At 56.8% G+C, this 57,671-nt stretch carries 48 protein-coding genes (1 of these 48 cut by a window edge); 22 read left to right on the top strand and 26 right to left on the bottom strand.

Features of this window, described 5'->3' with window-relative positions; all coding sequences use genetic code 11:
- The 3 genes in view from ACL7TT_RS06365 to ACL7TT_RS06355 are tightly spaced (at most 23 nt apart) and all read right to left on the bottom strand, a layout consistent with a single transcriptional unit that may run on beyond the window.
- A protein-coding gene (locus tag ACL7TT_RS06365; protein ID WP_413394039.1) for a COX15/CtaA family protein crosses the window boundary here: on the bottom strand, window positions 1-346 show its beginning. It extends 737 nt beyond the left edge of the window; 346 of the gene's 1,083 nt are visible here — the first part of the coding sequence; its start codon is at window positions 344-346; its stop codon lies off the left edge, out of view.
- Window positions 336-977, bottom strand: a complete 642-nt coding sequence (locus ACL7TT_RS06360) for a hypothetical protein (RefSeq protein WP_299940355.1) — start codon at window positions 975-977, stop codon at window positions 336-338. Before ACL7TT_RS06360 ends, ACL7TT_RS06365 begins: the two co-directional genes overlap by 11 nt.
- Window positions 978-1,000: 23 nt before the next feature.
- Window positions 1,001-1,720: an SURF1 family protein gene (locus ACL7TT_RS06355; RefSeq protein ID WP_413394037.1), complete on the bottom strand. Its 720-nt coding sequence runs from the start codon at window positions 1,718-1,720 to the stop codon at window positions 1,001-1,003.
- A 54-nt stretch (window positions 1,721-1,774) separates the two neighbouring features.
- Here ACL7TT_RS06355 and ACL7TT_RS06350 point away from each other — a divergent pair, with 54 nt between their 5' ends.
- Window positions 1,775-1,999, top strand: a complete 225-nt coding sequence (locus ACL7TT_RS06350) for a DUF2909 domain-containing protein (protein WP_413394035.1) — start codon at window positions 1,775-1,777, stop codon at window positions 1,997-1,999.
- Between the two features lie 69 nt (window positions 2,000-2,068).
- On the opposite strand, the gene ACL7TT_RS06345 is transcribed toward ACL7TT_RS06350, so the two are convergent.
- Genes ACL7TT_RS06345 through coxB form a run of 4 tightly spaced genes read right to left on the bottom strand, consistent with a single transcriptional unit; the run spans window position 2,069 to window position 6,268 of the window.
- Complete coding sequence (locus tag ACL7TT_RS06345; RefSeq protein WP_413394033.1) at window positions 2,069-2,959, bottom strand: cytochrome c oxidase subunit 3; 891 nt, start codon at window positions 2,957-2,959, stop codon at window positions 2,069-2,071.
- A gap of 5 nt (window positions 2,960-2,964) precedes the next feature.
- Window positions 2,965-3,537 carry a cytochrome c oxidase assembly protein gene (locus ACL7TT_RS06340; protein WP_413394031.1) on the bottom strand — a complete coding sequence of 191 codons (573 nt, stop codon included), beginning with the start codon at window positions 3,535-3,537 and terminating at the stop codon, window positions 2,965-2,967.
- 14 nt (window positions 3,538-3,551) lie between these two features.
- A complete protein-coding gene (ctaD, locus tag ACL7TT_RS06335; RefSeq protein ID WP_413394029.1) occupies window positions 3,552-5,102 on the bottom strand; it encodes a cytochrome c oxidase subunit I in 1,551 nt (516 codons plus the stop codon).
- 20 nt (window positions 5,103-5,122) lie between these two features.
- Window positions 5,123-6,268 (bottom strand): cytochrome c oxidase subunit II, encoded by a 1,146-nt coding sequence (gene coxB, locus ACL7TT_RS06330; RefSeq protein ID WP_413394027.1) that lies wholly within the window; start codon window positions 6,266-6,268, stop codon window positions 5,123-5,125.
- An 845-nt stretch (window positions 6,269-7,113) separates the two neighbouring features.
- On the opposite strand from coxB, the gene ACL7TT_RS06325 reads away from it, so the two are divergent.
- Window positions 7,114-8,451 (top strand): MATE family efflux transporter, encoded by a 1,338-nt coding sequence (locus ACL7TT_RS06325; RefSeq protein WP_413394025.1) that lies wholly within the window; start codon window positions 7,114-7,116, stop codon window positions 8,449-8,451.
- A 64-nt stretch (window positions 8,452-8,515) separates the two neighbouring features.
- Here the strand turns inward: ACL7TT_RS06325 and ACL7TT_RS06320 are convergent, their stop codons facing one another.
- Genes ACL7TT_RS06320 through ACL7TT_RS06310 form a run of 3 tightly spaced genes read right to left on the bottom strand, consistent with a single transcriptional unit; the run spans window position 8,516 to window position 11,702 of the window.
- Entirely contained in the window at window positions 8,516-9,343 is an 828-nt protein-coding gene (locus tag ACL7TT_RS06320) for a hypothetical protein (protein ID WP_413394023.1), read from the bottom strand.
- Window positions 9,340-9,618, bottom strand: a complete 279-nt coding sequence (locus tag ACL7TT_RS06315; protein ID WP_413394021.1) for a YheV family putative zinc ribbon protein — start codon at window positions 9,616-9,618, stop codon at window positions 9,340-9,342. Before ACL7TT_RS06315 ends, ACL7TT_RS06320 begins: the two co-directional genes overlap by 4 nt.
- Before the next feature lie 35 nt (window positions 9,619-9,653).
- Complete coding sequence (locus tag ACL7TT_RS06310) at window positions 9,654-11,702, bottom strand: M3 family metallopeptidase (protein ID WP_413394019.1); 2,049 nt, start codon at window positions 11,700-11,702, stop codon at window positions 9,654-9,656.
- Window positions 11,703-11,767: 65 nt separating this feature from the next.
- Between ACL7TT_RS06310 and ACL7TT_RS06305 the strand changes: the two genes are divergently transcribed.
- The 5 genes from ACL7TT_RS06305 (at window position 11,768) to ACL7TT_RS06285 (ending at window position 17,429) form a co-directional block, all read left to right on the top strand.
- Complete coding sequence (locus ACL7TT_RS06305) at window positions 11,768-12,322, top strand: gamma carbonic anhydrase family protein (protein ID WP_413394017.1); 555 nt, start codon at window positions 11,768-11,770, stop codon at window positions 12,320-12,322.
- A 169-nt stretch (window positions 12,323-12,491) separates the two neighbouring features.
- The gene (locus ACL7TT_RS06300; RefSeq protein ID WP_413394016.1) at window positions 12,492-13,523 is read left to right on the top strand and encodes a LacI family DNA-binding transcriptional regulator; all 1,032 of its coding nucleotides are present in this window, start codon (window positions 12,492-12,494) and stop codon (window positions 13,521-13,523) included.
- The gene (nagA, locus tag ACL7TT_RS06295; protein ID WP_413394014.1) at window positions 13,523-14,677 is read left to right on the top strand and encodes an N-acetylglucosamine-6-phosphate deacetylase; all 1,155 of its coding nucleotides are present in this window, start codon (window positions 13,523-13,525) and stop codon (window positions 14,675-14,677) included. The genes ACL7TT_RS06300 and nagA overlap by 1 nt, the downstream gene beginning before the upstream one ends.
- A gap of 12 nt (window positions 14,678-14,689) precedes the next feature.
- Window positions 14,690-15,493 (top strand): glucosamine-6-phosphate deaminase, encoded by an 804-nt coding sequence (gene nagB / locus ACL7TT_RS06290; RefSeq protein WP_413394012.1) that lies wholly within the window; start codon window positions 14,690-14,692, stop codon window positions 15,491-15,493.
- Entirely contained in the window at window positions 15,486-17,429 is a 1,944-nt protein-coding gene (locus ACL7TT_RS06285) for a beta-N-acetylhexosaminidase (protein WP_413394009.1), read from the top strand. Before nagB ends, ACL7TT_RS06285 begins: the two co-directional genes overlap by 8 nt.
- Here ACL7TT_RS06285 and ACL7TT_RS06280 read toward each other — a convergent pair.
- From ACL7TT_RS06280 to ACL7TT_RS06215, 14 genes are all read right to left on the bottom strand, one after another.
- Complete coding sequence (locus tag ACL7TT_RS06280; protein WP_413394007.1) at window positions 17,319-19,427, bottom strand: sodium:solute symporter family protein; 2,109 nt, start codon at window positions 19,425-19,427, stop codon at window positions 17,319-17,321. The two genes, ACL7TT_RS06285 and ACL7TT_RS06280, sit on opposite strands and share 111 nt — an antisense overlap.
- A gap of 3 nt (window positions 19,428-19,430) precedes the next feature.
- Window positions 19,431-20,342: a glucosamine kinase nucleotide-binding domain-containing protein gene (locus ACL7TT_RS06275; RefSeq protein WP_413394005.1), complete on the bottom strand. Its 912-nt coding sequence runs from the start codon at window positions 20,340-20,342 to the stop codon at window positions 19,431-19,433.
- A gap of 403 nt (window positions 20,343-20,745) precedes the next feature.
- Window positions 20,746-21,723 (bottom strand): Gfo/Idh/MocA family protein, encoded by a 978-nt coding sequence (locus ACL7TT_RS06270; RefSeq protein ID WP_413394003.1) that lies wholly within the window; start codon window positions 21,721-21,723, stop codon window positions 20,746-20,748.
- Window positions 21,724-21,918: 195 nt separating this feature from the next.
- Window positions 21,919-24,627, bottom strand: a complete 2,709-nt coding sequence (locus ACL7TT_RS06265; RefSeq protein ID WP_413394001.1) for a TonB-dependent receptor — start codon at window positions 24,625-24,627, stop codon at window positions 21,919-21,921.
- A gap of 677 nt (window positions 24,628-25,304) precedes the next feature.
- On the bottom strand, window positions 25,305-25,706 hold the full coding sequence (locus ACL7TT_RS06260; RefSeq protein WP_299940299.1) for a hypothetical protein: 402 nt from the start codon (window positions 25,704-25,706) through the stop codon (window positions 25,305-25,307).
- Between the two features lie 12 nt (window positions 25,707-25,718).
- Window positions 25,719-26,549 (bottom strand): shikimate dehydrogenase, encoded by an 831-nt coding sequence (gene aroE / locus ACL7TT_RS06255; RefSeq protein WP_413393999.1) that lies wholly within the window; start codon window positions 26,547-26,549, stop codon window positions 25,719-25,721.
- Complete coding sequence (locus ACL7TT_RS06250; RefSeq protein ID WP_413393997.1) at window positions 26,546-26,995, bottom strand: hypothetical protein; 450 nt, start codon at window positions 26,993-26,995, stop codon at window positions 26,546-26,548. Before ACL7TT_RS06250 ends, aroE begins: the two co-directional genes overlap by 4 nt.
- A gap of 30 nt (window positions 26,996-27,025) precedes the next feature.
- The gene (gene hemF, locus ACL7TT_RS06245; protein ID WP_413393995.1) at window positions 27,026-27,931 is read right to left on the bottom strand and encodes an oxygen-dependent coproporphyrinogen oxidase; all 906 of its coding nucleotides are present in this window, start codon (window positions 27,929-27,931) and stop codon (window positions 27,026-27,028) included.
- A 28-nt stretch (window positions 27,932-27,959) separates the two neighbouring features.
- Window positions 27,960-28,526: an L-threonylcarbamoyladenylate synthase type 1 TsaC gene (locus ACL7TT_RS06240; protein ID WP_413393993.1), complete on the bottom strand. Its 567-nt coding sequence runs from the start codon at window positions 28,524-28,526 to the stop codon at window positions 27,960-27,962.
- 13 nt (window positions 28,527-28,539) lie between these two features.
- The gene (gene purE / locus ACL7TT_RS06235) at window positions 28,540-29,055 is read right to left on the bottom strand and encodes a 5-(carboxyamino)imidazole ribonucleotide mutase (protein WP_413393991.1); all 516 of its coding nucleotides are present in this window, start codon (window positions 29,053-29,055) and stop codon (window positions 28,540-28,542) included.
- Window positions 29,056-29,212: 157 nt separating this feature from the next.
- On the bottom strand, window positions 29,213-30,436 hold the full coding sequence (locus ACL7TT_RS06230) for a tetratricopeptide repeat protein (protein WP_413393989.1): 1,224 nt from the start codon (window positions 30,434-30,436) through the stop codon (window positions 29,213-29,215).
- Between the two features lie 296 nt (window positions 30,437-30,732).
- Window positions 30,733-31,989 carry a S41 family peptidase gene (locus ACL7TT_RS06225; protein WP_413393987.1) on the bottom strand — a complete coding sequence of 419 codons (1,257 nt, stop codon included), beginning with the start codon at window positions 31,987-31,989 and terminating at the stop codon, window positions 30,733-30,735.
- 484 nt (window positions 31,990-32,473) lie between these two features.
- Window positions 32,474-33,625 (bottom strand): DNA-processing protein DprA, encoded by a 1,152-nt coding sequence (gene dprA, locus ACL7TT_RS06220; RefSeq protein ID WP_413393985.1) that lies wholly within the window; start codon window positions 33,623-33,625, stop codon window positions 32,474-32,476.
- 79 nt (window positions 33,626-33,704) lie between these two features.
- Window positions 33,705-34,775 carry a LysM peptidoglycan-binding domain-containing protein gene (locus ACL7TT_RS06215; protein WP_413393983.1) on the bottom strand — a complete coding sequence of 357 codons (1,071 nt, stop codon included), beginning with the start codon at window positions 34,773-34,775 and terminating at the stop codon, window positions 33,705-33,707.
- A gap of 181 nt (window positions 34,776-34,956) precedes the next feature.
- Here ACL7TT_RS06215 and def point away from each other — a divergent pair, with 181 nt between their 5' ends.
- The 9 genes from def to ACL7TT_RS06170 all read left to right on the top strand — a co-directional run bounded on the left by def (window position 34,957) and on the right by ACL7TT_RS06170 (window position 45,033).
- On the top strand, window positions 34,957-35,463 hold the full coding sequence (gene def, locus ACL7TT_RS06210; protein ID WP_413393981.1) for a peptide deformylase: 507 nt from the start codon (window positions 34,957-34,959) through the stop codon (window positions 35,461-35,463).
- A gap of 57 nt (window positions 35,464-35,520) precedes the next feature.
- The gene (gene fmt, locus ACL7TT_RS06205; RefSeq protein ID WP_413393979.1) at window positions 35,521-36,468 is read left to right on the top strand and encodes a methionyl-tRNA formyltransferase; all 948 of its coding nucleotides are present in this window, start codon (window positions 35,521-35,523) and stop codon (window positions 36,466-36,468) included.
- Between the two features lie 2 nt (window positions 36,469-36,470).
- Window positions 36,471-37,778, top strand: a complete 1,308-nt coding sequence (gene rsmB / locus ACL7TT_RS06200) for a 16S rRNA (cytosine(967)-C(5))-methyltransferase RsmB (RefSeq protein WP_413393978.1) — start codon at window positions 36,471-36,473, stop codon at window positions 37,776-37,778.
- A 30-nt stretch (window positions 37,779-37,808) separates the two neighbouring features.
- Window positions 37,809-39,194: a Trk system potassium transporter TrkA gene (gene trkA / locus ACL7TT_RS06195; protein ID WP_299940268.1), complete on the top strand. Its 1,386-nt coding sequence runs from the start codon at window positions 37,809-37,811 to the stop codon at window positions 39,192-39,194.
- Between the two features lie 83 nt (window positions 39,195-39,277).
- Complete coding sequence (locus tag ACL7TT_RS06190; RefSeq protein ID WP_299940265.1) at window positions 39,278-40,729, top strand: TrkH family potassium uptake protein; 1,452 nt, start codon at window positions 39,278-39,280, stop codon at window positions 40,727-40,729.
- Window positions 40,730-40,829: 100 nt separating this feature from the next.
- Entirely contained in the window at window positions 40,830-41,864 is a 1,035-nt protein-coding gene (locus ACL7TT_RS06185) for an efflux RND transporter periplasmic adaptor subunit (RefSeq protein ID WP_413393975.1), read from the top strand.
- 52 nt (window positions 41,865-41,916) lie between these two features.
- Window positions 41,917-42,612, top strand: coding sequence for an ABC transporter ATP-binding protein (locus ACL7TT_RS06180; protein WP_413393974.1), 696 nt, complete (start codon window positions 41,917-41,919; stop codon window positions 42,610-42,612).
- Window positions 42,609-43,769 carry an ABC transporter permease gene (locus tag ACL7TT_RS06175; RefSeq protein WP_413393972.1) on the top strand — a complete coding sequence of 387 codons (1,161 nt, stop codon included), beginning with the start codon at window positions 42,609-42,611 and terminating at the stop codon, window positions 43,767-43,769. Before ACL7TT_RS06180 ends, ACL7TT_RS06175 begins: the two co-directional genes overlap by 4 nt.
- A gap of 76 nt (window positions 43,770-43,845) precedes the next feature.
- The gene (locus ACL7TT_RS06170; protein ID WP_413393970.1) at window positions 43,846-45,033 is read left to right on the top strand and encodes an ABC transporter permease; all 1,188 of its coding nucleotides are present in this window, start codon (window positions 43,846-43,848) and stop codon (window positions 45,031-45,033) included.
- A gap of 39 nt (window positions 45,034-45,072) precedes the next feature.
- Here ACL7TT_RS06170 and ACL7TT_RS06165 read toward each other — a convergent pair whose 3' ends face one another.
- A complete protein-coding gene (locus ACL7TT_RS06165; protein WP_413393968.1) occupies window positions 45,073-45,960 on the bottom strand; it encodes a lysophospholipid acyltransferase family protein in 888 nt (295 codons plus the stop codon).
- A 158-nt stretch (window positions 45,961-46,118) separates the two neighbouring features.
- Here ACL7TT_RS06165 and glyQ point away from each other — a divergent pair, with 158 nt between their 5' ends.
- The 4 genes from glyQ (at window position 46,119) to ACL7TT_RS06145 (ending at window position 53,094) form a co-directional block, all read left to right on the top strand.
- Window positions 46,119-47,075: a glycine--tRNA ligase subunit alpha gene (gene glyQ / locus ACL7TT_RS06160; protein WP_413393967.1), complete on the top strand. Its 957-nt coding sequence runs from the start codon at window positions 46,119-46,121 to the stop codon at window positions 47,073-47,075.
- Window positions 47,075-49,156, top strand: coding sequence for a glycine--tRNA ligase subunit beta (gene glyS / locus ACL7TT_RS06155; RefSeq protein WP_413393964.1), 2,082 nt, complete (start codon window positions 47,075-47,077; stop codon window positions 49,154-49,156). Before glyQ ends, glyS begins: the two co-directional genes overlap by 1 nt.
- A 58-nt stretch (window positions 49,157-49,214) precedes the next feature.
- Window positions 49,215-49,802: a D-glycero-beta-D-manno-heptose 1,7-bisphosphate 7-phosphatase gene (gene gmhB, locus ACL7TT_RS06150; RefSeq protein WP_299940246.1), complete on the top strand. Its 588-nt coding sequence runs from the start codon at window positions 49,215-49,217 to the stop codon at window positions 49,800-49,802.
- A gap of 310 nt (window positions 49,803-50,112) precedes the next feature.
- The gene (locus ACL7TT_RS06145) at window positions 50,113-53,094 is read left to right on the top strand and encodes a S8 family serine peptidase (RefSeq protein ID WP_413393963.1); all 2,982 of its coding nucleotides are present in this window, start codon (window positions 50,113-50,115) and stop codon (window positions 53,092-53,094) included.
- A 601-nt stretch (window positions 53,095-53,695) separates the two neighbouring features.
- On the opposite strand, the gene ACL7TT_RS06140 is transcribed toward ACL7TT_RS06145, so the two are convergent.
- Complete coding sequence (locus tag ACL7TT_RS06140; RefSeq protein WP_413393961.1) at window positions 53,696-55,915, bottom strand: TonB-dependent receptor family protein; 2,220 nt, start codon at window positions 55,913-55,915, stop codon at window positions 53,696-53,698.
- Between the two features lie 229 nt (window positions 55,916-56,144).
- Here ACL7TT_RS06140 and ACL7TT_RS06135 point away from each other — a divergent pair, with 229 nt between their 5' ends.
- Together ACL7TT_RS06135 and ACL7TT_RS06130 are read left to right on the top strand one after the other, a co-directional pair.
- On the top strand, window positions 56,145-56,588 hold the full coding sequence (locus tag ACL7TT_RS06135; protein WP_413393959.1) for a GNAT family protein: 444 nt from the start codon (window positions 56,145-56,147) through the stop codon (window positions 56,586-56,588).
- Between the two features lie 139 nt (window positions 56,589-56,727).
- On the top strand, window positions 56,728-57,408 hold the full coding sequence (locus ACL7TT_RS06130) for a phosphoadenosine phosphosulfate reductase domain-containing protein (protein WP_413393957.1): 681 nt from the start codon (window positions 56,728-56,730) through the stop codon (window positions 57,406-57,408).
- Window positions 57,409-57,671 lie beyond the last annotated feature (263 nt).

Genomic DNA, 57,671 nt, shown 5'->3' with positions numbered 1-57,671 from the left:
CGCGGCGGCGCCAGGCGAGACAGGTCAGGGCAGCTACCAGCAATAACAAGGCGCCGGCAAAATAGCGATGCACCATCTCGGGCCAGGTTTTGCTGACATCGACTGGCGCATCGGGAAAAGCGCTGTTGGCTATCTGAATCTCATGTCGCTCGTCCGGCCAGGTGAGATGGCCATAGCAGCCCGGCCAGTCGGGACACCCCAGACCGGCGCCGACCAGCCTGGTGAAGGCGCCCAGCACAACCACCACGACGGCGAGGGCACAAGCGGCCAGAGCCAGTCTCAGCCGCCATCCAGAGCGCGGCTTTTGAACGGCAATCGGTTGCATTTCTGCCCCACTACTGCTCATAGGAGTACTTCAGTAAACGTTTAATATCCTTTAACCATTGATTTCCGCTATGGTGATTGTCATAAGCCATCATGGCGAAACCCTGCTGATCGATGAGCACCGCTCTGATATCGGCAATATTTTGGTGGGCGGTCTGCTCTTGTAGGGCCAGCAAGCGCTCCCGGTTCAATTGCAGCACCTTCAGGCGGGGATGCTCCTGCCTGAGTTTCTCTGTCTTATCGGCTGTCAGGGGCTCACCGGTGACCAGCAGTCTTTCCACACGGTTGGCTTTCTCACCCAGGCGGATATGTACTTGTCGGCTGGTGTACAAAAGTTTCTCGCATTCCTCTCCGCACGCCATACCACTTAGTATTAAATAGCGCCATTTTGGGGCGTCTTTTCCGATGAGCGAGACTTCCTCTTCGCCTTGAATAAACGACACCTCTGAGAGGTTGACCGGCGGTTGAAGCAATTCGCCTTGATTAAGCGTGCCTTCCGGCAAACCGGTACCCGTATAAAAAACGATATAGGCGGCAACGATAGGCAGTACGACGGAAGCGACAATGGAGATGCCCTGCAGTTTCCTCCGCCTTGGGAAGTGACTGCCCTGGGAGCTGTGAGCGGAAAGTGGTGCCCGGCCATTATTTTCCATTTTGAAAATTCCTCGATGTACTTCTATTTATTTTCATACTTGGAAAGTGCGGAAAAACGGGTAGCGGTAAACGCCCACAGAATGGCTAGTACCACGGCCATGGTAAACCACTGGAGGGCATAGGCTCTGTGACGCTCGGGTCCGCTGTTTATCCACAGCCAGTCTGTGACCAGAGCGGCATTTGAATCGGCACTGAGCCGTAGGGACCACTTTTCATTATTGACCCCCAGAGCGCGTGTAAACCGCGTATCCAGGCTTTGAATTCTGCGCTCTGGAAGTGTTTCTGGCAAATGCTTTGTTGGTGTTGATTCGGCTACTGGATATAGAAAGCCGTTAATCGTTCTTATTCCCTGTGAAACCGGAATTTTGGGAAGAAGTGTGCGTCGGTTGGGTGCGGGAACCCATCCCCGATTGATCAGCCAGTGTGCCTCGGGGGTAACAAAAACCTGCAGGACCTCATAACCAATACGGCCGGCGCGGGTGCGATTATCCAGAAGAAAATAGTCTTCAGCAAAAAAGCCCGTTAATTTGATCGGGGTATAGCGTTCAAATCCACGCATCATTGCCGGCTCTACAGGTTGTGCGGAGAGTCTGGCGTTGAGTTCAGCGCTTAACACCGCCTTCTCTCCGGCTCTTTGCAACTGCCAAAGCCCCAGTGCAATCAGAATGGGAAAAAGCCCGGCGGAGAGCAGGGTTACAGGCCAGTTACGAATCAGTGGTACACTGATCTTTTTCGCTGGCAAAGATGGAATATCCACTGTCATGCACAACTACAACCGGTGGTGGAAAAGAGTAATATGTGGCTGAAACTACTAATTGTGGCCCTGTTTTTGGCGGTGCTGGCCAGCCTGTCCAGCGCCTTGTTTTTTCTTTTGAAAGACATGGGCGCCCCCCAGTCAAAGCGTACCCTGTATGCCCTGGGTGTCAGAATCGCTCTTGCTGCCCTGTTGTTACTGGCAATCTGGTATGGATTTGAAAGTGGCATTTTGGCAAAAACGGCTCCCTGGGCACAAAAATACTAGCTGCGGGGGTGTATCCGCTTTGCAAGCAGTACCATTCACCCGGGGAGCCTATTTTGCTGAACCCCACTATCAGGCACCGAGCACATAAACAAAAATAAACAGGCCGACCCAAACAACATCCACAAAATGCCAGTACCAGCTGGCGGCCTCAAACCCGAAATGATCATCCGGTTTAAAATGATGGGCAATAACGGAACGCAACAGCATAATCAGCAGCAAAATTGTTCCCAGTGTGACATGCGCACCGTGAAAGCCCGTGAGCATAAAAAACGTGGTCCCATAGACACCCGATTCCAGTGTCAGCCCCAGATGTTGGTAGGCTTCGTAGTATTCCATTGCCTGTAGATAGAGAAAGCCAATCCCCAGTAACACGGTAAGCCCCAGCCAAATATTGAACTTGTTGCGCTGGCCTTTTTTCAGGAACACATGGGCAATATGCACGGTAACGCTAGAGGAGAGCAGAATAAGGGTATTCCACAACGGTAAGTGCCAGGGATCGATGACGGCTTTTGGCCCGAGAAATTTTGCATTATCCCCATGGGCGGCGGCGTCCGGTGTAACATACAAAGGCCAGGTACTTTGAAAATCCTCCCACAACATATTGGAGGAGCCCAGCGCCCCTTCTCCCCCAAGCCAGGGCACCGAAAAATTCCTAATGTAGTACAGGGCGCCGAAAAAGGCGGCAAAGAACATCACTTCGGAAAAAATAAACCACCCCATGCCCCACACGTATGAGCGCTTCAATTGCTCGCTGTTCAAGCCGGCCATATTTTCCCTGATGACCGCAGCAAACCAAAACCACAAAACCGCAGCCATGGTTAAAGCGCCGGTAAAGAAAATATAGGAGCTTCCATCGTTGATCCAATTCGCAGCGCCAAAGGCAACCAAAAACAAGCCGATGGTGGCAAATATTGGCAGTTTGGACTGCTCTGGCACATAGTAACTGCTTTCACTAGCCATAGTTTTTATCCCTCTCGCGCGGAGCTGGTTCTACTCTTGTTGGGGTTGTTTGAGACCCTCTCTGTAACGTCAAACAGCGTATAGGAGAGAGTGATGGTATTGACACTTGGCGGAAGATCCGGATCGACAACAAAGCGCAGGGGTAATTCCTCCCCCTCTCCCGCCTTGAGTGCCTGTTGATTGAAGCAAAAACACTCCGTTTTGTGAAAATATTCCGCAGCCTTAAACGGCACCAGGCTCGGGATTGCCTGGCCAATCATGTCCCTGTTCGTTGGGTTAAAGGCCAGGAATGCGGTATCCATGATCTCACCGGGATGCACTTTTACCGACAGTACACTCGGGGCAAATGTCCAGGGCATATTTTTATTATTGCTCGCCAAAAACTGCACCGTAACGAGTCTGCTGGTATCAACGGCGGCGGGCACGGCCTCATAGCGCCCGCCGGTCTTTCCATTCAGGCCGGTAATCTCGCAAAAGGCATCGTAAAGGGGCGGCATAATAAAAATGGCAAATACCAGCATACTGGCGGCAAGCGCCAGCAGTTTCGCTGATATTTTTGTGTTTTCACTAAACTGCATTGGTTACGAGGCTTCTATCGAACAGCCGGGGGGGTACTGAAAGTATGGTAGGGTGCGGGAGATGGCACCGTCCACTCTAGCCCCTGGGCGTTGTCCCAAACCCCTTCCGATGCTTTTTTGCCACCCATGACCGTGCGCACCACATTAAACAGGAATACCACCTGCGCAGCGCCGAACAGAAAAGCGCCCACACTGGCAATCTGGTTAAAATCGGCAAACTGAAGGGCATAGTCAGGGATGCGCCGGGGCATACCGGCGAGACCGACAAAATGCATTGGAAAGAAGGTAAGGTTCAGGCCGACGAATGCCAGCCAGAAGTGCACTTTGCCCATGGTTTCGTTGTACATATGCCCGGTCCATTTCGGCAGCCAGTAATAGACTCCTGCGGTAATGGAGAAAATTGCCCCGGGGACAAGTACGTAGTGGAAGTGCGCCACTACGAAGTAAGTATCGTGGTATTGAAAATCCGCCGGCGCTATTGCGAGCATCAGACCGGAAAAACCGCCAATGGCAAATAGTATGATAAAGGCCACGGCAAAGAGCATCGGGGTCTCAAAGGTCATGGAACCACGGAACATGGTGGAAACCCAATTAAAGATCTTCACCCCGGTGGGTACGGCAATCAACATGGTGGCGTACATGAAGAAAAGTTCACCGGCGATGGGCATACCAACCGTGAACATATGGTGTGCCCAAACAATAAAGCTTAAAAAAGCGATGGAGGCAGTTGCATACACCATGGAGCTGTAGCCAAACAGGGGCTTGCGGGCAAAAGTGGGGATAATGGCCGAGATAATACCGAAAGCCGGTAAAATCATAATATAAACCTCGGGGTGCCCAAAGAACCAGAATACATGCTGGAAAAGCACCGGATCACCGCCACCGGCTGCGTTAAAGAAACTGGTGCCAAAGTGGATATCCATCAGCATCATGGTCACCACGCCGGCCAGTACCGGCATAACGGCAATCAACAGGTAAGCGGTGATCAGCCATGTCCAGGCAAACAGCGGCATTTTCATCAGGGTCATGCCGGGTGCCCGCATATTCAGTATGGTGGCGATGATGTTGATCGCTCCCATAATTGAGGAAGCGCCCAGGATATGGATGGCGAAAATAAAGAAAGTCACACTGGGGGGCGCATATTCTGTGGACAGGGGCGCATAAAAAGTCCAACCGAAGTTGGGCGCCCCCCCTTCCATAAAGAGCGTTGAAACGAGCATGGCAAAGGCAAAGGGCAGTATCCAGAAACTCCAGTTATTCATGCGCGGCAGAGCCATATCCGGGGCGCCGATCATCAATGGGAGCATCCAATTGGCAAGCCCCACAAAAGCGGGCATTACCGCGCCGAAAACCATGATCAAGCCATGCATGGTCGTCATCTGATTAAAGAACTCCGGTTGCACAATTTGCAAACCGGGCTCGAATAACTCTGCGCGAATAATCAGCGCCATACAGCCGCCGAGGAAAAACATCGCAAAACTGAACCACAGGTACATGGTGCCGATGTCCTTGTGGTTGGTGGTATAAACCCACCGCTTAAATCCAGCTTGAGGACCGTGTGCCATTCCGAATTTCCTCCGGGCGCTTACTGCTTATTTTTGAAGTTGAGGATATCAATGGGCTGGATGGTGTCGCCCATATCGTTGCCGAAGGCATTGCGTTGGTAGGTGATCACTGCGGCGAGATCCACTTCGGACAGTTGTTCCCCAAATGCCTGCATGGCCGGGTTTGTCTTAGAGCCGTTGATCACAATATCCAAGTGGCCGTCCAGGGGGCCGGTGGCGATTTTGGACCCGGCAATTGCCGGGAATACGCCGGGAACGCCCTGTCCGTTGGGTTGGTGACACGCAGCGCAGGCGCGGTTGTAGACCGCTTCACCCCGAGTGAATAAATCTTCAAAGGTAAAGGTTTTTTCCGTAAGCTCACGCGTTTTTGCCGCAGTGGCTGCGCGGCTGTCGAGCCAGGCGGTGTATTCCTCTTCCGGAACCGCCTTGACGACAATGGGCATAAATCCGTGGTCCTTGCCACACAACTCCGCACATTGGCCGCGGTAAATGCCCGGTTCTTCAATGCGGGTCCAGGCCTCGGTAATAAAGCCCGGTATCGCATCCCGTTTGACGGCCAGATCCGGTACCCACCAGGCGTGGATCACATCATTGGCAGTTACCAGGAAGCGGATTTTTTTCTGGATCGGCACTACCAGTGGCTCATCGACTTCGAGCAGGTAGTTGGCCCCTTTGGGCAGCTGATTGTCGATCTGTGCCCTGGGCGTGGAAAGGTTTGAGAAGAAGGAGACCTCGGAGCCCAGGTAATCATACCGCCATTTCCACTGGTACCCGGTGATCCTGATTTCTAGATCCGCGTCTTCGGTATCGTAGATGTCGTACAGTGTTTGGGTTGCCGGAATCGCCATCAGAATCAGGATGACGGTGGGGATGATCGTCCAAACCAGTTCTACCGCAGTGCTCTCGTGGAACTGCGCAGCTTGGTAACCTTTGCTCTTGCGGTGGCGCCACATGCTGTAAAACATGACAGCGAATACCAGGACACCAATGGCCACACAAATCCAAAAAATCAACATGTGCAGCTCATAGGTGGATTGGGCAACTTCTGTTACCCCGCGGGGCATATTGACCCCCCAGCGCTCAACAGTCTCCTCTTCCGCCAGTGCAGAGTGGGCGGACAGCGAAGCAGCCAGCAAGGCGAACAGCCGGTGAAAGCCTTTCAACATCGCCTACAGATCTCCGTGGTTGCGGGTTTCATGAAACCCGTAATTTTTATTTCTGGCCGCTGGCCCTCACGGAATAACTGAAATACCTCTGTGCCGAGGATCGGTACAGGGTTAATTCCACACAAAATTTGTGGACATACTGTAGTAACACAAGACTACATACACTGAGTGGGGATAGGCCCCACGATACTGCTATCAGTGCAACTTGTTATTTTGATCAAAAGATTTTTACTTCAGATGCCGTCACCCCGGAAGGTACAACCAACAACCTATGTTTCTTTTTTTGTTGCAGCTACTGCAGGTGCAAAAGGAACATATTGCCGACGAAAAGTCAATCAGAGCTGGCAATGAAAAATGATCCTGACATTTTGCTTAGGGGGAATGAGGCGAAGGCAGTGTCCCATATGGTTGAGCAGAGTTTCCCAGGGATACGCCGATACAAAGGGCGGCTGTCACAAAGCGAATATTGTCTGAAGGAAAAATACCCGAGAACAGTCGTACACATATGTTGTTAAGGCGTGGGAGCGCGATACTGGTTTTTTGCCCATATTTCAGGTAATAAAAAGGCATGAAAGACAGATAAAACCAATTTTTAGTGCGCCAAAAAAGATCCATAAACGGTATGCTTCGTCCCCTGGCACGGTTTGCCGGATACTCTCCGACACCGCCACATGCCGGAGTTTTGGTTCCGAACCCGCTTGGCTTTTACACTGTGATTTGCCTGGCCTTACCTGGTAGCGTACTTCCCCATCCGGTCTGTGACCGGGAAAAGGCACAGCGCCAGCGCCGCACACACGTACTCCCCCAGTGGACGATCTCACCCGACTTTTGAGTGAACTCTCTCGATGCAGCATGCTCAACCTGAAATACAACCCCTGGGCCGGGTGTGGAACCTGGCCTGGCCGATGATTTTGAGCAATATCTCAATCCCGCTGCTGGGCGCTGTGGATACAGCGATTCTGGGTCACCTGCCTGTGCCGGAATATCTCTCTGGTGTCGCTATTGGAGCCAGTGTCATGTCCCTGCTGCTGTGGGCATTTGGCTTTTTGCGCATGGGCACTACGGGGCTGGTGGCGCGCAGCCAGGATGGCGGCGCCGACTGGCTGTTGCGCGCAGGGTTAATGGCACTGCTTTTGGGCGTTTTGCTGCAGGTTTTTGCCTTCTCCCTGGTGGAATCCATCGTTGGCTGGATGAACGCCAGTCCGACGGCGACGCCCCACGCCCTGGCCTATCTCCACATTCGCTTGATCAGTGCGCCAATAGCACTGGTTAATTTCGCTATTCTGGGTTTCTTTATCGGCAGGCAGGACAGCCGAGCGCCGCTCTATATCCTTCTTGCGGCGAATCTGCTGAATATCGGCCTGGATTTTCTCTTTATTCTGGGCCTCGGGCTCGGTGCCAGAGGGGCCGCAGCAGCGACCGTATGTGCAGATGTCTTTGCTTGTATTCTTGGACTGCGCCTGCTCAGTCGGATCGACGGTGCCATTTGGAGCACTATCGCCGCGCAGCTGCGCAAACGCGGATTTTTCCCCTGGGTTGATCGCAGGCCATGGATACAGCTTTTGCAAATCAATGCGGATCTGTTTGTGCGTACCTGTTTGCTGCTGCTGACTTTCACATTCTTCACGGCTCAGGGTGCAGCCCAGGGAGACGCTGTACTTGCGGCCAACGCCATTTTGTTGCAGCTGCTGATGATGGTCTCCTACGCTCTGGATGGCTTTGCACATGCTACCGAAGCCCTGATCGGTGAAGCCGTGGCCAAACAATCGGGTAAGGGGTTTCACGCCACCGTTTACAGTGCGGGTATCCTGGCTCTGGGCAGTGCCGCGGGTTTGACCGCGATATTGGTGTTGGGGCAACCGGTTATTTTAACCTTGTTTACCGATATAGGGTCCGTGATTGACCAGGCAAAACGGGTCTACTGGTGGTTGTGCGCCCTGCCGCTTCTGGCGGTATGGAGTTATCAGCTCGACGGGGTATTTATCGGTGCGGGCAGAAGCCGGCAAATGCGCGACACCATGTTTATCGCGACTATTTTGGTTTTCTTTCCCAGCTGGTGGCTCACACAAGGCTGGGGCAATCATGGTATTTGGTTTAGCTTTCTTTTGTGGATCAGCGCACGATCCCTGGGCCTTGCTGGTTATTATCAATACTATACGGCAACCAAATCCTGGGTAGAATAAATTCCACCGGTAGTTATTTATGCGGGGGCATACGAGGGCAACAGACCCGCGGATTCGGGCTGTATCAAGGCTGGACAGGAATCTGCTTTTGCACCACGATTTGGGTATAATCGGCAAAAAAGGGTCCCTCCCCCTGTAATATTGCGCGATTGAGATCCAGCACCTGGGATCTGAGGTTTTGATCGTAAAAGTACAGGCTGTTGCCACGCACAGTGTATTTGCCGTGATTTTTTGCCAACAACTTATTGAAAGCGGAAATCCGTTTTAGATAGGTTTCCGCTTTTTTTGCTGAGAAATTTCCAGGTTGATAAAAATCGAGGACATCAGCATTTATTCTCTGAAAAATATATGTCTTCTCAGCGTCGGAAAATCCGTATTCCTGCAATTGTGTATTGATATCTCTGCGCAAGTCCGGCAGATACCTGCTGGCCGCCTGGGCAGACTCCATCAAAGCGCCGATCATGCGTTCCCGTTTATGCAAAAATTTGCGTTTTTTTAGCTGCCGGGGTCCTGAAAATTCACTGGGTGAAAATTTTCCCAATGGTTTGAATATGGTGATATGCTGCAAATTGCTGTTTCTGCTCAGCTGCTCGCAGATTTTTACTGCATACTTCCATTTTTTAAAGGGTTCGCCATGCAGGATTTTCTGTGGCAGTTGCCGTGCTGTGGTACTAAGTGTCTCCTCCTGTTGGCGGTAAAAATCCGGGCGCGCGCGCCAATCATTCGTCTGCAGGCGAAAAAGGGTTAAAATTCCTTGGTTGACACAACTGGCGAGCAAAGAGGCAACTTGCTGTTGTTGGTCTTTTTTAACTGCACGATAGTGATTCAAGCCGTACAGCCCGGCTACTGTGGCAAGTACCAGCGCGGTCGAAAATAGGTATATTTTTTTCACTTTTTATTTTCTTTTCCAGGAAAAATCAATTTTACTGCTTCCTCACGCCCCGCTTTGGTCCAGGTCTTGTTTACCCGGGTTTGCAACTCTGCAGATGCAGATTGCAAGCGGATTTCATCCACAAACCCGCAGGAAACGCACTCCCGATAATTTTTTCCACCCCTCCAATAATTTACGATTCTGTCCATTTCACTGCAACGCGGACAGACCGCACCGGCAATAAAGCGTTTTTTCAGCGCTTTTTTATCTTCTCCCGGAACATCATTATTTGGCATGACTACGGCTCACTATTACATGATCTGCGGACTTTTCAGGCCGGGCTGATACTCTGTTCCTGCTCCTCGATGGCGGAGTGGCGCAACAGTGCATCTATTTTTGGTTCCCGGCCGCGAAACTCGGTAAACAGCGCCAGGGCATCGCGGCTGCCGCCCAGTTCAAGAATAGTGTGCAGGAATTTTTCTCCGGTGGCGCGATCAAAAATGCCTTTTTCCTCAAAAAGGGAAAAAGCATCGGCAGAGAGCACTTCCGCCCACTTGTAGCTGTAATAGCCTGCGGCATAGCCTCCGGAAAAAATATGGCTGAAGGCGTGCTGGAAACGATTTTCCCGGGCCACCGGTACCACTGCCACTTCAGAGCGCACGGTATTTAACAGCTGGTGAATTTTCTCAGCAGACATTGCCTCTGCACAGGCATGCAGGCGAAAATCAAACAGGGCAAATTCCAGTTGGCGCAGGGTAAACATGGCGGACTGGAAATTCCTAGCCGCCAGCATTTTATCCAACAGCGCCTGGGGGAGGGCTTCACCACTTTGGTAGTGGGAAGAGATCATCGGGATCACAGCTGCTTGCCAACACCAGTTTTCCAGGAACTGGCTGGGCATTTCCACCGCGTCCCAGGCCACGCCATTGATGCCTGAGACCGCGGCCACATCCATTGTTGTCAGCATGTGGTGCAGGCCGTGGCCAAACTCGTGGAACAGGGTGGTGACTTCGGAGTGTGTGAGCAGAGAGGGCATCTCCCCCGCGGCGGGGCTGAAGTTACACACCAGATAAGCGATCGGCAGCTGCAGCCCCCGCCCGGTTTTACGCCGGCTGCAGACGGTATCCATCCAGGCTCCACCGCGCTTTTGCTCGCGGGCAAAGGCATCCAGGTAGAATCCGGCAATACGCTCTCCGCCTTTGAGAAGCCAGAAGAACTGTACATCTTCGTGCCAGGTGGCAACCGAGCTGTCCGCTTCCACGGCAATCCCAAACAGCCTCTCCACCAGGGTAAAGAGGCCCTCGACAACCTTTGTGTAGGGAAAGTAGGGGCGCAGCGCTTCCTGGCTGACGGCGTAACGCTGCTGTTTGAGTTTTTCCGATACCCAGGCGATATCCCAGGGCTGTATATCCTCTAACCCGTACGCTGTGCGGGCAAATTCCCGCAACTCGGCCATCTCCCGTTCAGCCGCCGGCTTGGCCCGCCCGGCAAGGTCGTTGAGAAATTCCAGTACGCGCTCGGTGCTCGGTGCCATCTTACTGGCCAGGGACAGCTCTGCGTAGTTGGCCATGCCAAGCAGTCTGGCCTGTTCGGTACGCAGGGACAGGATGGTTTCCATCAGCGTGGAGTTATCGTAGGTTCCGCCATTGGGGCCAACCTCCGAGGCGCGACTGACAAATGCCGTATGGACCTCTTGGCGCAACGCGCGATTGTCCGCATGGGTCATGACTGCCAGGTAGCTGGGCCCTTCCAGGGTGATCAGCCAGCCCGCCAGGTTTTTGTTTTTAGCCGCACTGCGTGCAGCCGCCAGCGCGGTTTGCGGCAGTCCGGCCAGCGCAGCTGCATCCTCGGTGTGCCAGGTCCAGGCATTGGTGGCATCCAGCACATTGTTGGCAAACCGGCTGGACAGCTGTGCCAGACGCCGGCAGTTTTCCGCAAACTGTTCGCGCGCCTCACCGTGTAGACCGACACCGCCCAACTCAAAATCCCGTAGTCCCAGCTCTATCGACTGCTTCCGCGGCTGTGGCCAGCTTTCAAATTCCGGCGCGCCGGCAAGCTGCTGGTAGACCGCGTACAGGTCTTGGTTCTGTCCCTGCTCGGCCCAGTAGGCAGTGACTTGAGCGAGCGCTGCTTCATAAGGGGCGCGCCACTGGCCGCTCAACACACTGTTGAGGTGGCTCACCGGGGAGAAAGCGCGATTGAGTTGGTCTTGTGCCTGCTCCAGGGGGACTAACGTGCTCTCCCAGCCGGGACTCTTGAGACCCCGCTGCAATTGCTGACGACAACGGGCAATCAGCTCCGAGATCGCCGCTTCCACCTGTTGTGGCTGCAGTTGGTCAAAGGGGGGAAGCTGGGGAAGACTCAGTAATGGATTGGACATACAAGACCCTGTGCTCGAAATGGGATACCGCTATCATAGAGGATTCATTGTACAGGAGCTTGTTCATGTCCCCACTGCGCAGCTACAGCGATGCTGTTGGCGAAAAAGTCCCGCAAATTGGCAAAGGGGTGTATATCGATCCACAGTCGACGGTGATCGGCGATGTCTGTTTCGGAGACGATTGTTCCGTGTGGCCCATGGCCGTGGTGCGCGGTGATATGCACCGGATTCAGGTGGGCGCGCGCACCAGTGTACAGGATGGGGCGGTGCTGCATATCACCCACGCGGGCCCCTTCAACCCCGACGGCTGGCCATTGGTTATTGGCGAGGACGTCACCATTGGCCACAAAGCCTGCCTACACGGCTGTACGCTCGGCAGTCGGGTGCTGGTTGGCATTGGTGCGATTGTGCTCGATGGCGCAATCATCGGGGACGACGTGGTGCTGGCGGCAGGTGCGCTGGTGCCACCGGGCAAAACCCTGCAAAGTGGGTATCTTTATGTGGGCGCCCCCTGCAAGAAGGTGCGAGCGCTGACGGCGGGGGAAAAAGCCTTTTTTCGTTACTCCGCTGAAAATTATGTGAAATTGAAGGACCGGTACCTGATGCACGGGCGATCCTGAACCTTTGTGCCCACAAACAGCCAGTCTCACACAAGCCGGACCGCCTCCCGTGCTGCTGTCTTGTTTCCGCCGTTGCCGGACAGGCGCCTTAAAAGTGGGTGACAACGTTGTCATATCCCTGCTTCGTGATTAGAATGGGGACATAATGAACCGTTGCGGAACGAAGCGCATGGCGACCATCAAAGACGTGGCAAAACTGGCTGGGGTGTCCTTCAAAACGGTCTCAAGGGTAATCAATCGCGAACTTTCTGTGGGCGAGGAACTCAGGGAGCGGGTATGGATGGCGATTAAGGAACTGGACTACCAGCCCAACATATCCGCCCGGCAATTGCGCGGCGGGGCCAGCTTTATCGCTTTTATCTATGACAATCCCAACAGCCACTATGTCATCGACATGCAGCACGGCATTCTCTCTGAGTGTTGCGAACAGGGGTTTGAACTGCTGATTCACCCGGTGCATGCCTCTGGTGGCGCGGTTGCCGAGAAGCTGGAGCGCCTGGTCCGCACAAGTCATATTGCCGGTTTGGTACTGACCCCGCCCTTCTCGGAGTCTTCGGAGCTGATTGCAGCGCTGGTGAGGCAGAATGTGCACTTTGTGCGCATTCTGTCCGCGTCGGCCGCGCCCGATGACCTTGGGCCCTGCGTTTTCGTCGATGACTTTCAGGCGGCCTTTGACATCACCGAGTTCCTGCTTGGCCTGGGCCATCGACATATCGCCTTTTTGGGCGGGGATATGGCGCACCGCTCCAGTGTCGAACGCCTTAACGGTTATAAGGTTGCGCTTGAGCAGCACCATATCCCCGCCGACGAACAACTGGTGCTTGAGGGCCAGTACAGTTTTGACTCCGGCGCAGAGCGGACCCACAAATTGCTGCAGTCGCACAAACCGCCCAGCGCAATCTTTGCCAGTAACGATGAAATCGCAGCTGGTGCCCTGTTTGCTGCGCGCATTGAGCGGGTTGACGTACCCCGGGCGCTGTCGATTGTGGGGTTTGAGGACAGCCCGTTTTCACGCCAGAGCTGGCCCAAGCTGACCACTGCGCACCAACCCAATGCCGCGATTGCGGGCCAAGCCACGCGCCTGCTGATAGAGGACATCCGTCGGCAAAGACGGGATTGCACCGATGAGGCAGTGCAGCGCAACACCGGCTTTAGTCCCAAACTGATTGTGCGCGATTCAACCTGTGCGGTAATACCCTGATGTTTGCACTCTACTGCGAAAAGATTTTCGATGGCGAAGTTTGGCTGCAAGACCATGCCGTCCTGGTGCAGGGCGGCAATGTCAGCGCTCTGCTCCCCGGCAATGCGGTCCCGACAAAAGTACAGACCCAGGTGCTGGAAGAGGGCTACCTGGTGCCTGGCTTTGTCGATCTCCAGGTCAATGGGGGTGGCGGCCTAATGCTCAACAGTGCACCGGCGTTGGCCACCGTCGAGTGCATGGCCCGCGCCCACCGCGGGCGCGGCACCACAGCCCTGCTGCCAACGGTGATCAGTGATCGCCGTGCCGTGTATGCCGCCGCGGTGGAGGCGGTGGTCGCCGCGCGGGCGGCCGGCCATTCCGGCATACTGGGCCTGCATATCGAGGGCCCGTTCTTCGCCCCCGCGCGGCGCGGCGCCCATCGCAAAGAGATGATTCGCCAAATCAGCTGCGGGGATATCGCCTGGTTGTGCGAACAGGCCAGACGCCTGCCGCTGCTGCTGACCCTGGCCCCCGAGCGCTGTACCCCGGAACAGATCCGGCAACTGAGCGAAGCGGGTATTCGCGTTTGCGCCGGCCATAGTGAGGCCAGTTTTGATCAGGTGCAGGCAGCACTCCAGGCGGGTCTTTCGGGCTTTACCCACCTGTACAATGCAATGAGTCCACTGACCGCCCGCGAACCGGGGATGGTGGGTGCAGCGCTGGCTGACGAAAACAGCTGGGTCGGTATTATCGCCGACGGCCACCATGTCCATGCTGCCAGCCTCAAGGTAGCGCATCGTGCCAAAGCGGCGGGGCGCCTGTATCTGGTGTCGGATGCCATGGCGACCGTGGGTGCCGCTGAGGCGGTATTTGAAATCTACGGCGAATCCATTCGCGAGCGGGGGGGGCGCCTGGTCAACCGCGAGGGCAGCCTGGCCGGCAGTGCTATTGGTCTGGCCGATGCGGTGCGCTACTGCCACCGGGAGGTGGGGCTGCCCCTGGCCGAATGCCTGCGCATGGCCTCCCTCTACCCGGCCAGTTTTCTCGGCCTGCAGGACAGCCTGGGCCGGCTGGCCGCAGGTGTACCGGCAAACCTGACCTGGCTCGACGGCGGGTTGCAGGTCCGCAAGACGTGGCTCGCGGGCGATGCCCGCAACCATCCCCCAAACCCGTAGGACAAAGACATTATGAAAGTTGTCATTCAGGAGGATGCCGCCGGTGTGGCCAGCTATGGGGCGGATCTCTTTCGCGACCAGCTATGGCGGAAGCCGGATTCCGTGCTGGGACTGGCAACAGGCTCTACGCCGTTCAGCCTGTACCGATTACTGATCGAGAGCAATCGGCGCGGAGAAATCTCCTTTGCCAGGGCGACCAGTTTCAATCTCGACGAGTACATGGACCTGCCTCCGGAACACCCCCAGAGCTACCGGCATTTTATGCAGAAACACCTGTTTGCCCATATTGATATAGACCCTGCCAGGACCCATGTGCCGCCGGGAAACGCGCTTGACCCGATCCGTGCCTGCAGTGACTATGAGCGGGCGATTGGAGCCGCCGGGGGGATCGATATCCAGTTGCTGGGAATAGGCCGCAACGGCCATATCGGCTTCAATGAACCCACCTCCTGCCTGACTTCCCGTACCCGGGTAAAAACCCTGACCCGGGAAACCATCGACGACAACGCCCGATTCTTCGCCGAGGGCGAACCCCAGCCGCACCTGTCCATTACCATGGGCATCGGTACGATTATGGAAGCGCGCCTGGTGGTGCTGCTGGCCACCGGAGAAAGCAAGGCCTCCGCCATCAAGGCCATGGTCGAGGGGCCTGTGTCCGCCTGGTGTCCGGCCTCGGCCCTGCAAATGCACCCCGCAACCGTGGTCATTATTGACCGGGCGGCGGCCGGCGCTTTGTCCGACCCGGACTTCTTCCGTCATATCGAGGCGGAAAACCAGGCCCTGCTGGCACGCCTGAAGGCGCGCAGCCATGCCTGAATCGGACAGGGCGGTTGGCGCGGAGCTGCACCTGGCTGAGGTTGGGAGAGATGCCCAGCTCCTGCGCATCTCGCTGGTGCCTGGTCCCAAGCCGTTGCCACGCAACTGGACACTGCACCTGGATCTGCCGCACGCGGTAACGGCGGGAGCGGGCACCCGGTTGCTGCGACAGGTCGGCAGCCATGTGGTCATTGCCCCTGTAAGACCCGACGACTCCACTGTGTCTATCTGTTTGCCGACGGGCAGCCTGCAGCGTCTAAGCGACCTGCCCAGGGGACTTTTCGTTGCCGGCGACAACGGCGTCACCGAGGTCCGGGTGGTATCCCATAGCCTCCCGGTCCCGCCACACAATGATCAGGCGCGCTCTGCGAAGGCCCCGCCCGCAGTGACGCCGGTTTGTCCATTGATCCCCGCGCCCCGGCACTTTGATTGCCGCACAGGCGCACTGCTCTTTGCCGGGGCTTTCCTGGTGGCATCTAAGGCGGACAACCTGGGCGAGCTGGCCCTGGGATACCTCGGCCAAGTACACCCGCTGTCTAGCTCGAGCAGTGATCGCAGTGCGGTAACCCCGCTGCGATTGTTATTGGGGGAGTGCCCCTCGGAAGCTTATCGCCTGGCCATTGGTCCAAAGGGCGTGACCCTCTCCGCATCGGATGCCGCGGGCTTTTTCTATGGTGCCGTATCGCTGGTACAACTACTGGCACTGGGCCCCCAGCTGCCCTGCTGTGTGATTGAGGATGTACCGCGCTACCGTCACCGGGGATTCATGCTCGACTGCGCGCGCCACTTTCACAGTGTCGATGAAATCCGCAAGTTGCTGGATGTCATGGCCAGCTACAAACTCAACCGTTTTCACTGGCATCTCACCGACGACGAGGCTTGGCGTCTTGAAATTGGGGCCTACCCGGCACTCACGGATATCGGCGCCTGGCGCGGCCACGGCGAGGTACTGGAACCGCAGTTCGGTAGCGGCCCGGGGCGCTACGGCGGTTACTACAGCCAACAGGCGGTGCGCGATATTGTCGCCCATGCGGCAGCCCTGAATATCACCGTGATTCCTGAGATCGACATCCCCGGGCACTCACGGGCAGCCATTCGCGCCCTTCCTGGGCTACTGGCGGAAACGGAGGACAGCTCCAGCTATTGCTCTGTACAGTACTATTGCGACAATGTGCTAAACCCGGGGCTTCGGGGCACCTACACCTTCCTGGACACCGTGCTTGCGGAAGTGTGCGCGCTGTTCCCGGGCCCCTGGGTGCATATGGGGGCTGACGAAGTACCCGAGGGCGCATGGCTGGGGTCCCCCGCCTGCAAGGCCCTGATGGTACAGGAGGGCTACCACACAGCGCGCCAGCTACAGGGCCACCTGCTCTGCTACGCCCAGCAACGGCTGGCGCGCAGCGGTCGCACCCTGATCGGCTGGGAAGAGGCCGCAGAGGGTTGCAAGCTCGATAAGACGGCGATCATCTGCGCCTGGACGCAGCCCGCCAGCACGGCGCGTGTGCGCGCGCTTGGCTACCCGGTGATCGCCTGCCCCGCCCCCCACACTTATCACGACCTGGCCTGGAGCAGCGCTGTGGCGGAACCGGGGCTGCACTGGGCCGGCACGGCGGATCTCGAGACTTGCTACCACTTTGAACCGGATGAAAGTGCCGGCGACCTGCTGGGCGTGCAGGCACAACTCTGGAGTGAACTGCTCAGCAGCGCTGAGAGGCTGGAATACATGCTGTTTCCGCGCCTGCTGGCGAGCGCGGAAACCGCCTGGAGTCCTGTTGGGCGCAAGGACTGGCCCGACTTTTACGCGCGGGTAAAACGCCACGAGCCGCTACTGGAGGACCGCGGCATCGCCTTTCGCCCGCTGCAATCCTCCGCGGCTTGCACCGACCAGGGACAAGCCGCGCAGGGTCGCCCACAACAGCAGTGCGCAGACCAGTAACAGGGCAATGCCGGTCATCGGCTCGAGTCGCAGCAGGTAGCCCACCCCAAACATCCCCGCATACAGGGAGGCGGTCCCCAAGAGCCAGCACAGGGCAGATAGCCAGAAGCCCCGCACCGGCTGTTGCCCGGCATTGTACCCGCGCCAAAAGCCGAGGGGTTTCACCCGCGCGGCAAACGCCCTGATGCGGGCCTCCTCAACCGGGGGAGTCAGCAGGGTTGTGATTACCGAGACCAGTGCCGATGCGAGGGAAATCCAGCAAATCACGTGAATCGGGTGGCTCGCCATCCAGCCCGGCAGGATAGACATCTGGTCCGCAGCAAAACCATTTCCCCGCCCCGCGAGGAAATTCCAGCAGGCCAGGACCAGCCCGGTCAGCATGCCGGAAATCTCAGTCCAGGCATTGGCGCGCCACCAAAACCAGCGCATCAGGTGTGGCAGCCCCAGCCCCGCCATCATGCCGCCCCAGAGTTCCCACATGGCACCGATATTGTCGACAAAAGTGGCGGCCCAGGCACTGAGACCGGCAATCCCCAGGGTGGCGAAGCGGCTAACCCAGGTCAGCCTGCGGTCACTGGCCGAAGGGTCGAGCAAACGCTTGTAGAAATCATTGGCGATGTAGGAGGCGCCCCAATTGATATGGGTGGATACGGTGGACATGAATGCCGCCATCAGCGATGCCAGCGCCAGCCCCAGGAGTCCGGCGGGCAGCAGATCGCGAATCAGCGCGGGATAACCGCGCTCCCGGTCCTCCCGATAAACCATTTGCTGCACGGTTTCGCCATCGGCCTGCGCGACGTTCTTTTCGCTGGTATAGAGCAGGGTATAGCCGGGTATGTCGCAGCGATAGCGATCGTTGATGCACTGCTGCATCTGAACCGTGCACTGGCGGTTATCCGCGGCACAGACGGTGAATTCCTCCGCCAGCTGGTTGACTTCCACGCGGGGATAAATCACCAGAGCGGCCACCCCCGCGATCGCCCAGGGCCAGGAGCGGAGCAAAAAATTGGCGAAGGCATACCACAGGGCGCCTTTCTCGGCCTGATCCCCATCTTCGGCGCTGTAAAGACGCTGGGAGATATAGCCCGAACCGTCTACCTGGCCGGAGGTCCACCACATCACACCCAACGTCAGCACAAAGGCCGAGAAGGGGATACCGAGTGCTCCGACAACGCCTTCGCCAAAGGCCGGGGCAAAGGAGGCAATCCGCTGCGCAGGCAAGAATCCGGCATCACCGGAATCTGCCGGGTACTGTTGTTCCAGGCCAGACCACATGGCCTCCAGGCCACCGAGGTGATCAACCGCCAGGAATGCGATGAGAATCGACATCCCCATGGCGAGTACGAACTGCACCAAATCGGTGACCATGATTGCCCGCAGTCCCCCCAGGGTGGAATAAAACAGGGTCACCAGTAACAGCAGCAGAATGGTGATGGTGTTATCGATGGAGTGGAACAGCAGCGCCTCCGGATACACATTGGCAAAGGCCGAATACAGTCCGGTGCCCAGCAGGGTCTGCCAGTCCATAAAGGGTTCGGAGATCTTGCCCATGCCCGCGAAGACCCAGCCGAGAATGACGCAGTTGACGAAGGTGGCGTTAACCCCGGCCTTCACGGTGCGCAGTGCAGCGGCCTGCTTACCGCCATAGCGCAGCTCGGCGATCTCCGCATCCGTGACCACACCGGAGCTGCGCCAGATACGGGCAAAAAAAACCGTAATCGCGATTGCACCGGCAGCTCCGCCCCACCAGAACCAGTTGCCCGCAATGCCGTACTGGGCAATCCAGCCAGTGATCGCCAGTGGGGTATCGGAGGCAAAGGTGGTGGCGACGATGGAAGTGCCCAAAAACCACCAACGCATACGGCGCCCGGCAACAAAAAAACCCTCCAGGCCCCCCTCGCCCGCGCGATCGCGCACCAGCAGGCCGATCGCCAGGGAGAAGCCCAGCAACAGCAGGATGACGAACCAGTCAATGCCACTTAAAACACTTTCTTGCATTTCTTAACAGCCCCGTCCGCTCTCTCGTGTGATGACGCCGCCGTGGCATTGCCGGGCGTACAGGAGGGCGCCCTCATCGGGTTGCCCCCGCGGTGGCTGCAGGCACTGCAAGGTCTTTTCCCCCAGCCAGGGCAGCAGGCGGGCCGCCAGGCCCCCCAGTAGGCAAAAGTGACTGTGGCCTCTGGCCAGAAAGCGTTTTGCTACCTGTTCCAGGTAATCCACACCCTCCCTGACAATGGCCACGGCAACCGCATCCCCCGCTTCAGCGACCGCCAATACCCGGGGTGCCAGGCGCCCGTAGTCCTGTTGGCCCGCGCCCGCCATGGCACCCACCAGATCCAGGCCGCGGGCCTGGAGTTCCTCCTCCAGCGCCGGCAGCAGGGCTGTGGCGGGGCCGAGGTCATCCAGTGCCAGCAGTGCTGCCTCCAGTGCTTTCAGCCCCAGCCATGCGCCGGACCCTTTGTCAGCAAAGGGGAAACCGTGGGCACCGATGCTGAGGCCGCCATTCAGGCTGGAGTAACCCACTGAGCCGGTTCCCGCGACAATCACCGCGCCCTCCTCTCCACCATGGGCACCGAGAAAGGCAATTTGGATATCGTCGGTCAGGTACAGTGCGGAAAAGGGATGCCTCCAGGCCAGCAGCTGCTCACGCACACGGGGAATATTCACACCGGCCAGCCCCGCCCCGGCCACCAGCTTGCCCAGCGCATCCGTCGACAGGCCGGCATCGACCAGCGCCAGCTCAGCGGCCTGCTGAATGGATTCACAGGCCTGAGTCAGGTTTTGGAAGGGATTGGCCGGGCCTGCCACACCGACGCCCTCCCTGCCGGCGCCAGTGACACGTGCCCGGCACTTGCTGCCTCCGCCGTCGATACCCAGGTAAAGAACGGGTTCAGTCTCCATCCCGGTGTGCATGTTCACTCCTCTCGATAAGGGCCGCTGTTTTTTGAGCCGGGGCGTCCCGGTAGGGTTCGGAAATTTGTGCATTTTTTGCCATTAGTAAAAAGTGGGTGCTTTATGGATCCTGGAGCGTTAGCGCAATGGCTCAATTAATCCGGAGGCAACCGCTTTTCCCCGGTTTTTTAGGTTGTGCTGGCATTCAAAGATATCCAGCCAAGTGGTTTCTCTTATTCAGGAAGGCGTAACACAATCTGGTCGTCGCGTTGGGTTCTGGTGTTGTCACATCAGACACCCCACTTCCCAAATCACTTGGAGAAACACATCGGCCTTGTGAGGTCGGCTGGCCGACACAACATTTTTAACACCTTCATGATTTTTTACAGTTGTCAGATTTCAAGCCGTTCTGTCAGTGTGAAAGCTATATTTTATTTAAAATTTTATCCATAACCCAAGAGGTATGCAAAGCTGTTTCCCCTGAAGAGGGATGAACAATTTCTCCAGCTAAAGCTTTTCTCATATTCTCAACATGGCAGTATTGAATATGTTCAGGATACTTAATGGAAATTTTTTTCTTCCCGTTTTTATTAATTAGTGTGATTTCTTCCCGATTAAAAATTGAAAAACGCATCTCACCTTCACTGCCGACAACGGCAACCTCATCTTGTCTGCGAAAGCCTCCAAAGTTCCAACTTCCTGATCCTGTAATGCCGCCTTCATGTATCCAGCAAGATGAAACACTATCTAAAGATGAATACAGCTTTTGCTGATTAAAACTTAATCCCTTTACTTCCCTAAAATTACCAAAAAGATAGGCGAAGATATCCAGCCCGTGACTGGCTAAATCATCAAAGTAACCGCCTGTAGCTATATCGGCATCGGTTCTCCAGTTGTATTTTTTTGATAGATCAATTTCACTGGCTGGCCGGCAAAAATTCCATGAAATATGTCTGATAGAACCAATATATTCTTTAGCAATACAGGTTTTAATCTTGTTGAAAACAGGTAATGAGCGTCGGTAATAAGCGGTAAACAAGTGCAGCTTGTTTTCACTAAAGGCCCTACATATTTTCAGTCCATCCTTGTAACTGGAGGAAAGCGGTTTTTCAATACAACAAATTTTTCCAGCTTCTGCCACTTTCAAGGCGTAATATAAGTGTGAATCAGGAGGTGTCGCAATGTAAACTGCGTCTACATTGCTATCGTTTATAAGATCTTCGGCTTTGCGATGGGTGTGATTTATTTTGTGTCTTTTTGCGTAATCTAAAGCTAAATCATACCTTCTTCTCATTACTGAAAAAATGTTGAATCCCTTAACTTTTTGATATGCCGGAACACTTTTCACTTCCGCAACCTTACCGCAACCAATGACGCCCCAATTAACGATTGTGGTATTCATTTATTTTCTCGTTGAAAAGAAGGCTGGCGCTTTACACTCTGTGGAGTAACTGGGCTCTCGCGCCTCTTCATTCACACTGACCGCTTCTGTTTTTTGTACTTCATTAGAGATACGGCTATCCCGGTATCAGGGACCAATTCCTTCATGGTCCGGTGGGTGCCGGCGTTGTGGCCGGCACCCACCCTATGCGTTGCATCAGAAGTGGTAGTTCGCCCCGAGAAGAAAACGCGCACCATTGTCATACAAGCGGGCTGCGCGGGCCTCGTCGATATGGTAGTACTCCAGTTCCTCGCCGGTCAGGTTGATTGCCTCCAGTACAAAGTCCCAGTTTTCCCAGGGAGAGACGGTGATGCTGGCATCCCACTGACCGTAATCGTCGATATAGGCCTCGGAACCGAACTCGGACAGACCGTCGTACCACTGGGTGCGGAAGTTGTAGGCCAGGCGCGCGCTGATCCAGTCGTTCTCATAAAAGCCAGTCAGGTTGGCCATGTTTTCGGATTGGCCCGGGATCAGGCCGGAGCCGGGATTGTTGACAGAATCGCGCGCATCGCGGCTGTTTGCGTCGGTATAGGTGTAGTTGGCAATGACACCGAAGTTGTCGAAGTTGTGCTGGTAGCTCAGCTCGATACCGGAGACCTCGGCACCCTTGCCGTTAACCGGCTGAATAAAAAGGACCGGGATATCCTCGCCAAGGCGCTCATCGAAGCGAAAGTCCACCGAGGTGCTGTTGATCACCGAGTCCGCAATATCCTTCTGGAAGTAAGTGGCGGCCAGCACCGCGCCCTCGGCAAAATACCACTCCCAGGCCAGATCGAACTGGTTGGCGGTTTCCGGCTCCAGTTGCGGGTTGCCGCGGCGGCCGGTCTGGGTATCCAGGTTGGCGGATTCCTGGTTTGCGATGGTGATGTAGTCGGGACGGGCCATGACACGGGCCGCGGAGAGGCGCAGGACTTGGTTTTCGGCGATATCAAAGGCCACATTGGCACTCGGCAGAATCTCGGTGTAGTCGTGCTTCAGGGTTTCCTGGCGGACATCAAAATTTTCGGTTGTCGAATCAACCAGTGCTACGAGCAGGTCGTAGCCACCGACCATATCGATGGCCGCTGCCAGAGGGTCACCTTGCAGGTTGTAACCGCTGGACCCGACCCGGGTTTGCACCATGCGCAGGCCGAGGTTGCCACGGAAACCCTCGCCATCGAAGTCCGCCTGCACATAGGCGGCCAGGATCTCTTCCTCCACATTCCAATTTTCCGGCAGGTTGAGTACCGTCACCGCGTTTTCGTAGGCCAGAGCAGGGTAGATCACACTTTGTGCCGCACTGATATCCATCAGCGGATAGGGCGCCCCGGAGCGGTTGCGGGTGTAGTTGCCGAGCGGGCCCGCACCCAGATTGCCGTATAGCCAGCGGTCCCAACCGGTCTCTTCACCTTCTCCATAGGTGGTGATGCCGTCAGCGTGCATGGCATCGCTGAGCCAGTGGAACCGGGTCAGGGACATCATCTGGCCCTTGTTGTGGTCGCGGTATAGCAGGCCGCTCTTGAGACTGTTGAACACCCCGGTGTCGAGGGCAAAGTCAATATCGATGCTGGCGTAATTTTCCTCGTCATCCATCACACGGGCGTTTTCCTGCATCCAGCCAAGCCCGCGTGCACCCAACTGCGCATCGCTTTCAACCTGGCCGTTCAGGTAGGGGGTGTGGCTCAGGCCATTGAATTCGGTGCGGTCCAAGGGAGCGCCCCAACCGTAGTGGCGATCCCGCGAGGTGCCGCCCTCGGCCTCGGTGTGGCCGAGGCGGGTGCGCAGGGTGAGTTGCTCGAAGTTATGCTCGTAGAGCAGATCCAGCGATCCGGTCTCAGAGTAGGACACGCGATCGATCACATAGTATTCGGCGAAGCTGTCGGCCACTTCACCGGCGATAACGCCGCTGCCGGTCACTACCGCGGTGGTGGGATCAATGGTGCCGCCGTTGTTGCCATTCAGCCACTCGTAGCGGTTGTAGTTGGAATTGTCGGCATCCAGCCCGGAGTCCAGGTAGGTGAGGGTGAACTGGCCGCTGTCCGAGGGGCGCCACTGGCCCGTGAACAGCACAGTCTCCCGTTCACGGGCCTGCTCGAAATAGGCATCGCCGAGCGCCCGCGGCACCCACAGGGCGCCGCGACCGAAATCCTGATTTTCGAAACCCAACACCTCGGTGCCTTCACGCAGTAGCGTACGGTCCTGCCGGGTCAAGGAAATATTAAAACCCAGATTTTCGGCGTCGTTTTTCCAGGAATACAGAGCGCTGATGCTGGGGTCCCATTCCTCCGAGGTTTCCGAGTATTGTCTCTGCACCTGAATGGCACCAGTGTTCTGCGCCATGTCGAGGGGCCGCCGGGTACGCAGCATCACGGTGCCCCCCAGGGAGCCTTCCTGAATGTTCGCCTGAGGGGTTTTGTAGACTTCCAGGGCGGATACGATGGTTGAGGGCAGCAGGGTGTAGTTAAATGCGCGGGAGGGGTTGTCCAGAATAAACCAATCGGCGGAGGCCACGGCGGCACCGTTCAGGAGCGCGCGGTTCTGGTTCGGAGAAGTCCCGCGCACGGCAATTTTTTCACCCTCACCGAAACCGCGGGTCACGGAAACACCGGTAATCCGGGACAGGGAATCCGCCACATTCTTGTCCGGGAACTTGCCCAGGTCTTCGGCAGTGATGGCGTCAACGATGGCGTTGGCGCTGCGCTTGGCGTTCACCGATTCCGTGATGCTGGCGCGGATGCCGGTGACAACCACCTCTTCCAGCGCCGTCTCCTGTGCATGGAGTGTGCCGACTGCGCCGGACAGGGCGAGGACCGCCAGGGAGCTGTGCAGGAGGCGGCCTCGGCCACCGGTAAGGTTGCGAATGCTAGAGCTGAGTATTTTCACGGTAATTCCCTCTGAAAGTTATTCTTATTAAGCCATGTTGGCTACCAGGCTTTCGGGTCATGACAACGTTGTCGGAACACATTAGCTCTGTGAGACAACGTTGTAAACAGCTTGTGAAAAACTTTTCCCAAACGCCGCCCCGGTTTGTATCTTTCTGCCCCGAATTTGAACCGTATCGGCTCTGAATCATTGCAGTACGGACGTCTTTGCAGGTGGAATTTTTTGGTGAATTTTTAAACCAATATCGCTGCTAACAGGTGATATATCTCTTATTTAAAGCCCCGCTTTGTCACTGGCCGGTTTGCCGGGTTGGGATAGAAGTTATGCACAATCCGCAAGCAGGTCCGCGATCGCGCGGATGAAGAAAAGGTGTCTTCGGAGAGATCACCGCTACCAAATCTTGCCTTAGCGCCGTTACGTTCAGAAAGTGCGCACAAGCAGGCGGTGATACAGGCAGTGGGGTGGGCGATATCAGGTTTTCTTTGGGGGCTACCTGTTGCGCACGGATTATCCGCGACTGCTGGCCAAAGTGGTGGGCAATCTACACAGACTTTGCAAAAAGAAAGAGCCCGAACAAACGGCAGTGGTTCACTGAAAGGGCAAGTGCCGGGTTGATAACAGCGGATTTGCCATCCGCTGGCGGCGGCAAAAAGGTCGCCGCCTTGTGATTGGCGCTTCTATTTTCCCTGCAGGCGCAGCAGCGCAGAGGCTGCAATGCCGCCCAGGGCGCAGGCGAGCATAATGACCACCGGGGTCATATATCCCAGCATAAAGGCACCGTAGTCATAACCCCGCTGAGGCAGCAGATACAGCAGCAGCAAACCCGCTGGCACAAGCGAAAGCGCAATGCCCCGCAACAGCCAGGCACTGCGCCATGGCAGCATCAACAGCAGGCCACAGAGGCCGCCCCACACAATGCGCTGGTACAAATAGGCGCTGTTCAGGCGTGGCGCCAGGTCCACCCCCAGCCAATGGGTAAAGCCGTAGTGTCCCATGGCCCAGAGACCCAGTGCGTAGCAGAGACCACCAAAACAACCCACGGCGAAACACAGGGAGAGGTTGCGTAGAAATTCCCGCACAAACAAGGTCCTCTAGTTATTTTTCTTACCCAGCCCTCGGCGCAACCGCGTCAAAACCGGTGCGACCTGCGGATACACCCCGCGCCACAGATAAAACGATTCTGCAGCCTGGCCCACCAGCATACCCAGGCCATCGCTAGCCGGCACCCTTTGGGCGCGGGCCCAGTGCACGAAGGGCGTGGGCCCGGTGGCATACACCATGTCGTAGGCTTTGCCGCCGGTGGTGAAGAGTTGTTCCGGCAGGGCGGGCAGTGCATTGTCCAGACTGGCGGAGCTGGCATTGATTACCAGATCGAAGCGACCACGCAGCCCCTGTAACCCTCCACCGCTCAGGGCGCTGTAGTGGGAGAAATCATCCGCGAGTTGCTCGGCTTTGGCCGCAGTGCGGTTGGCCAGGTGCAGGTGCGCTGGCTGTTCAGCCAGCAGGGACAGCAGGGCTCCGCGCGCGGCCCCGCCGGCGCCTATAAGCAATACCTGTTTGTCGCGAATCGCCCAGCCCAGGTTGCGACAGATGTCGGCGACCAGCCCTGCGCCATCGGTGTTGTCACCGAGCAACCGGCCATCCTCTTGACAGAGTAAGGTATTGACGGCCCCGGCCGCGGCGGCACGCGTGGTGAGTTGATCGGCCAGATCGCGGGCTTCGAGTTTGAAGGGCAGTGTGATATTGAGACCGCGCCCTCCTTCAGCAAAAAAGGTGCGCGCGCATTCTGCGAATGCGTCCAATGGCGCAAGGAGTTTGCGGTAGAGCAGGTCTTCGCCGGTTTGCGCGGCGAAGGCGTGGTGAATTTGCGGGGACAGGGAGTGCGCTATAGGGTTGCCCACCACAGCGTAGTGATCGCTCACGGCAGTGGCCTCTTGCGCGCTCTTACCGCTTCGCGAATTTTGGCGCTTTCATCGACAATAAACAGCCCGTCAACTTTCAGGCTCGGCTCTATTTCCGTAATCAGGTAGCGGGTTTGGGAGCTGTAGAGTTCACCCATCCGGGTATTATCCTGCTGGTGCAGCAGCGTCCAGCGCACACTGGCAAGGCTGGTAGAGTTGTTGAGCGCCTGGACCTCTGTGACCGTGCCCAGGATCTGGCTGATGGCCAGGCGGCGATAGGCCCTCAGCAATTTGTTTACCTGCTGTACAAAAGCACTGCGGAGGATGACCAGTTTGTCACCATTCTCGCGGTAATAATGCAGGGGAAACCGGTAAAAGTCTGCGATCTCCTCCACATTGCCGGTTTCGAAATGACGCCGGTAATCGAGAAACAGGGCGTTGATATTTTCCAGTCGCGCCTGCTGCACGGTGAGCCTCCTTTGTGGCCAATACTCTGCTCAGACCCAGTCTCTGTGGGGCAGGAAGTCGGTATATAGCTTTTCCTCAGCGGAGCCCGGTTCCGGATGCCAGGCGTACTTCCAGCGCACCAGTGAAGGCAGCGACATCAGGATCGACTCGGTGCGCCCACCGGACTGCAAACCAAACAGGGTGCCGCGATCAAAGACCAGATTGAACTCCACATAGCGACCGCGGCGGTACAGTTGGAAATCCCGTTCCCGCTCACCGTAGCTTGTAGTCCTGCGCCTTTGCATGATCGGCAGGTAGGCTTCCAGGTAACTGTCGCCCACGGCGCGCGTCAGTGCGAAGGCGTTATCGAACCCCCCCGCGTTGAAGTCATCGTAAAAAAGCCCACCCACCCCGCGCGCTTCTGCACGGTGCTTGAGGTAGAAATACTGATCACACCATCGTTTGAAGCGTGGGTAGATCTCCTTTCCAAACGGTTCGCAGGCATGTTTGGCAGTGGTGTGCCAATGCACTACATCCTCTTCAAAACCGTAATAGGGGGTTAGATCATAGCCTCCGCCAAACCACCATATTGGTGCGAAACCGGGTTTTCTGGCGACGAACAGACGCACGTTGGCATGGCTGGTAGGCACATAGGGATTGTGCGGGTGGATCACCAGGGAAACGCCCATGGCCTCATAAGTGCAGCCGGCCAGTTCCGGGCGGCTGGCTGTGGCAGAAGGTGGCAGGCCGTCGCCATAGACGTGGGAAAAGTTGACACCGCCCTTTTCTATCAGGTTGCCCTCTTCCAGCACACGGGTTCGGCCACCGCCCCCCTCGGGCCTCTCCCAGGCGTCTTCGCGAAACCCGCAGCCATCTTCCCGGCCGAGGGCTTTGCAAATACGATCCTGCAGCTCAAGCAGGTAAGATCTGACGGCCTTGGTATGGATTTCTTTCATGGGCATACACCGGGTAGCTGTTGGGCGATCAAGCGCCGGGTCTCATTATCTTACCGCTGAGCAAGTCGCGGATCTCACTGGGCGCGCCTCGGCCGCCGGTAGCGCCACCGCCGACAAAATCGAGGGCGTCGCCAAAGTAGCGAAGCACCTGGTGTTTTTCTCGGGCTGGCTGACATCCCATTGGATTAGCTGAGGTGGAGACAATGGCGCCGCCAAAGGCGTGTGTTAACGCCGCGGTAAAGGGATGGCTGGTGCAGCGTAGTGCCACTGATGTGTGGGCGCCGCAGATCCAGTAGGGTATGCGATTAAAATGCGGCACCAGCCAGGTCACAGGGCCCGGCCAGGTGTCGCGCAGTTGTCGCCGCTGATCATCGCTAAGCGCCGCCAGGAAGTCCCCGAAGCGGTCTATTTCACCGGAGACCAGGATCAACCCTTTATCCAGCGGGCGGCGCTTCAGGCGCAGCAAACGCCTCACCGCCTGCAAATTATAGGGGTCACAGGCAAGGCCCCACACGGATTCGGTGGGGTGGGCAATCACACCCCCTGCTGCCAGGGTGCGGGCGGCCTGTGCGACAGCAAAGGGGGAATAGGTCATAGCCGCGCCGGGATCACTTGGTCTCGCGCTGTTGCAGGTCTTTTTGCAGCTGTGCATCCCTGGCGACGATGGCTTCGGCATTCGCGCGGCGTTCATCGACCAGCTTCTGGTGCATTTTTGCATCGCTTGTGCCGATAATCTGTGCAGCTAGGTAAGCGGCGTTTTTGGCACCGGCTTTGCCGATGGCTACTGTTGCCACCGGAATACCGCCCGGCATCTGCACCGTTGACAGTAGCGCATCCAGGCCGTCCAGAGAAGCATTGATCGGCACGCCAATCACCGGTTTGAGTGTGGTGGCGGAAACCGCGCCAGCGAGGTGAGCAGCCATACCGGCGGCACAGATAAAGGCGGCGCAGCCGCGCTTGTCGGCGTCGGTCACGTAGTCGTGAGTGGCTTGCGGCGTGCGGTGGGCGGAGGTGACTTTTACCTCGAAGGAAATGCCGAACTTATCCAAAACGCCGAAAGCGGCCTCCATCACGGGCAGATCGGAGTCTGAACCCATCAGGATCGCTACAAAAGGCTTGCTCATTGCAACTCTCTTTACTGTTGAAGTGGGGGAGCCGGGCAATCTAGCGGATTGCGCGGCGGGGCACAAGTTGTTGCTTTTTAGGGTCTCGTTACCTAAATCAAAAATCAGCCAGCAGCAAAACCTGAGCCCATCCAGCGTTCTCCAGCCAGAGTCAGGTCTACCGGGTGAGCCACCACCACAAATTTGTTCTATTCCAAGAACGCGCTGTTTTGTGCCGGCGCGTCGGTCGTATGTCTTCCAGGCCCAGAATTTCCAGTTTTTGCCGATAACGCCCTTGATCCCGATCAGCTGCAGAGAGAGTCAGAGCCTGTTGAAAGTGCCCCCGGTAGCCGTGATTTCCCGATTTGAAACGTAACAACCCCAGAAGGAAGTGGAATCTGTGGTCATTCTTTTCCAGGGAGATTGCAGCTTGGATATCATTGACAGCGAGTTCATAGTGTCCCTGCTTGTAGGCAGCCAGGGCATTACCGTACCAATAGTAGGGGTTTTGTTCCCGATAGCGTTGTAGATGCTCGGAAATAATGTTTGTCGATTGCCAGTCCCCCTCCTCTGTGAGTATCCTCTCCAAATTACTTAAGGCCATCGTATTGGTGCTATCTATAACAAGGGAAACCCTGTAGGCGCTTGCTGCGTGATCTGGGTGACCGGCAGCGCGATAGACCGCGCCGAGATTATTCCAGAGGTCCGCCGACTGTGGGGACAGTGCTAGAGCTTTGCGAATATACAGAAATGCATCCGTATATTTCTGCTCGGAGAGAAAATCCATCGATAAATTGCTGTAGAATCTGGCGAATGCATCCGTGTCTTCTAAGGTTGTCTGCCGATAGATCGGTTGATATTCAACAAAATTGAAATCCAGCATCCGCTGTTCGATGCCGAGATCGGCAATAACATTGATATGCTGGTAGACATATGTCTGTTTATTTTTAAGAGACCAGGTTTCTGGGACAAGTACCTCATTAAACTGAGCGTTTATCCCCAACTCGCGCGCCATCGCAACCATAAAGACACTAAATGCCATGCAGTTTCCACGCTGTTCTACAAAGACTCTGGATGCATTCAGGGTCGCATCGGCATCGTATAACAGTGCGAAATTCTGATCTTGTAACTTTTCCATCAGGATATTGAGGCGAGCACTTTTAGTAGCCCCATCTACCGAATCAAGGAGCAGGTGCATATCCCGATTGATCGCCAGTATGTCGATATTTGGCAGGTCTTTCTCCACCACCGGGCGGCTCAGGATTACCGTGCCAGTGAGTAACGCTTTCTCCGAAAACGTCTGTGGTGGGAGGTGTTCAACGATAGAGGGCTGAACTGTGCAGGCTGATAGTCCCGCTGCTATAACAGAGGAAAATATTATTTTTTGAATTAGTCTTCTCATAAATTTGCCTGGTCACTGCCTAAACGAAATCCTGCATAAGAATCCTCTCGGACAACTGAACTCACGCCCAGAATAGAACGTGTGCTCCCGGTAGGGTATGGCCATATGAAGTAACGATGATAATACAGCAATTTCAGCCTTTCAGAAGCCTTTAACTGTCGAAAATTTGGTGTGGGCTGAATAACCTAACCAGATAGTTTTAACCACGGCTACATTTGATTTGGGTGCAATATCCTGCTAAAAATTGCCAACATACAAGACAATTTTGGGCCAATCCAGTTAATCGACGCCAGCTTCTAATTTGTCTTTTTGCGGATATCATCCAGAACCCAGGCTAAAGACTGATCAATCCCTTTTAGATAACTGGGCCAGTCTTGCTCAATCAGGACATCCGGTTGTACGCCCTCCGAGAAGACTTCCTGAAACCGATAATTTCTTTTTGAGTAAGTAATGGTCCAGCCAGAATTCGGCAGAGAAAACTGGCCCATATCCTGATACCCCACCGGATTTCCCCCTGTCGGCTCCCCCACCAGCTTGGCATTCAGTAGCTGTCGGTATTGCGCCGCATTGCTCATTGCCGCTGAATAGGTGCTGTTATCGATTAAGGTATATACGCCGTGTTCCCAGTCGAGGCTGTCCACGAGTACTAGAGGCCAGGCCATTCTCAAACCGACAAAGAAGTCACCACCACCATTATTGCGCAAATCAATAATCAGATTTTCAACTTTATTGTCCTCCAAATAGTCCTTTACATCCTTCGCAAAATATTCCATATCCGAAAAGCTTGGATATCTTCGAAAATAAATATAGGCAGTTTTTGTATCTTTATCAGCGGACATCCACAGATTTTCAGATGCTGTTATTTTTTGCTCGCTAAAGGGTATCTTTCTGGGAAAAAGAAAATGAGTGAGTTTCTTATGGAACTTTGATAGGGGCACAGTTACTACAGAAACTATTTTTTGGTGCCCACTGTCATCAATAAAAGTGAATCTAGCACGATCAGGTTTATCTGTAATACTGAGCCCGCGGAGAATCTGTGCAACATTGAGTTGCCATGCGATCCGCACTTTTAGGGAGTACGCATTCTCCACGCCTTGGACGACTGGTGACAATCGCGTGACTACCTCATCAATGGGAATATCGTCAATAGCATATAATTTGTAACCCAGCAGATACCTGTAAGCCTCACTGCTGGCAATGAGGCGAAGACTCCCATTGATATTCAAAAAACGAAAGGGATAAAAGCCGATATCTGTTTCCCAAAACGCCAGCTGTGTGTGGCCATCTCCAATCAAACGGCTAATTCGCATCATTTCGACCAGCAGTTGCTGTTCATTTAAATCAGCCAGGGAAGTTTTTAATTGAGTCAATGCCGAGACAAATTCTTTTTTGCTGACAGAGTGATAGAGATTGATATGCTTTTCTTCCAATTGTTGACGGTAGGAGTCAATGTCTTCAATCCATTGCTTAACCTCGGAAGCTGGCACGGCGTATGCGCAGTGACAAGCAGTGAATAAATATGTGATTAAAAATAAAAAACCGAGCTTTCGCATTTATTTCTCTTTTAGGCTTTCAAGTGCTCAGACAACGGGTGTATGGGATGACGCTTAGAGTATTCTATTGGTACTGTTTGAGCGGGCTCTGTACGTTGGTCGCGTGTGTCTCCGCTAGAGATATGTATGGTCCATGCCCGTCCTTGGCCCGAGTTTTGATTATAATATTGTCTAACAAATAGACTGTATAGGGCGTGTAATGGATTGTATTCCCAAGTTTCCTGCCAATGATTTTGCAATGAAATACAAACAACTTCGCAAGGTGGTGTTGCTACTCTAATGGCGGTAAAAAAATCATAAAAGGCCGTCCGGGACATAGCAGGAGTTCGCGTGGGATGGGAGCAGGGGTGTTCCGTCTGCCCGGCACTGGTGCGCTGGGTCAGACAGTGCGCTTCGGCTTATCTCTAAGGATCGACTGCCCGCTTGTTTAGGGGCCATTGAATATTGGCCGATCCCGTAGGGGAATCGGCCGGTGACTGGGCCTTCACTCTGCTGTGGGCGTGGATACTCCCAAATAATAGTAAGTAGCTCCGCGGACTGTCAGTTGATAGCCGCCCGGCAATGGTTCCAGCAGCCCTTCCAGCTCCATTTGCAACAACAGTCCCATTAGATCCCCGGGACTTTCCCCGGTATCCAGAGCCAGTTGCTCTATGCTGCGGGGCCCGCCTGTGAGGGCATTCACCAGAGCCTGCTGGCGCCGGTCGGGCAGTGTTTTGGGGGCCGCCTCCGCTGCTGCCGGCTCGGCCAGTAGCCCACCCAACTGGGTGGCAATATCTGCACTGGTCTCCACCAGTGTTGCCCCGGTCTTGATCAACTGGTGACAGCCCCTTGCCATGGGGTTGTGGATGGAACCGGGGATGGCGAAAACCTCGCGGTTCTGCTCCAGGGCCAGGCGCGCGGTGATCAGGGAACCGGAGCGCAGAGTCGCCTCAGTCAGCAACACGCCCATAGAGAGTCCGCTGATGATGCGGTTTCGGCGGGGGAAGTTTTTGGCTTCGGCCTGGCTGCCGAGAGGCAGCTCGCTGATCAGTGTGCCACCATTGGTGAGGATATCCTCGGCAAGGGCCCGATTGTGCCGCGGGTAGATGCAATCCACGCCGCTGCCGAGCACTGCCAATGTGGTTCCACCCCCTTGCAAAGCCCCCCGGTGCGCCGCCGCATCGACACCGAGCGCCAACCCGGAGGTAATGGCAAATCCAGCCCGAGCCAGTTCTGCGGCGAAGGCGCAGGCATTCTCCAGTCCCACGGTCGTGGCCCGGCGCGCACCGACAATGGCGATCTGGGGCAAGTTTAGGGTCTTGTGCGCACCGCGGATATAGAGGAGCGGTGGCGGTCTGGAGGTCTCGGCGAGCAGGGCGGGGTAGTCGGGATCGCTGTGCCATAAAAGCTGCACCCCGCTATCCACACAGCGCGCGCGTTCCTCCTGAACCCAGGCGGCCAGTGTGCACTGTGCCTCCAGACGGGAAAATTCGCGCCACTGGGATTGTGCGCGGGCGGGTAGCTTATTGAGAAGCGCACTGGGAGGCTGCCGCAGGGCCGCGAGCGGGTTGCCGAAGTGCTCGATCAACTGCCAGTAGCGGGCGGGGCCGACACCCTCGAGACGCAGTAGGGCCATGCAGGCGGTTAACCCATCCATGCCGCGCACCATACGCTGATTTTGAGTGTAGGGTGGACCAAACAGAGGAGCCCACCAGGGTATTTGGTTCGTGCCCGGCTCAGGGGTTGCGCACTAGATCCATCACTGCGAGAGGGCGGTCCGCTTCGAGAATCAGGGCGAGGCTCATCTTTTCGAAGGTGCGGAAGATCATCATCTCGCCGGCGCGTTCATCCGGCAATTTCACGCTGTCACCCGCCAAGCGGTCCCGCACCAGAGCGCCGCGCTTGTATACCGCCAACACATCGCCTGCAACCACGCCATCGCGGTTGCCCAAATTGAGGATAACCACGTCGAGCTTGCCGATCTGGGTAACCCCTTCATCCACGCCCACAATCAGGCCATCCACATCGACCGCTGGCGCACTGGGGTGGAAGAGCGCATCGATTGCGCGCTCTTCCACGGGCATCAGACGATCTTCCAGGCGGATCTCGCGGGCGGTATTGGCAACACCCAGGGTAGCTACGGAGAAGCCGGGCAGGGTATCCGGGTCCAATTGCAACAGGTCTACCTTGCCCACACCCAATGCCTGGCGGCCCAGGGATTCCCTGCTGACCGGGTCCACAAACACAGGCCCGGGGCGATAGAGACCATAGGACGCCAGAGGCACAGCGAATTCGCCGCGTGCGTAGATGGTATCGCCCGCTCCCATGAGGATATGGTTGTCAGAGCCGGACACAATATAGGGTGTGCCCTCGAACGCATCCGGTTCGACGATTCGGGTGCGTGACAGGAAGGCATTGATCGCATCCAAGGGGATTGCCGGGATCGCATCCTCCACCGCCTCCCGGCGGATCTGTGCTGTCAGGCGATTGCCATCCACCCCCGGCGAAAGCTGATAGGCGCGCGGGCCTCTCTGCAACTGCAACTGTGGCTGTCCGTCGACATAAACCAGGCGCAGACCGTCACCGGGGTAGATCAGGTGCGGATTTTCCACTTGCGGGTTAACCTGCCAGATCTCCGGCCAGTACCAGGGCTGTACAAGGAATTCACTGGAGATATCCCAGAGAGTATCGCCCTTCTGTACCATATAGGCATCCGGTCGGTCGGGGTTCAGGCGTACCTGCTCCTGCGCCCGGGCGCCGTGGGTAACCGTCAGCAACAAGACGGCGGCGAGGATAATTTGTTTCATGGAAGCATTCCTATGCTCTTTATCGCTATAATTCTCAGCGCCGGGCCGCTCTCCCTCGGAAAAGCGGCTGGACCCGGGCGCTAGGCGCCAGCAAAAATTGGGGCCACCCGGTAAATAGTGAGCGCGATCATAATGTTATCAGCGCACATTCAACGAATACTAGAAGTTTGTCACAGGTGTTATGGCTAAACTCGAGATATTGGAATTTCCCGATCCGCGCCTGCGCGAAATTGCTAAACCCATCCCTGGGGTCACCGACGCGCACCGCCAACTGCTCGATGATATGTTTGAGACTATGTACGCCGCGCCCGGCATAGGCCTCGCGGCCACCCAGGTCAATGTGCGTGAACGCCTCATCGTAGTGGATATTTCTGAGGATGGCAGCGAACCGCTGGCTTTTATCAACCCCGAGATTGAGGTGCTGGACCGGGAAATCCATCAGTACGATGAAGGCTGCCTGTCGGTGCCCGGGTTTTTCGAGACGGTCGAGCGCCCGCGCAGGGTGCGCGTGAAGGCATTGGATCGCAATGGCGATCCCTTTGCCCTGGAAGTGGAGGGCCTGCTCGCCGTGTGTATCCAGCATGAGGTCGACCATCTGGACGGCAAGCTGTTTGTGGATTACATCTCTCCACTCAAACGCAACCGCATCCGCACCAAGCTGGAAAAAGCCCAGCGTCGGCGCGCCTGATACAGCCCCTGGCCGTTCCCGCCGGCCCTCCTTGACACCAGAACTGAGAGCCAGCCAGTGAATATTATTTTCGCCGGTACGCCGGATTTTGCCGCCGTGCACCTGCAAGCCCTGCTCCACAGCGAGCATACAGTCATCGCTGTCTACACCCAGCCGGACAGGCCCGCCGGGCGCGGCAAGAAACTGCTGGCAAGCCCGGTCAAACTGCTGGCGCTCTCGCACAATATACCCGTCTACCAACCGCCGAGCCTGCGCGATGGGGCAACCCAGCGGGTGTTGGCGGCGCTGGGTGCCGACATCATGGTCGTGGTGGCTTACGGCCTCATCCTGCCCCAGGCAGTACTGGACACCCCGCGCCTGGGATGCCTGAACGTACACGCCTCCCTGCTGCCACGCTGGCGCGGTGCCGCCCCTATTCAGCGCGCGGTGGAGGCCGGGGACAGCGAGAGTGGTGTGGCCATTATGCAAATGGAAGCCGGCCTGGACACGGGTCCGGTTCTGGTGGAGCGTCGCTGTGTCATTGGGCAGGCGGATACCGGCGGCAGCCTGCACGACAGGCTCGCCGGGCTCGGCGGCCCGGCATTGCTCGAGGCCCTGGCGCAGCTCAACAGCGGGAACGCACAACCTCAACCGCAGGATGATACCGGAGCGAGCTATGCCAACAAGATCAGCAAACAGGAGGCCCATCTCGACTGGCAGCGTCCCGCGGAGGCATTACAGCGACAAATCCGCGCTTTCAACCCCTTTCCGGTCTGCTGGACCACCTACCCGGACAAAAAGGCCGCTCAGCGCCTGCGCATCTACAGCGCTGACATTGAGCGCAGCGGTCACAACAAGCGCCCCGGCACGATTATCGCCAGTGACGACCGGGGTATTCTCGTCGCCTGCGGTGGCGAGGCTCTGCGCCTGCAACGGTTGCAGCTGCCCGGCAAAAAAGCGCTGCCCGCGGCGGACATTTTAAAAGGTTACCGGCAGCAGTTCGCTCCCGGTACACAACTGGGATAAGCATGAGTAAAGATGTACGCGCGGAAGCAGCCCGGGTTGTCGCTGCCCTGTTGGAGGAGCGCGGCTCCCTGGCACGACTGTTACCGAAAGCCGAAGGCCAGATCGGGGAGCGGGATCGCGCCCTATTGCGTGAACTCTGCTACGGCAGCGCGCGCAGCGCACCGCGCCTGCAATTGATCGCGGGCAAATTATTGCGTAGAAAATCCTCTGATACCTTGGTCAGTGCACTAATCCTGTTGGGGCTTTACCAGTTGGAATACACCCGCATCCCCGATCACGCGGCTATCTCCGCCACGGTCAATGCCGCGCGCAGCCTCGGGCTCGATCGGGCTACGGGGTTGATCAATGGGGTGCTGCGCAATGCCCTGCGCAATCGCGAACCGTTGCAGCGAAAGCTCTGCGGCAACCCGCAATTCAGTGCTATGCACCCCAATTGGTTGCTGCAGCGGGTCAAGGCCGCCTGGCCTCTACAGGCTTCGGACATCCTCCGTGCCAACAATACCAATCCGCCAATGACCCTGAGGGTTAACAGCGGGAAAATTTCCCGCGACGAATATCTGCAGAAACTCACAGAAACGGGTATGTGCGCCGGGCACTGTGCTGTCTCGCCTGTGGGTATTACCCTAAGCGCGCCGGTCGCAGTGAGCGAGCTGCCGGGATTTGCCGAGGGACTGGTGAGCGTGCAGGACGAGTCTGCGCAGTTGGCGGCCCCGCTGCTCGCGCCCCTTGCGGACGAGCGGGTGCTGGATGCCTGTGCGGCCCCGGGCGGGAAAAGCTGTCACCTGCTGGAGCAGCAACCCTCGATTAAACTGAGTGCACTGGATATCGACAGGGAACGCCTCGACCGTGTGGCGGAGAATCTCGACCGCTGTGGCCTGGACGCGCAGTTGATTTGCGCCGATGTGGCGCGGCCCAGTGCCTGGTGGGATGGGCGGCAATACGACCGCATACTACTGGACGCGCCCTGCTCCGCCACCGGTGTGATTCGCCGCAACCCGGATATCAAGCTGTTGCGGCGCGATGAAGACATCCCCGCGCTGGCACAGTTGCAGGGCAACTTGCTGCGGGCCCTGTGGCCGCTGCTGAAACCCGGCGGCTGCCTCCTTTATGCGACCTGTTCCATACTACCCGATGAAAACAGTGAAGTGACCACCGCCTTCATTGCGGAGACCGAGGATGCGAGCGACAATACCCCGGAACTGTTCAATGGTCGCCTCTGGGGTGAAAAGCAGGCGGTGGGTATGCAGCGGTTGCCACAAACCGCTGCTGGTGACGGTTTCTACTACGCTCTGTTGAGCAAAGCCGAATAAGAGCGGCGCTAGCCGCGAGTTTCATGCGATATGAAGATTGTCATTCTCGGCGCCGGCCAGGTGGGCGGCTCACTGGCGGAGGCCCTGGCCTCCGAGCGCAATGATATTGTCCTGGTGGACAGCGACGAGAAAACCCTGCGCGAGTTGCGGGATCGCATTGATATCGGTGTGGTCGTGGGCCATGCCTCGCATCCGGACGTGCTTATGGATGCCGGCATAGAGGATACCGATATCCTGGTGGCGGTCACCAATAATGATGAAACCAATATGGCAGCCTGCCAGATAGCACACTCCCTGTTCCGCGTAACGACAAAAATTGCGCGGGTGCGCGCTGCCTCCTACCTGCGCTACCCACAGCTGTTTAATACCGAGGCTATCCCCATCGACGTACTGATCAGCCCTGAGCAGCTGGTTTCTGATTATATTGCACGCCTGATGGAGCACCCGGGCGCGCTACAGGTGCTGGATTTCGCCGACGGTCGCGTACAGCTGGTCACGGTGCTGGCCATTCAGGGCGGCCCGCTGGTGGGGCACCAGTTGCGCTATCTGCGCGAGCATATGCCGAAGGTAGACACCCGGGTGGCGGCCATCTACCGTCGCAACCGGCCCATTATCCCCCAGGGGGATACGGTGATCGAGGCCGGCGACGAGGTGTTTTTTATCGCCGCGCGTGCCGATATCCGCGCGGTCATGAGCGAACTGCGCCGGCTGGAACACGGATACAAACGGGTGGTGATCGCCGGTGGCGGCAATATCGGCCTGCGTCTGGCCTCCAGACTTGAAAACCGCTATTCAGTGAAAATTGTCGAGCAGAGCCACGGGCGCTGTATATTTTTATCCGAGGAGTTGTCCCATACCATTATCCTCCACGGCAACGCCTCGGATCAGGATTTGCTGTTGGAGGAAAATATTGAGGACACCGATGTTTTCCTGGCCCTGACCAATGATGATGAAGCGAACATCATGTCATCGCTACTGGCCAAACGCCTTGGCGCGCGCAAGGTGATGACCCTGATCAACAATCGTGCCTATGTGGATTTGGTGCAGGGCGGTGAAATTGATATCGCGATTTCCCCACAGCAAAACACCATTGGCACCCTGCTGACCCATGTGCGGCGCGGTGATATGGTCAATGTGCACTCCCTGCGTCGCGGTGCCGCCGAGGCCATTGAGGTTATTGCCCATGGCGATGAGCGCACCTCCAAAGTGGTGGGACGTAAAATCGAGGATATCGACCTGCCCGAGGGTGCCTCTATCGGTGCCATCGTGCGCAAGACGGAAAATGGCAGCGAAGTATTGATGGCCCATGACGATGTGATCGTACAGAGCGACGACCATGTGATCGTATTTTTGGTGGACCGCCGCCATACACGCCATGTGGAACAATTGTTCCAGGTGGGCTTCAGTTTTTTCTAGGTCGCTGAGATTTTATCGATCCGGTGGCCACTGAGTTTACCGTCTCTCTAACAGAACAACAGTTAACAGGCTGACAGGAATCAATGCGGATTGCGGTCATTGCGCGAGTTTTCGGAATTCTCCTGACGGTGTTCAGCCTGACACTGATACCGCCATTCTTTGTATCGTTGTGGTATGGAGACGACACCCACAGTGCCTTTGTGGCAGCCTTTGTGATTACCCTGATCACCGGCCTGTTTATGTGGTTGCCGGTTTACGACCTGCGCCAGGATCTGCGTACCCGCGATGGCTTTGTGGTGACCTCGCTGTTCTGGCTGATCCTGGGTAGTTTCGGTGCTCTGCCCCTGATTATCAGTCCGCAACCGGACCTCAGCGTTACCGATTCGATTTTCGAGTCGATTTCCGGGCTCACCACCACCGGCGCCACAGTGATCACCGGCCTGGATTCCCTGCCCCCGGCCATCCTGTATTATCGCCAGCAGCTACAGTGGTTTGGCGGTATTGGTGTGATCGTCATTGCACTGGCAATCTTGCCCATGCTGGGCATCGGTGGTATGCAGCTGTACAAGGCGGAAATTCCCGGGCCGGTAAAAGACACCAAACTGACGCCGCGGATCGCTGAGACAGCCCGTGCAATGATAGTGATTTATGTCATCCTCACGGTGCTGTGTGGTATTGGCTACTGGATCGCGGGAATGAGTGTGTTTGATGCCGTTGGCCATGCCTTTTCCACCGTGGCAAATGGCGGCTTTTCCACCCACGATGCCAGTATGGGTTTTTACGCGCACAACCATGCGATCATGTTGATTTGCATCGTGTTTATGCTCACCGCGGCGATCAATTTCGGCCTGCATTTTTACGCCTTTCACAACAAAACGCTGAAACACTATTGGCGCGACTCCGAGTTCCGCTTCTACATCCTGGTGGTTGTCAGTGCCGCGCTACTGATCAGTTGTTACCTCTGGTATCTGGACATTTTCTCTTTGGACCAAAGCCTGTTGCACGGTTTTTTCCAGGTGGTCTCCATCAGTACCACCGCCGGTTTTGCCTCGGAGAATTTTTCCGCCTGGCCTGTGTTTTTGCCCTATGCGCTGCTGCTGTTGGGGGTGCTTGGCGCCTGTGCCGGTTCCACTTCGGGCGGGATTAAGGCAGTGCGGGGGATGTTGATTATGAAGTCCGGACTGCGCGAGTTGAACCGGCTGGTGCATACCAATGCGGTAATTCCTATCAAGATCAACCGAAAGATAGTCCCGAGTCGGGTCACCGATGCCGTATGGGGCTTTTTTGCCGTCTATGTCCTGTCCTTTTTTGTTCTTGCCATTATCGTGATCGCCACCGGCGAGGACTTTGTCACCTCGCTCACCACAGTGGCATCCTGCCTGAATAATATAGGCCCGGCCCTGGGGGATGCCGCTGCCCACTACGGCTCTATTAACGAAGTGGCCAAGTGGTTTCTTATTCTCGCCATGCTGATGGGGCGCCTGGAGATTTTCACCCTGCTGATACTGCTGACTCCCGCTTTTTGGCGCCACTGAGGTGGCGAGTCCTCACGGCGCAGCATCCGCGCGTGGCAAATTCTGAAGACTTCTGTCACAGTAGCCTTGTCCAGAAAAAAAGCGATAAGAAAAAGGCGGCATGAATAGAAGCACCAATGAGCTGCTCGATCAGTTGAAGATAGACCGGAATACGCTTCCTGAGACACCTTCATTGCGCCGGAAAATCCTGTTGGCGGTCTCTGCCGGCACCCTTGCCGGCTTGATCATGGGATTTGCCGGCGCCAGCCTACTGGCGGGCGACCAGCCTGCGGTCACGCCAGTGCACAGTATTCCCGCAGATGCCACTGCCCCGACCCCCATAGTTACCGAACGTGAGCAATTGGAAACCGTGCTCAATGCCTCCGGCTATATCACCGCGCGCCGTATGGCCACGGTTTCCGCCGAGGTTATGGGACTGATCAGCAGTGTGGATGTGGAGGAGGGCATGCGGGTACAGGCGGGGCAGGTACTGGCGCGGCTGGACGATGCCAAGGCACGGGTCAGCCTGGATTTTGCCCTGGCCCAGATCCAGGTGCAGCGGGCCCAGGAGGCCAGCATTCACGCCAGGCTGAGAGAAGCGCAGCGCCAGTATCGGCGTTTTGCCGGCCTGCGCGACAAAAACTACTCCAGCAAAGCGCAGTTGACCCAGAGCGAAGCCAGCGTCGATAGCCTGGTGGCGGATTTAAAAAGCGCGCGCGCCAATATTGAGGTGGCCAAACTGGAAGCCCAGCGACAGCGTGAACGGCTGGAGGATCATATTATCCGCGCACCCTTCGCCGGCATCGTTACGCAAAAAAATGCACAACCCGGCGAAATTGTCGCGCCCAGCTCTGCCGGGGGTGGCTTCACCCGCACAGGTATCTGCACCATCGTGGATATGAACTCGCTCGAAATCGAGGTCGATGTCAACGAGGCATTTATTGGCCGCGTTTCTGCGCGGCAGCGGGTAAACGCCAATCTGGACGCCTACCCGGAATGGAATATTCCAGCCACGGTGATCGCTATTATTCCGACCGCCGATCGCGCCAAGGCTACAGTGCGGGTGCGTATTGGCATAAACAGTAAAGATCCGCGTATCCTGCCGGATATGGGGGTAAAAGTTGGGTTTTTGGCCGGGGAGGCAGCCGCTCTCTAGTTTCGGGACGCACTCGCCGGAACGGATTCATTCTTTCACGAGGAGATTGGAGATGTCAGAAGATGTGTTGTTTCAATTAACGAATGTCCGCAAAAGCTTTGTTAAAGGCAAGGAAGAAATACCTATTTTTGACAACCTGGATATGGGTATTTCGCAAGGGGATTTTGTCGCAATTATGGGGCCATCCGGTTCCGGTAAAACCACCCTGCTGAATATGCTCGGTGGTGTGGATCAACCCAGTGGCGGCGAGATTTGGTTTAATGGCGCCCGCATTGATTCCCTCAGTGAGAGTGCCCTGACCCGCTGGCGCGCGGAGAATATCGGCTTTATTTTCCAGTTTTACAATTTAATGCCGATGCTGAATGCGCAGCGCAATGTGGAACTGCCACTGCTGTTGACCAAACTGTCCAAGATCCGACGCCGCAAAAATGTGGAAACGGCGCTGGCTTTGGTGGGCCTGAGCGACCGCGCCAAGCATATGCCCGGCGAAATGTCCGGTGGTCAGCAGCAGCGGGTGGCCATTGCCCGCGCCATTGTCTCGGACCCCAAGTTGATACTGTGTGACGAACCCACCGGTGACCTGGATCGCGGTACCGCCGATGAAATTCTGGAAATGCTGCAGCTGTTGAACCGCGATCATGGCAAGACCATCGTGATGGTCACCCACGACCCCGCCGCGGCCAAATACGCAAAGCGCACCCTGCATCTCGACAAAGGGCAGTTTGTGCAAAGGGAAGTGGTGGCATGAACGACCTCTATTTAATTTACAAAAACATGACGAGAAAGCCCTTACGGCTGTTCCTCACCTGTTTTGCTATCTTTATTGCGTTTTTGATCTTTGGTGCAGTTACCAGCTTAAAAAGCGCACTTAATTCCGGGGTGGAACTCTCCGCGGACAACCGCCTGGTGGTATTTAACCGCATCAACTTTACCAAATCCCTGCCCATTGCCTACTACCAGAAAGTCGCCGCAGTGGCGGGAGTGAGGGACGTCACCCACCTGAACTGGTTTGGCGGTTACTATCAGGAGCCGGCCAAACAAATTGTCTCCATGGCGGTGGAGCCTGAATCCTATCTGCGCGTCTACGAAGAAGTTATTATTCCCGAGGCGCAGAAACAGGCCTGGCTCAACAACCGACAAGGGGCCTTGGTGGGGGAAAAACTGGCAGAGATGTACGGCTGGAAAATTGGCGACAGAATTCCGGTCTCCTCGAATATCTTTACCCACAAAGACGGCGGCTATACCTGGGAATTTATCGTCTCTGGCATTTTTAAAGGGGATAACGAACAGTACGATACCCGCCAGATGCTGTTCCACTACCAGTATTTTATGGAAACCCAAACCTTTGGTGGCGACTGGATTGGTTGGATGGCACTCACCACCGACGATCCATCGCTGAATGAAAAGGTGGCGAAGGTCATCGACGACAGCTTTGCCAATTCCCAGAATGAAACCGACACCAGCACGGAAGAAGCCTTTAATAAAGCCTTTATCGAGCAGATAGGCAATATCGGCCTGATCATTTTCTCGGTGGTATTTACCGCTTTTTTCACCATTCTTGTCGTGGTTGGCAATACCATGGCGCTGTCCATTCGCGAGCGCACCGGAGAAATTGCCGTACTGAAAACCCTGGGATTTTCCAGCACGAGAATTTTTCGTATGGTGTTATCCGAGTCCATGCTGATTGCACTGATTGGCGGGCTCTCCGGGCTGGCGGCCGCCTGGCTTTTGGTTGAAGGGGGGAAAACCTTTCTTGCAAGATTTTTACCCAACCTGATTTTGGGTGGCAATATCGCCCTGCAGGCATTGGTATTTATGCTGCTGCTCGGCTTGGTCACCGGGCTGCTGCCGGCGTTTAACGCGCTGCGGCTGAATATCGCCACGGCATTTAACCGACAACAATAATCCGGCTGATAGTCAGCCTGTTGTGGTCCTTTTTATACCGGGTACTACATCAAAACTCCGACAGGGAGGGAAAAGAATGGGTTCTCTTATTGCACAAATTGTCTCGGTGACCCTGATGAATCTCGGTAGTTTGCGCCGCCGCCTGTGGATGTCGCTGGCTATGGTGCTGGCCTCGGCAGTGGTGGTGGCAATATTGCTGGCGTTTCTCGCCATGGCCAAGGGTTTCGAGGAGACCATGCGTGGGGCCGGCTCCAGCCAGATCGCCATCCTGATGCGCGAGGGTTCTTCAACCGAACTCAATTCGGTGGTTCTGCAGGATCAGGTCAACCTGATTGGCGCTTCAGCCGGTGTCGCGCAGGATAGCAGCGGTCCGATGATTTCACCGGAGCTTTACGTGATTGTGGATGGGATCAAGAAGTCCAGCGGTACCGAGGCCAATATTCCCCTGCGCGGACTCAACAAAGCCGGTATGGATATGCGTACCAATATGCGTTTGGTAGAGGGGCGCCTGTTTACCCCGGGTACCAATGAGATGGTTGTGGGTGAAGGGGTACTGCGTGAGTTCGACGGCTTCGAGATCGGCAGGACGGTGCGTTTTGGCAAAAACCTGTGGACCGTGGTTGGCGTATTTGCCACTGGTGGCAATATTTTTGAAAGCGAGCTGTGGGCGGATATCAATATTATCCAGAGCCACTACAACCGCGGCAACAGCTATCAGTCGATCCGGGTGAAGCTGGACAATGACGGAGACCTTGGGCCGCTACAGAAGACCATTGAGCGGGAACCGCGTCTGAACCTGGAGGGCCAGACCGAGCGCGACTATTTCGCCAGTCAGGGTAAACAACTGCAATACATCGCCGTTTTCGGCTGGATTATCAGTGCCATTATGGCCCTCGGTGCCCTGGCCGGCGCGCTCAACACCATGTACACCTCGGTGGCGGACCGGGCCAGGGAGATAGCCACTCTGCGCGCGCTGGGTTTCAGCAGTGTGTCCGCCTTCTGCGGTACGATTGCCGAGGCCCTGGTACTGGCGGTCGCCGGAGGTCTCCTCGGTTCTCTCGCCGCTTTTGGTTTTTTTGACGGTCTGAATACCTCCACCCTGGGGGGTAGTTTTACCCAGGTGGTTTTCAGCTTTGAGATGTCGCCGGAGTTGTTCCTGCAGGGGGCCATACTGGCGTTGGTGATCGGCTTTGTCAGCGGTTTTTTCCCCGCTTGGCGCGCAGCGCGCATGCCGGTGATTGTAGCATTTCGTCACGGGGCTTAAGGGGGCCGCTGGTTAACAGTAGAGGTGCCGTCACAGGCTCTATTTTTTCTTGCGATAGATGGTGCTTTTTCCCTGCGGCTGTTTGCGAAAGCGCTTGTACTCCCACTGGTACTGCTCCGGTGCGGCGGCAATACAGGCCTCCACACCGCGGTTCATGGCCGCCAGGGAAACTTTCTGCTCGTCGCTGTAGATCGCCTTTTCCGCGGGCAGGAAAACCAGTTCAAAGCCACCCTTGACCCGCTTTCCAAACCCGAATACACAGTGGCATTGGGTGCGTTTCAACAGGTTGTGGGCCAGAGTCATCGTGAGTGCCGGACGCCCGAAGAAGGGGGCGAAGTCGCCGCCCATATCCGGCTCCTGGTCCGGCAGCACCATGGCGACATGGCCAGCCTTCAGGCACTGGAGCAGGGCGCGTACGCCGTGAATATTGGTGGGCACCATGCGGGCGCCGGTCTCCTCGCGGCCCGTGCGGATAATCGGGTCCAGGGCGGCAATTTTCGGCGGCGCATATAGCGCCATGGAAGGTCCCAAGGACGCCAGGAAGAGACCGAAAATTTCCCAGTTGCCGGTATGCGGCATCAGCATCAGTGTGCCGCGGCCATCCTCTTCGCCCTGTGACAGCAACTGCAGGTTGCGCACCCCCACGATGGCGTTTTCATTGGTAGCCCAGGGGTGACGCCAGAGGCTCGCCATTTCACAGCCTGCTATGGCGGTGCTCACGACACTGTCGCGGGCCAGTTGCTCCCGTTTCCCGGCGTCCATGGCCGGATAGCAGAGCTGCAGGTTGATACGGCTCAAGCGCAGGCCCTCTGTGCGAAATAGCACCGCCAGCCCGCCGGCGCAGCGCCCCAGGCGCTGCGCCCATTTCAGTGGCAGTCTGCCCACCAGTTTCAGTACACCTGCCGCGAGGTACCCCTTAATATCCACTGCAATCACTTCCTATACAAAACGCCGCAGCAAACGGCCACGGGACCTGGCACGGCCATTCAAACTGCCCGGCGCGGCCACAGCGCTTTAAGCGCGAGAGCTGCTACCGCTATAATTGCGACCCTTTGCCCACAGCTGATACTGATGCGGAGATAGCGGTGTCCAAGCAATACGATCTCAGTACCTTTCAGGGACTTGCTTTTGCCCTACAGGATTATTGGGCGCGCCAGGGGTGCGTCATTCTACAGCCTCTGGATATGGAAGTGGGTGCCGGCACCTTTCATCCAGCGACCTTCCTGCGCGCCGTGGGTCCGGAAAACTGGAATGCGGCCTATGTGCAGCCGTGCCGCCGCCCCACCGACGGCCGCTATGGCGAAAACCCCAACCGCCTGCAGCACTATTACCAATACCAGGTGGTGATGAAGCCGTCCCCGGACAATATCCAGGAACTGTACCTCGACAGCCTGCGCACCATGGGTGTGGACCCAGCCATCCACGATATCCGCTTTGTGGAGGACAACTGGGAATCCCCGACCCTGGGTGCCTGGGGCCTCGGCTGGGAGGTGTGGCTGAACGGTATGGAGGTAACCCAGTTTACCTACTTCCAGCAGGTTGGCGGCCTGGAGTGCTACCCGGTCACCGGTGAGATTACTTACGGACTGGAGCGCATCGCTATGTACCTGCAGAGCGTGGAATCCATCTACGACCTGGTGTGGACACGCAACCCGGACGGCAGCCCCATCACCTACGGCGATGTTTTCCACCAGAACGAAGTGGAGATGTCCCGCTATAACTTTGAACATGCCGACGTGGAATTCCTGTTCGCCACCTTCGATCACTGTGAACGCGAGAGTACGCGCCTGATTGAACTGGGCCTGCCGCTGCCCGCCTACGAGCAGGTGATGAAGGCTTCCCACGCCTTTAACCTGCTGGACGCGCGCCACGCCATCTCGGTCACCGAGCGCCAGCGCTATATCCTGCGTGTGCGCGCCCTGGCCCGCGCGGTGGCCCGGGCTTACTACGATGCGCGGCGCGCATTGGGGTTCCCCCTGGCGGATGAAGCACTGCGCGCAGATATCCTGGCGGAAGTTACCGAACAAGAGGAGAAGCCGTAATGGCGCAGGACTTTCTGGTAGAACTGGGAACCGAGGAGCTGCCGCCAAAAGCGCTGCACAAACTGATGGACGCCTTCGCCGAAGGGATCACCCAGGGTTTAAAAGGCGCCGAGCTGACATTTGGCGAAGTCAAAGCCTACGCCAGTCCGCGCCGTCTGGCAGTCGCGGTTTTCGGTCTGGCGGACAAACAGCAGAACAAACAAATAGAAAAACTTGGCCCGGCGGTCAAAGTCGCCTTCGACAAAGCGGGTAACCCCAGCAGGGCCGCCGAGGGCTTCGCGCGCAGCAACGGTGTCACCGTGGACGCATTGGGCCGCAAGGAGACCGACAAAGGCGAGCGTCTGGCCTTTATCAGTGAACAGAAAGGCGCCGAGACCGAATCTCTCCTGCCCGGTATTGTAGAAAAGGCCCTGGCACAACTGCCCATCCCCCGGCGCATGCGTTGGGGCGCGCGCCGCGAGGAATTCGTGCGCCCGGTACACTGGCTGGTGATGCTGTTTGGCAACACAGTGGTGGAGGGCAAAGTGCTCGGCCTCAAGGCCGGCAAAAGCAGCCGCGGCCACCGCTTCCACTGCGACCGCGCGTTGGAGATCCACTCCGCCCACGACTACGCTCAGGTACTGCGTGAGCCCGGCTATGTACTGGCGGATTTTGCCGCGCGCCGCGAGGCGATTCGCGCCCAGGTGATTGCCGAGGCCGATAACGTCAACGGTGAGGCGGTGATCGACGATGACCTGCTCGATGAAGTGACCGCCCTGGTGGAGTGGCCCGTGGCTCTCACCGGCCGCTTTGAGGAGCGCTTCCTGGAGGTCCCTGCGGAGGCTTTGATCTCCTCTATGAAGGCGCACCAGAAATATTTCCACGTGGTGGATGAAGGTGGTCAACTGCTGCCCTTTTTTATCACCGTTGCCAATATCGAGAGCCAGGATGCCGCCCAGGTGATCCGCGGCAATGAGCGTGTTATCCGCCCGCGACTGGCAGATGCCGCTTTCTTCTTCGAGACTGACAAAAAGACCAGCTTGGAATCGCGCCGCGAAAAATTGCGCCAGATCGTGTTTCAGCAGCACCTGGGCAGCGTCTACGACAAGACCGAGCGGGTCTCCGCCCTGGCGCGCGCCATCGCTGAGCAGGTGGGTGCCAACGGTGACTGGGCTGAACGCGCCGGGCGTCTGTGCAAGTCGGACCTGGTCACCGAGATGGTGTTCGAGTTTGCCGATATGCAGGGCATCGCCGGTTACTACTACGCGGAAAACGACAGCGAGCCGCTGGATGTGGCCAAGGCCATGTATGAACAGTACATGCCCAAGTTCGCCGGTGACGAGCTGCCCACCAGTGAGACCGGTACCGTACTCGCCCTGGCGGACCGCCTGGATACCCTGGTGGGCATCTTCGGCATCGGCCAGCCCCCCAGCGGCTCCCGCGACCCCTTCGCCCTGCGCCGCGCCAGTCTGGGTATTATCCGCCTCCTGGTGGAAAAGCGTCTCGACCTGGATCTGCGCCAACTGCTGGAGCTGGCCCGCGACAACTATCCTCGCACTGCCCTGGGCGAGTACGACAGGGTTGTGGAGCAGGCGCTGCAGTATGTGCTGGAGCGCTTTCGCGCCCGCTACGAGGACCAGGGTATTGCCACCGAGGTGTTTATGTCGGTGGCAGCACGAAAACTGTCGCGCCCGCTGGATATCGACAATCGCGTGCATGCGGTGAACGCCTTCAGCCTACTGCCGGAGTCCGGCGCCCTGGCTGCCGCCAACAAGCGCGTCTCCAATATCCTCGCCAAGCTGGAAACCGCCGTGCCTGGCAATATTGACGAGGCCTTGTTGCAGGAAGAAGCGGAGAAGGCCCTGTTCGCCGCTGTGCAGGTGGCCCGCTCCGAGGTGGCGCCACTGTACCGCGATGCCCTGTTCGCAGAGGGGCTCGCCGGTCTGGCGGGTTTGCGTGAAACCGTGGACACCTTCTTTGACCATGTGATGGTGATGAGTGACGACGAGCAACTGCGCGATAACCGCCTGGCCCTGCTGGCTCAACTGCGCGCGCTGTTCCTGGAAGTTGCCGACATTTCCCTGCTGGTACCGGCCAAGTAACGACTATTTGAACCGGGGGCTCTGCACCCCGGCTCAATAACAACAGGGCAAGTCTGCCATGCCTATGATTATTCTCGGGCGCGACGGGGTTATCAACGAAAACCCCGGCACTTTCGTCAGGTCCGCCGACGAGTGGCAGCCCTGCCCCGGCAGTATTGAAGCGCTGGCAGCCCTCAGTCGTGCCGGCTACCAACTGGTGATCGCTACCAACCAGAGCGGTCTGACGCTGGGTCGGTTCGATCTCGATGACCTGGAGGCCATACACACCAGGCTGCGTGCCCTGGTGGAGGATGCCGGTGGCGAGATCGCCGCTATCTTCTATTGCCCTCACGGCCCCGAGGATCATTGCCGCTGTCGCAAACCCAAGCCGGGATTGCTCGAGGCGATAGAGGCGGAGTTCGATACCAGTCTGCACGGCTGCTATCTGCTTGGGGACAAGCTTGAGGATTTGCAGTTGGCACTGGTAAAAGGCTGCAAGCCGGTATTACTCAAATCCGGCGAGGGTGAACGCACTCTGCAAAAGTTGATGGAACAGCCCAATCCACACCTCGAGAACACGCTTTTATTTGCGGACCTAACGCAGTTTGCCCGGTTTTTGTTGGGCGGGTGTGTGGAGGGCGCAACCGGAAGCCCGGTTGCGCCTTGAACCGGTCGATTTGCACATACCTGACTTGCTTATCTTTCTCTCCCTGCCATTTTCACCCCAATCATCACTACACGAAGAATTGAATGCCAACACATTGAGTTGTGGGCAACATTCCTTTAAAAGCTGGTAATGGGACGGGCAAGTCCACCATAGCAACCGCTATTTCTGACAGACCATGGATGGGCGCGGCGTTTGGAAGAGGGTCTTGTTGGGCGGCATTGAAGATGCAGTGCATGCCGCAGTGTTACAACGATTAAACCCGCTCGCCGCTATTTTCCCGCCTGCGTAAAAACAAAAAAGGAACTTTTCAATGAAAACAACAATAATTCCCGCGCTAATAACAGGACTGCTGATCTCGGGCAGCAGTTTCTCTGATACGGGCGGGGACAAACCCGCTGCCAATCTTGAAAAGCACAGAAAGGTTTATATCGTTCAACTGAATGGCGAACCGCTATCCTCTCACAGCGGCGCCGTCTCCGGATCGTCCGTGGCCAAATCCGCTATCCAGCGCAGGCTGGACCGGCGCAGTGACAGCTACCGCCACTATGCCGGGTTCCTCAAATCGCGCCGTGAACGGGTGCTGTCCTCTATTCCCAGTGCGCGCAAGGTGCATGAGTACGACACGGCTTTTAACGGTTTCGCTGCGGTTATGAGCGAAAAGGAAGCCGAGGAATTGCGAAGCCATAAGGATGTAAGGGGCTTATGGAAAGATCGCCTGCTCAAGCCCCACACAGATTCCACTGCGGACTTTCTCGGTCTGACTCGTATACCCAGCCCCTGGCTGTGGGGGATAACCGGTGAAAATGTGGTTGTTGGTGTGATCGATAGCGGTATTCACCCCGAGCAATTGAGTGTTGCAGACACCCCCACGCCTCGCCAGGGCAATCGCGGCGCCTTTATTCCCTACGGGCCCGTGCCCGAATCCTTTGTTGGGGAGGGCTGTGATTTCGGCAATACCGAGTTTAACCCCAATGACGCCGCCTTTACCTGTAACAACAAACTGATCAAGGCCAGGTCCTTCTCCGACGCTTTCCGCTCCGCTAACACGCTGGCGGATTACGAATTCCTCTCTGCGCGGGATGCCGACGGGCACGGCACCCACACCGCCACCACCGCCGCCGGTAACTACGGTGTGGTTACACCGGATGGGGAAACCCTCACCGGCATGGCGCCGCGGGCACGCGTTGCTGTGTACAAAGTATGTTGGGACGCGCCGGACCCGGATGACAGTGGTTGCTCCTCGGCGGACGCCATGGCGGCCATTGATGAGGCCGTGGCCGATGGCGTGGACGTGATCAATTACTCCGTGGGTGGGGGCAGCACTGTCTTTACCGGTGCGGACGATATCGCATACCTGTTTGCTGCGGATGCGGGTGTTTTCGTTGCCACTTCCGCCGGCAACGGGGGCCCCGGTTCGGCAACTATCGGCACGCCTTCAGGCGTGCCCTGGATCACCGCAGTGGCTGCCGCTGAGGATGATCAGCGCTTTGGTACGGCACTGCGCGTGGAGTCGCCAGGGCCTATCGCCGGGACTTACGATGCCCTGGAGGGCAGTGGTCCGGTCTCCATGCAGGACGCTGGGCTGCTGTCTGCACCTGTCTTCGCCAGTGTGCCGCTCGAAGCCTGTGCTGCACTCGATAACAGCGCGGCGATGGCAGGGAAAATCGCCCTGGTGAAACGCGGAGGCTGCTCCTTTACGGATAAGTACAATAATGCGGCGGACGCCGGTGCGATTGCGATTGTCGTATACAACGATGGCACGGCGGCGGACCGTTTTGATCCGATTGCCATGTCCGCGCCGGACACGCGTATTCCCGGTGTGATGATTCGCTACGCGGATGGCGAGTTGATTGTGGGCAGTGAGGACGTCAGTGGCATACTGGATCCCGCACTGCAGATTTCCCGCCAAGATCGCATCGCCAGCTTTTCCTCCCGGGGCTACAATGCCGGCGCGCCGGATATTATCAAGCCGGATGTGGCGGCACCGGGTGTCGGTATTCTCGCCGGTATTTCACCGGTTCTGAGCGGTGGCAACCTGTTTGGCCGCCTGAGTGGTACCTCCATGGCCAGCCCTCATGTGGCCGGTGTGATGGCGCTGCTGAAACAGGCCCACCCGGACTGGTCTCCGGCAATGGCCAAGTCCGCGCTTATGAGTACGGCTCGTACCGATTTACGCAAAACATTCGGCCCGGAAATGGCAGATCCGTTTGATATCGGTGCCGGCGCTATCGCACCCTCCGCCGCCCTTCATCCCGGCCTGGTTTACGATGCCGGTTTTAATGACTATTTGGCATTTTTATGCGGAGCCGAAAATCAGCCGCAAATTGTCGAGCCCACCACCTGTGACAATCTGGATAGCCTGGGTTATTCCCTTGACGCCAGCGATTTGAACCTGCCCTCCATCGGTATCGGTGCACTGGTGGGAACCCAAACCGTGAAACGCCGAGTCACCAGCGTATCCCGCGGTTCAAAATGGTACTGGGTCTCGGTCAATGCACCGGTTGGTGTCGAGGTGCAGGTACATCCGCGCGTGCTGCGATTGAGGGAGGGGGAAAGCGCGGAGTTTGAGGTCACCTTCACCGTCACTGCAGACGCCGCGATGAATAAGTGGGCTTTCGGCGACCTGACCTGGCAATCTGTGGGCACCCGCTACCATGTGCGCAGCCCTGTTGCCGTCCGTCCGGTAGCCTTGTCTGCGCCGACACAGGTCGCCGCTGAAGGCACCGCTGGCAGCCTCGATCTGGATGTACAGTTCGGTTATAACGGCAACTTCCAGGTGATGGTAAACGGCTTGGCGGAAGGCGTGGCAAATCCCGGCAGCGTAGAGGACGGTGGTTCCCAACTGATCTTCTTCGACGTACCGGAAGGGACGAATCTGGCCCGTGTAGCCCTGTTCGATGCCGATGTGGGCGATGGCAGCGGTAGCGATGATCTGGATTTACGGGTGTTTGGGCCGGCTCCCGATTTTCCGGAAGTGGGAACCAGCGGCTCTGAAACCTCTACTGAGTCCGTGACCATACGCAACCCTGTGCCTGGGGAATACGCCGCGTTTGTCGATGACTACGCTTCTGCCGCAGGCGCAACGCCTTTCAGGCTGTTCAATTTCAACCTGACTGGTGACAGTGGCAATACCCAGTTGAATGCACCGGGTCAGGCGCAACTGAATAGCAGCGGTACGATCGCGCTTGAGTGGATGGGGTTGGCGCCCGATACCCGCGCCCTCGGCATCCTGAGCCACGGCGACGGTGAGCAGGTTTTCGCGGAAACTGAGGTGATGGTTATCACCCAGTGATGGGATAGAGTGCCCCGCTGCCAAGATACTTTTTCACTACGGAATACCGGCACTGGCTTTTTAGTCTGTGCCGGTATTTTTTACAACGATTGACAACTGGTTTCGGGTCGAACTTGGATAGAAACAGCGGCAATTTCCAGGGAAATATGGCCAAAGTCCCGGCAATATCTGTATTGCAATTGAGATTTCTGACGTTACACAACGATTCCAATGATGAGACCTTTATTGATGGCAACGCCAATCCAATACCTCCTCCCGCATGATATGCAGGTAACCTTCTGTTCGGCCCCTGCTAAAACGGCACCGAACAACACGGTGTCCAAGCTACTGTAGCGAAATGCACTGCCGGGTTCATACAGAATGCACTTCAATCAAAGATATCCAGCGCATCCTGTTGTAACAAGTATCCGGTTTCAGGGTGTGATAGGCATCCTTGCCAGTGGTGTCCGGGTTACCCGGTACACCCCGCCATTGCTGAGATTAACTACCTCAAGGCCCACTTTGTCCACCTGAGCGTCGAGCGCGGGTAGCCTCACACCTCTAAAAAAACCCCGGCTTTCACCGGGGTTTTCCTGTCCTATCGTTGAGTCACGGTGGAAGATCAGAAGATGTATTTCATCCCCACAGTGGCCGCACGCGGCCGGTTGGCGCGGGCGCCTTCCGGGCTGCGGCTGATAATTACCTGCTCGTCGAACAGGTTATCCACTTTCAGGTAACCGGTCAGGTCGGCGCTGAAATCGTAGTGTGCGGCGGCATCCACCACCCACAGAGACTCGGTGTAATCGAAATGGTCGGCACCGCCGCGGTTACAGCGGGTGTTGACACACATCTCATCCTGATAGGCTGCGGTGAGGTTCAGGCGCCAGGCGGCGCCACTGTCCAGGCCCGCAGATACGGCGAAGACATTTTCCGGCAGGTATACCAGATTATCGCCGGCCAGCAGGAGTTCCTCAGGATTCACATCGCAGAGGGGGTCCCCATTGCAGAGCGAGTCCTGGTCTTCGGTGACTTCTGCATCAGTGTAGGTGTAGGTGGCACGCACTGGCAGGGTCCAGCCGTTTGCGAGCACCCACTCGCTGCCCAAGGCAGCTTCAAGGCCCTTGATTTCCGCCTCGCCTAATTGGAAGGTACCACTCTCGGCTCCATCGGGGCAGGATACAGCCACAGAGCAGTTCTGCACTGCATTCTCATAATCGCTATAGAAGGCGATCAGCTCGGCGGTGAGGGTGCCGTTATCAAAGCGTGCACCCCACTCGTAGTTGGTGGATAACTCAGGGCCCTGGCCGTCTTTGGCACCGGCGCCGGGGGGGGCGAAACCGCGATGGACACCCGCCAGCAGGCCCCACCGCTCGCTGACCTGATACACAAGCCCCAGCCCCGGCAGCCATTCATCTACCTGGTTGGAGCGGTAGCTGCCCTTTTCAAAGCGCTCTGCATCGTTATAGCGCTGCTCCTCGGTTTCCACATCTTCATAGCGCAGGACTGCCGTCAGGGTCAGCCGGTCGCCCAGTTGGATATCGTCGTAAATGAAGAATGAGGTGGCATCGGCTTCTCCAACCCGGTTATTGCCGCTTTCTCCTGCCGTATCGGGGATATTCATGTATTGGTAGATCAGTTGTCCATCAATCTGGCTATAGATCTCCACTGGTTGGAATCTATCCACTTCGTCCCGATGCCGGCGTATACCAAAGGTCAATTCGTGGGTGACGGAGCCGGTATCCAACAGCCAGTCGGCGCTGACCTGGATACCCTTGGACTCGTATTCACGGTTGTTGTGCTTGATACCGAAACCAAAGTAATCCTGCTGTCCATCGAGTATCGCTTGCGCATTGTCAGCTACAGTTTCGTTGTCGCTATTGGCATCATCAATCAGGCTTCCGAGGCTGACCTTGAACCAGTCACGCTTGAACTTGTTGTAGTAGGCCTGGGTATGCAGCGTGAAGCCCTCGCCCAGTTGGATGCTGTGATTCAGCTGCACGGTGCTGTGGCGGTTCTGCATTTCATCCAGGGCACTAATGCCGTAGCGGCGGTTGGGGTCGTCGTTTAAGTCGGCGTCAGTCAGGCCCAGGTAGCTCATGCCGGACTCCTCTTCGGAGTACTGCAGTTTGATATCCAGTTGCTGGCGATAGGTCGCATCCGCATCGGAGCGCAGGCGGCCCTTCAGCAGGTAGTCCTCTTTGGTGATATCCGCGCTGCCGGCGCGATCAATATCGCGGAAACCATCTGCATGCTGCTGCTGGGTTTCCAGCAGCCAGCCGGTGTTCTCGGTGCTGGTGCCGTAATAGCTGTGCAGGCGGGTCTCGCCATATTCGCCGGCTTCGAGCTGTACCATTCCAGCAGGGGTTTCCGGGATCGGTGTGCTCAGCATATTCACGGCACCGCCTACGGTGAATGGGCCATAGAGCAGGGCAGTGGGGCCCTTCAGCACTTCGATGGCGTCCAGGCGGCCGACGCTGGGGAAATAGTAGGCCTCCGGGGCTGAATAAGGTGCAGGCGCAATTAACACACCATCTTCCATCAGAGAGATCTTGCCGGAGCGACCTCCCTGGGCGCCACGAATCCCGATATTCGGCCGCAGGCCGTAACCATCCTCTTCAAGCAGGTAGACACCCGGCACCGAGCGCAGTATGCGGTTGATATCCACATATTCGAACTCGGCCAGCTCGTCGGCATCGACCAGGTGCGCAGAGCCCGGCAGGCTGGAGATAGAGCCGGGATCGCCAATGACGGAAACAGTCTCCAGGCGCTCTTCGGCCAAACTCGGCACAGCCGTCAATGCTGCCAGGGCAAATGCCAGAGGCGACAGGGGGAAAGGTTTCATGCACCCTCCAGAGAGTGATTAAAGTTAATAATGTTTTATCTGCTAATAAGAATGATTGTATTTTACCATTGAAGTGAGGTTCAACTGTCAATTTTTTTGATTGCCTTTTGGTGCCACCGGTGGATTGTCCCGTTTTTGGACATTTTCTGTTCTATCAGGGTGATGTTTTGTAGGAGTCGCACTTTGCCCTGATTAGGATTGTGTCTGTGTATCCGTCTCGGGGGCGCCTGTGATTAGAAAGGCAGAGTCCAAAGAGCTGGACAGGCTGGAACAGCTGTGGCTGCATGCTGCGGTCAGCTCACACCCTTCCCTGCCCCGTGGCTTTTGGCTGGAGCGAGTGCACCAGTTTCGCCGTGACTGCCGGCGCGCCGGGTTGTGCCTGGTGTTTACGGGCCGTCACCCCGCGGTCGCCGAAGCCTTTGTCACCCTTCTGGATCAAGACCGGCTTGCCCACCTGTGTGTCAGCCCCCTGTTTGCCGGTTGCGGTATTGGCGCGAGCCTGGTGGCTGCCGCCGGGCACGGAAAACCTCAACTGCAAACCCGGGTGCTCAGGGAGAACTTGCGCACACGTTATTTCCTGCAGAGGTACGGCTTTGTGGAAACCGGGCGCCGCCATTGTGTTGAGTACGGCCAACCGCTGATTCTGATGCGCTGTAGTTCACTGCCGGCATAATCAGGTGGACCCTGCCCGTATGGGGGTGGGGCATTGCTTATAACCGAAAATTATTACTTCAATCCTTTTTATTGTTTCTATATAGGTACTGAACTGGGTAGCATGCCTTCCATCCTAGTTTTCCTGTGCATTGATTTTTATGGGACGCAACGCTTCTGCCAACCCCCTGCATTCTGTATCTGACCGATTCTTTCACCACGGTGCCGATTTGGGGGCATTGAACCGTAATTTCGCCGGGGAAAAGCCCAGTGAGATCATGCGATTTACCATGGAGCATGCGTTAAACCCGGTGGTCTTCACCAATTTTCGCCCGCTGGCAGTGGCTTTTTTGCACCTGGTGACCAGAGAAAAACCGGATATCCCGGTCATCTGGGTAGACCACGGCTACAATACGCCGGAGACCTACCGCCATATAGAAGCTGTGGTAAGTAGGTTTAATCTGAATCTGCGTACCTATTCCTCAAAGATGTCAGCAGCCCACTACAACGCCGTGTATGGTGGTATTCCTCCGCTGGATACTCCCGAGCACGACTTTTTTTCACGCACGGTAAAACTGGAGCCGTTCAATCGTGCCATGGGGGAGCTGAAACCGGACGTCTGGCTGAACGGTATCCGCCACGACCAGAACGCACACCGCAAAAACCTGGATATATTCACCCAGGGCAATCACGACACCATCCGCGTGGCGCCGATGTTCCACTTAAGGGAAATGGACGTGGAAGAGTATGTCTCCGACAACGGGCTGCCGGATAACGATGTGTACTTCGACCCCACCAAGGGGGAAGAGCACCGGGAATGTGGTTTGCTACTGGAAAAGTAAGGGTGCACCAGCCCAGCGGAGTATAAACGCCCCGCGGGTGTGCAGCTGTTTCCTGTGGGGTCCGTGTTGCTCTCTCCGTTGTTATCCGACAACTCTACCGGTCAGTATGTGGCACTGCGGGGAATGCAAAGATGCACGCTGCTGGCGGCGGAGTTTGTGCCGCCCTGAATATCCTTCAGGTAAGCCTCTAACCATGCGTAGTGGGCTTCGGTCTTATTAACTGGTGGAACCCCCCTGTTGCCTCGGTAACCGCGTTTAAGGGG

The organism is Microbulbifer jejuensis (genome assembly GCF_047289955.1).
Lineage (GTDB): Bacteria > Pseudomonadota > Gammaproteobacteria > Pseudomonadales > Cellvibrionaceae > Microbulbifer.
This window is presented reverse-complemented; position numbering and strand designations above follow the sequence as displayed.

Coding starts and splice junctions, on each gene's coding strand:
- ACL7TT_RS06310 (WP_413394019.1), bottom strand. CDS start 11,702: ATGTCCAATCCATTACTGAGTCTTCCCCAGCTTCCCCCCTTTGACCAA.
- ACL7TT_RS06350 (WP_413394035.1), top strand. CDS start 1,775: ATGTGGCTGAAACTACTAATTGTGGCCCTGTTTTTGGCGGTGCTGGCC.
- ACL7TT_RS06315 (WP_413394021.1), bottom strand. CDS start 9,618: ATGCCAAATAATGATGTTCCGGGAGAAGATAAAAAAGCGCTGAAAAAA.
- ACL7TT_RS06280 (WP_413394007.1), bottom strand. CDS start 19,427: ATGCAAGAAAGTGTTTTAAGTGGCATTGACTGGTTCGTCATCCTGCTG.
- ACL7TT_RS06190 (WP_299940265.1), top strand. CDS start 39,278: ATGCGGATTGCGGTCATTGCGCGAGTTTTCGGAATTCTCCTGACGGTG.
- ACL7TT_RS06175 (WP_413393972.1), top strand. CDS start 42,609: ATGAACGACCTCTATTTAATTTACAAAAACATGACGAGAAAGCCCTTA.
- dprA (WP_413393985.1), bottom strand. CDS start 33,625: ATGGATGGGTTAACCGCCTGCATGGCCCTACTGCGTCTCGAGGGTGTC.
- ACL7TT_RS06180 (WP_413393974.1), top strand. CDS start 41,917: ATGTCAGAAGATGTGTTGTTTCAATTAACGAATGTCCGCAAAAGCTTT.
- ACL7TT_RS06360 (WP_299940355.1), bottom strand. CDS start 977: ATGGAAAATAATGGCCGGGCACCACTTTCCGCTCACAGCTCCCAGGGC.
- ACL7TT_RS06130 (WP_413393957.1), top strand. CDS start 56,728: ATGGGACGCAACGCTTCTGCCAACCCCCTGCATTCTGTATCTGACCGA.
- ACL7TT_RS06270 (WP_413394003.1), bottom strand. CDS start 21,723: ATGAATACCACAATCGTTAATTGGGGCGTCATTGGTTGCGGTAAGGTT.
- def (WP_413393981.1), top strand. CDS start 34,957: ATGGCTAAACTCGAGATATTGGAATTTCCCGATCCGCGCCTGCGCGAA.
- nagB (WP_413394012.1), top strand. CDS start 14,690: ATGAAAGTTGTCATTCAGGAGGATGCCGCCGGTGTGGCCAGCTATGGG.
- ACL7TT_RS06275 (WP_413394005.1), bottom strand. CDS start 20,342: ATGCACACCGGGATGGAGACTGAACCCGTTCTTTACCTGGGTATCGAC.
- ACL7TT_RS06145 (WP_413393963.1), top strand. CDS start 50,113: ATGAAAACAACAATAATTCCCGCGCTAATAACAGGACTGCTGATCTCG.
- ACL7TT_RS06305 (WP_413394017.1), top strand. CDS start 11,768: ATGTCCCCACTGCGCAGCTACAGCGATGCTGTTGGCGAAAAAGTCCCG.
- ACL7TT_RS06300 (WP_413394016.1), top strand. CDS start 12,492: ATGGCGACCATCAAAGACGTGGCAAAACTGGCTGGGGTGTCCTTCAAA.
- ACL7TT_RS06345 (WP_413394033.1), bottom strand. CDS start 2,959: ATGGCTAGTGAAAGCAGTTACTATGTGCCAGAGCAGTCCAAACTGCCA.
- ACL7TT_RS06225 (WP_413393987.1), bottom strand. CDS start 31,989: ATGCGAAAGCTCGGTTTTTTATTTTTAATCACATATTTATTCACTGCT.
- ACL7TT_RS06240 (WP_413393993.1), bottom strand. CDS start 28,526: ATGACCTATTCCCCCTTTGCTGTCGCACAGGCCGCCCGCACCCTGGCA.
- ACL7TT_RS06285 (WP_413394009.1), top strand. CDS start 15,486: ATGCCTGAATCGGACAGGGCGGTTGGCGCGGAGCTGCACCTGGCTGAG.
- ACL7TT_RS06215 (WP_413393983.1), bottom strand. CDS start 34,775: ATGAAACAAATTATCCTCGCCGCCGTCTTGTTGCTGACGGTTACCCAC.
- ACL7TT_RS06170 (WP_413393970.1), top strand. CDS start 43,846: ATGGGTTCTCTTATTGCACAAATTGTCTCGGTGACCCTGATGAATCTC.
- ACL7TT_RS06325 (WP_413394025.1), top strand. CDS start 7,114: ATGCAGCATGCTCAACCTGAAATACAACCCCTGGGCCGGGTGTGGAAC.
- ACL7TT_RS06140 (WP_413393961.1), bottom strand. CDS start 55,915: ATGAAACCTTTCCCCCTGTCGCCTCTGGCATTTGCCCTGGCAGCATTG.
- gmhB (WP_299940246.1), top strand. CDS start 49,215: ATGCCTATGATTATTCTCGGGCGCGACGGGGTTATCAACGAAAACCCC.
- ACL7TT_RS06185 (WP_413393975.1), top strand. CDS start 40,830: ATGAATAGAAGCACCAATGAGCTGCTCGATCAGTTGAAGATAGACCGG.
- rsmB (WP_413393978.1), top strand. CDS start 36,471: ATGAGTAAAGATGTACGCGCGGAAGCAGCCCGGGTTGTCGCTGCCCTG.
- trkA (WP_299940268.1), top strand. CDS start 37,809: ATGAAGATTGTCATTCTCGGCGCCGGCCAGGTGGGCGGCTCACTGGCG.
- purE (WP_413393991.1), bottom strand. CDS start 29,055: ATGAGCAAGCCTTTTGTAGCGATCCTGATGGGTTCAGACTCCGATCTG.
- coxB (WP_413394027.1), bottom strand. CDS start 6,268: ATGTTGAAAGGCTTTCACCGGCTGTTCGCCTTGCTGGCTGCTTCGCTG.
- ACL7TT_RS06230 (WP_413393989.1), bottom strand. CDS start 30,436: ATGAGAAGACTAATTCAAAAAATAATATTTTCCTCTGTTATAGCAGCG.
- nagA (WP_413394014.1), top strand. CDS start 13,523: ATGTTTGCACTCTACTGCGAAAAGATTTTCGATGGCGAAGTTTGGCTG.
- ctaD (WP_413394029.1), bottom strand. CDS start 5,102: ATGGCACACGGTCCTCAAGCTGGATTTAAGCGGTGGGTTTATACCACC.
- hemF (WP_413393995.1), bottom strand. CDS start 27,931: ATGAAAGAAATCCATACCAAGGCCGTCAGATCTTACCTGCTTGAGCTG.
- ACL7TT_RS06340 (WP_413394031.1), bottom strand. CDS start 3,537: ATGCAGTTTAGTGAAAACACAAAAATATCAGCGAAACTGCTGGCGCTT.
- glyS (WP_413393964.1), top strand. CDS start 47,075: ATGGCGCAGGACTTTCTGGTAGAACTGGGAACCGAGGAGCTGCCGCCA.